Source organism: Dichelobacter nodosus, assembly GCF_001263335.1.
GTDB classification, from domain to species: domain Bacteria; phylum Pseudomonadota; class Gammaproteobacteria; order Cardiobacteriales; family Cardiobacteriaceae; genus Dichelobacter; species Dichelobacter nodosus.
This window is the reverse complement of the sequence record NZ_LGVW01000028.1, coordinates 115,344-157,500: the sequence shown is the minus strand read 5'-3', so window position 1 is coordinate 157,500 and position 42,157 is coordinate 115,344. Positions and strand designations below refer to the sequence as shown.

At 44.6% G+C, this 42,157-nt stretch carries 40 protein-coding genes, 3 tRNA genes and 2 rRNA genes (1 of these 45 running past the window's edge); 22 read left to right on the top strand and 23 right to left on the bottom strand.

Translation table 11 applies throughout. The features are described from left to right. The first annotated feature begins 245 nt into the window (after positions 1–245). From AKG33_RS05260 to AKG33_RS05250, 3 genes are all read left to right on the top strand, one after another. Positions 246–3,094 (top strand): 23S ribosomal RNA (locus tag AKG33_RS05260). A gap of 77 nt (positions 3,095–3,171) precedes the next feature. Beyond that, positions 3,172–3,287, top strand: a 5S ribosomal RNA gene (gene rrf, locus AKG33_RS05255). Between the two features lie 98 nt (positions 3,288–3,385). Next, positions 3,386–3,670: a ComEA family DNA-binding protein gene (locus tag AKG33_RS05250; RefSeq protein WP_012031203.1), complete on the top strand. Its 285-nt coding sequence runs from the start codon at positions 3,386–3,388 to the stop codon at positions 3,668–3,670. A 50-nt stretch (positions 3,671–3,720) separates the two neighbouring features. Here AKG33_RS05250 and AKG33_RS05245 read toward each other — a convergent pair whose 3' ends face one another. The 3 genes from AKG33_RS05245 to AKG33_RS05235 are packed head-to-tail and all read right to left on the bottom strand — an operon-like array spanning position 3,721 to position 6,116. After that, positions 3,721–4,419, bottom strand: coding sequence for an ABC transporter ATP-binding protein (locus tag AKG33_RS05245; protein WP_012031530.1), 699 nt, complete (start codon positions 4,417–4,419; stop codon positions 3,721–3,723). After that, positions 4,412–5,659 carry a lipoprotein-releasing ABC transporter permease subunit gene (locus AKG33_RS05240; RefSeq protein WP_012031529.1) on the bottom strand — a complete coding sequence of 416 codons (1,248 nt, stop codon included), beginning with the start codon at positions 5,657–5,659 and terminating at the stop codon, positions 4,412–4,414. Before AKG33_RS05240 ends, AKG33_RS05245 begins: the two co-directional genes overlap by 8 nt. Before the next feature lie 40 nt (positions 5,660–5,699). Beyond that, entirely contained in the window at positions 5,700–6,116 is a 417-nt protein-coding gene (locus AKG33_RS05235; protein ID WP_041729634.1) for a rhodanese-like domain-containing protein, read from the bottom strand. Positions 6,117–6,292: 176 nt separating this feature from the next. Between AKG33_RS05235 and AKG33_RS05230 the strand changes: the two genes are divergently transcribed. The 7 genes from AKG33_RS05230 (at position 6,293) to AKG33_RS05200 (ending at position 11,096) form a co-directional block, all read left to right on the top strand. Beyond that, positions 6,293–6,898 carry a LemA family protein gene (locus AKG33_RS05230; RefSeq protein ID WP_012031527.1) on the top strand — a complete coding sequence of 202 codons (606 nt, stop codon included), beginning with the start codon at positions 6,293–6,295 and terminating at the stop codon, positions 6,896–6,898. A 16-nt stretch (positions 6,899–6,914) separates the two neighbouring features. Then, the gene (locus AKG33_RS05225) at positions 6,915–8,117 is read left to right on the top strand and encodes a TPM domain-containing protein (protein WP_012031526.1); all 1,203 of its coding nucleotides are present in this window, start codon (positions 6,915–6,917) and stop codon (positions 8,115–8,117) included. Further along, positions 8,110–8,610, top strand: a complete 501-nt coding sequence (locus AKG33_RS05220) for a TPM domain-containing protein (protein ID WP_049752504.1) — start codon at positions 8,110–8,112, stop codon at positions 8,608–8,610. The genes AKG33_RS05225 and AKG33_RS05220 overlap by 8 nt, the downstream gene beginning before the upstream one ends. 31 nt (positions 8,611–8,641) lie before the next feature. Next, positions 8,642–10,111, top strand: coding sequence for a glucose-6-phosphate dehydrogenase (gene zwf / locus AKG33_RS05215; protein ID WP_012031524.1), 1,470 nt, complete (start codon positions 8,642–8,644; stop codon positions 10,109–10,111). Further along, positions 10,112–10,792 carry a 6-phosphogluconolactonase gene (gene pgl / locus AKG33_RS05210; protein WP_012031523.1) on the top strand — a complete coding sequence of 227 codons (681 nt, stop codon included), beginning with the start codon at positions 10,112–10,114 and terminating at the stop codon, positions 10,790–10,792. Positions 10,793–10,905: 113 nt separating this feature from the next. Further along, a tRNA-Gly gene (locus tag AKG33_RS05205) sits at positions 10,906–10,980 on the top strand. A gap of 42 nt (positions 10,981–11,022) precedes the next feature. Beyond that, positions 11,023–11,096: transfer RNA gene (locus AKG33_RS05200), tRNA-Cys, on the top strand. Between the two features lie 445 nt (positions 11,097–11,541). On the opposite strand, the gene gshB is transcribed toward AKG33_RS05200, so the two are convergent. Then, positions 11,542–12,489 (bottom strand): glutathione synthase, encoded by a 948-nt coding sequence (gene gshB, locus AKG33_RS05195; protein WP_012031521.1) that lies wholly within the window; start codon positions 12,487–12,489, stop codon positions 11,542–11,544. A gap of 87 nt (positions 12,490–12,576) precedes the next feature. Here gshB and gshA point away from each other — a divergent pair, with 87 nt between their 5' ends. Continuing rightward, a complete protein-coding gene (gene gshA / locus AKG33_RS05190) occupies positions 12,577–14,115 on the top strand; it encodes a glutamate--cysteine ligase (protein WP_012031520.1) in 1,539 nt (512 codons plus the stop codon). Positions 14,116–14,120: 5 nt separating this feature from the next. Here the strand turns inward: gshA and AKG33_RS05185 are convergent, their stop codons facing one another. From AKG33_RS05185 to ampD, 15 genes are all read right to left on the bottom strand, one after another. Further along, positions 14,121–15,149: a TerC/Alx family metal homeostasis membrane protein gene (locus tag AKG33_RS05185; protein WP_012031519.1), complete on the bottom strand. Its 1,029-nt coding sequence runs from the start codon at positions 15,147–15,149 to the stop codon at positions 14,121–14,123. A gap of 175 nt (positions 15,150–15,324) precedes the next feature. Then, a complete protein-coding gene (locus AKG33_RS05180; RefSeq protein WP_012031518.1) occupies positions 15,325–15,687 on the bottom strand; it encodes a PilZ domain-containing protein in 363 nt (120 codons plus the stop codon). Beyond that, positions 15,684–16,634 carry a DNA polymerase III subunit delta' gene (locus AKG33_RS05175; RefSeq protein WP_012031517.1) on the bottom strand — a complete coding sequence of 317 codons (951 nt, stop codon included), beginning with the start codon at positions 16,632–16,634 and terminating at the stop codon, positions 15,684–15,686. The genes AKG33_RS05180 and AKG33_RS05175 overlap by 4 nt, the downstream gene beginning before the upstream one ends. Next, positions 16,631–17,242: a dTMP kinase gene (gene tmk / locus AKG33_RS05170; protein ID WP_012031516.1), complete on the bottom strand. Its 612-nt coding sequence runs from the start codon at positions 17,240–17,242 to the stop codon at positions 16,631–16,633. Before tmk ends, AKG33_RS05175 begins: the two co-directional genes overlap by 4 nt. After that, positions 17,232–18,245, bottom strand: a complete 1,014-nt coding sequence (mltG, locus tag AKG33_RS05165) for an endolytic transglycosylase MltG (protein ID WP_012031515.1) — start codon at positions 18,243–18,245, stop codon at positions 17,232–17,234. Before mltG ends, tmk begins: the two co-directional genes overlap by 11 nt. Next, entirely contained in the window at positions 18,242–19,507 is a 1,266-nt protein-coding gene (fabF, locus tag AKG33_RS05160; protein WP_012031514.1) for a beta-ketoacyl-ACP synthase II, read from the bottom strand. Before fabF ends, mltG begins: the two co-directional genes overlap by 4 nt. Positions 19,508–19,671: 164 nt before the next feature. Beyond that, a complete protein-coding gene (gene acpP, locus AKG33_RS05155; protein WP_012031513.1) occupies positions 19,672–19,902 on the bottom strand; it encodes an acyl carrier protein in 231 nt (76 codons plus the stop codon). Between the two features lie 64 nt (positions 19,903–19,966). After that, on the bottom strand, positions 19,967–20,701 hold the full coding sequence (fabG, locus tag AKG33_RS05150) for a 3-oxoacyl-ACP reductase FabG (protein WP_012031512.1): 735 nt from the start codon (positions 20,699–20,701) through the stop codon (positions 19,967–19,969). 4 nt (positions 20,702–20,705) lie between these two features. Then, entirely contained in the window at positions 20,706–21,638 is a 933-nt protein-coding gene (fabD, locus tag AKG33_RS05145; RefSeq protein WP_012031511.1) for an ACP S-malonyltransferase, read from the bottom strand. A 13-nt stretch (positions 21,639–21,651) separates the two neighbouring features. After that, positions 21,652–22,620, bottom strand: a complete 969-nt coding sequence (locus AKG33_RS05140; protein WP_012031510.1) for a beta-ketoacyl-ACP synthase III — start codon at positions 22,618–22,620, stop codon at positions 21,652–21,654. A 14-nt stretch (positions 22,621–22,634) separates the two neighbouring features. Continuing rightward, positions 22,635–23,672 (bottom strand): phosphate acyltransferase PlsX, encoded by a 1,038-nt coding sequence (gene plsX, locus AKG33_RS05135; protein ID WP_012031509.1) that lies wholly within the window; start codon positions 23,670–23,672, stop codon positions 22,635–22,637. A gap of 22 nt (positions 23,673–23,694) precedes the next feature. Further along, entirely contained in the window at positions 23,695–23,898 is a 204-nt protein-coding gene (rpmF, locus tag AKG33_RS05130) for a 50S ribosomal protein L32 (RefSeq protein WP_012031508.1), read from the bottom strand. After that, the gene (locus AKG33_RS05125; protein WP_012031507.1) at positions 23,899–24,411 is read right to left on the bottom strand and encodes a YceD family protein; all 513 of its coding nucleotides are present in this window, start codon (positions 24,409–24,411) and stop codon (positions 23,899–23,901) included. A 32-nt stretch (positions 24,412–24,443) separates the two neighbouring features. After that, positions 24,444–25,313 carry a serine hydrolase gene (locus AKG33_RS05120; RefSeq protein ID WP_012031506.1) on the bottom strand — a complete coding sequence of 290 codons (870 nt, stop codon included), beginning with the start codon at positions 25,311–25,313 and terminating at the stop codon, positions 24,444–24,446. A 41-nt stretch (positions 25,314–25,354) separates the two neighbouring features. Next, positions 25,355–25,939 (bottom strand): 1,6-anhydro-N-acetylmuramyl-L-alanine amidase AmpD, encoded by a 585-nt coding sequence (ampD, locus tag AKG33_RS05115; RefSeq protein WP_012031505.1) that lies wholly within the window; start codon positions 25,937–25,939, stop codon positions 25,355–25,357. Positions 25,940–26,042: 103 nt separating this feature from the next. On the opposite strand from ampD, the gene AKG33_RS05110 reads away from it, so the two are divergent. Genes AKG33_RS05110 through AKG33_RS05100 form a run of 3 tightly spaced genes read left to right on the top strand, consistent with a single transcriptional unit; the run spans position 26,043 to position 28,590 of the window. Beyond that, a complete protein-coding gene (locus tag AKG33_RS05110; protein WP_050708016.1) occupies positions 26,043–26,624 on the top strand; it encodes a 5-formyltetrahydrofolate cyclo-ligase in 582 nt (193 codons plus the stop codon). Positions 26,625–26,634: 10 nt separating this feature from the next. Then, positions 26,635–28,089, top strand: coding sequence for a pyruvate kinase (pyk, locus tag AKG33_RS05105; protein ID WP_050708015.1), 1,455 nt, complete (start codon positions 26,635–26,637; stop codon positions 28,087–28,089). A 9-nt stretch (positions 28,090–28,098) separates the two neighbouring features. Then, positions 28,099–28,590, top strand: a complete 492-nt coding sequence (locus tag AKG33_RS05100) for an ankyrin repeat domain-containing protein (RefSeq protein ID WP_012031502.1) — start codon at positions 28,099–28,101, stop codon at positions 28,588–28,590. Between the two features lie 56 nt (positions 28,591–28,646). Here the strand turns inward: AKG33_RS05100 and infA are convergent, their stop codons facing one another. Continuing rightward, entirely contained in the window at positions 28,647–28,865 is a 219-nt protein-coding gene (gene infA / locus AKG33_RS05095) for a translation initiation factor IF-1 (RefSeq protein WP_012031501.1), read from the bottom strand. Positions 28,866–29,075: 210 nt separating this feature from the next. Between infA and gcvT the strand changes: the two genes are divergently transcribed. From gcvT to AKG33_RS05070, 5 genes are all read left to right on the top strand, one after another. Beyond that, positions 29,076–30,173 carry a glycine cleavage system aminomethyltransferase GcvT gene (gene gcvT / locus AKG33_RS05090; protein WP_012031500.1) on the top strand — a complete coding sequence of 366 codons (1,098 nt, stop codon included), beginning with the start codon at positions 29,076–29,078 and terminating at the stop codon, positions 30,171–30,173. Positions 30,174–30,290: 117 nt separating this feature from the next. Further along, positions 30,291–31,439 (top strand): cysteine desulfurase family protein, encoded by a 1,149-nt coding sequence (locus tag AKG33_RS05085; RefSeq protein ID WP_050708014.1) that lies wholly within the window; start codon positions 30,291–30,293, stop codon positions 31,437–31,439. Continuing rightward, positions 31,440–31,841 carry a tetratricopeptide repeat protein gene (locus AKG33_RS05080; protein WP_012031498.1) on the top strand — a complete coding sequence of 134 codons (402 nt, stop codon included), beginning with the start codon at positions 31,440–31,442 and terminating at the stop codon, positions 31,839–31,841. Continuing rightward, complete coding sequence (locus tag AKG33_RS05075) at positions 31,838–32,719, top strand: hypothetical protein (RefSeq protein WP_012031497.1); 882 nt, start codon at positions 31,838–31,840, stop codon at positions 32,717–32,719. Before AKG33_RS05080 ends, AKG33_RS05075 begins: the two co-directional genes overlap by 4 nt. Positions 32,720–32,774: 55 nt before the next feature. Then, a tRNA-Leu gene (locus tag AKG33_RS05070) sits at positions 32,775–32,861 on the top strand. Positions 32,862–33,100: 239 nt separating this feature from the next. Here the strand turns inward: AKG33_RS05070 and AKG33_RS05065 are convergent. Genes AKG33_RS05065 through AKG33_RS05055 form a run of 3 tightly spaced genes read right to left on the bottom strand, consistent with a single transcriptional unit; the run spans position 33,101 to position 38,988 of the window. Then, the gene (locus AKG33_RS05065; RefSeq protein ID WP_012031496.1) at positions 33,101–34,504 is read right to left on the bottom strand and encodes an efflux transporter outer membrane subunit; all 1,404 of its coding nucleotides are present in this window, start codon (positions 34,502–34,504) and stop codon (positions 33,101–33,103) included. A gap of 4 nt (positions 34,505–34,508) precedes the next feature. Then, positions 34,509–37,649 carry an efflux RND transporter permease subunit gene (locus AKG33_RS05060; RefSeq protein WP_050708013.1) on the bottom strand — a complete coding sequence of 1,047 codons (3,141 nt, stop codon included), beginning with the start codon at positions 37,647–37,649 and terminating at the stop codon, positions 34,509–34,511. Positions 37,650–37,674: 25 nt separating this feature from the next. Further along, complete coding sequence (locus AKG33_RS05055; protein WP_012031494.1) at positions 37,675–38,988, bottom strand: efflux RND transporter periplasmic adaptor subunit; 1,314 nt, start codon at positions 38,986–38,988, stop codon at positions 37,675–37,677. Positions 38,989–39,120: 132 nt separating this feature from the next. On the opposite strand from AKG33_RS05055, the gene AKG33_RS05050 reads away from it, so the two are divergent. The 3 genes from AKG33_RS05050 to AKG33_RS05040 form a co-directional block, all read left to right on the top strand. Further along, positions 39,121–39,720: a TetR family transcriptional regulator gene (locus tag AKG33_RS05050; protein ID WP_050708012.1), complete on the top strand. Its 600-nt coding sequence runs from the start codon at positions 39,121–39,123 to the stop codon at positions 39,718–39,720. 28 nt (positions 39,721–39,748) lie between these two features. Further along, positions 39,749–40,966 (top strand): hypothetical protein, encoded by a 1,218-nt coding sequence (locus AKG33_RS05045; protein WP_152907712.1) that lies wholly within the window; start codon positions 39,749–39,751, stop codon positions 40,964–40,966. A 110-nt stretch (positions 40,967–41,076) separates the two neighbouring features. Then, positions 41,077–42,157, top strand: the 5' portion of a protein-coding gene (locus AKG33_RS05040; RefSeq protein ID WP_228369807.1) for an SLC13 family permease. The gene runs 683 nt beyond the window's last position; the window shows 1,081 of its 1,764 coding nt (coding positions 1–1,081); the start codon lies at positions 41,077–41,079; its stop codon lies beyond the right edge, outside the window.

The following is a 42,157-nucleotide window of genomic DNA, read 5'->3' as shown; positions in this document are numbered from 1 at the left end:
GAAAATTGTGTTATCGGCGTTGGAAGTCGATGAGATAGTGTTCATTGGTTTGTTATCTTAAGGATAACGATCTTTAAAAACTGGGAAATTCAATTTAAATCAACTAAATTGAGAAAGCTGAGAAACAAACAAGCGTTGTTACTTATGTTTTCAAGAGAAACAGCGATCGCAAAAGATCTTGATAAGACGATGATGATCATCGAATAGATGGTTATAGTTGTTAAAGAGATAATTTGAGGTTGTATGATCAAGTGAATAAGTGCATACGGTGGATGCCTTGGCGACAACAGGCGAAGAAGGACGTGGAAATCTGCGAAAAGCTTGGATGAGCTGATAACAAGCGATTAATCCAAGATCTCCGAATGGGGCAACCCGACCTAAGGGTCATCTTTAATTGAATCAATAGATTAAAGAAGCGAACCGGGAGAACTGAAACATCTCAGTACCCCGAGGAAAAGAAATCAACCGAGATTCTGCAAGTAGCGGCGAGCGAACGCGGAGAAGCCATGAAGTTAATAGAGCCAGTAGAACTCGTTGGGAAACGAGACCGAAGAGGGTGAAAGTCCCGTATACGAAAGCGAAATTGATGAAATAGTAGGGCGGGACACGAGAAATCCTGTCTGAAGATGGGGGGACCATCCTCCAAGGCTAAATACTCGTTGTCGACCGATAGTGAACCAGTACCGTGAGGGAAAGGCGAAAAGAACCCTGGTGAAGGGAGTGAAATAGAACCTGAAACCGTATGCATACAAGCAGTCAGAGCTAGCGAAGGCTAGTGATGGCGTACCTTTTGTATAATGGGTCAGCGAGTTAGATATAGTGGCAAGGTTAAGCGAATAGTGAAGCCGAAGCGAAAGCGAGTCTGAAAAGGGCGCGAGTCGCTGTGTCTAGACCCGAAACCGGGCGATCTATCCATGAGCAGGTTGAAAGTTGAGTAACATCAACTGGAGGACCGAACCCACGTATGTTGAAAAATACGGGGATGACTTGTGGATAGGAGTGAAAGGCTAAACAAGCTCGGAGATAGCTGGTTCTCCCCGAAAACTATTGAGGTAGTGCCTTGTGAATTGACTTACGGGGGTAGAGCACTGTTTCGGCTAGGGGGTCATGCCGACCTACCAACCCGATGCAAACTACGAATACCGTAAAGTTGTATCACAGGAGACACACGGCGGGTGCTAACGTCCGTCGTGGAAAGGGAAACAACCCAGATCGCCAGCTAAGGTCCCGAAATGACAGTTAAGTGGGAAACGAAGTGGGAAGGCTAAAACAGCTAGGAGGTTGGCTTAGAAGCAGCCATCCTTTAAAGAAAGCGTAATAGCTCACTAGTCGAGTCGTCCTGCGCGGAAGATTTACCGGGGCTAAACTGTCTACCGAAGCTGCGAATTTACGTAAGTAAGTGGTAGGGGAGCGTTGTGTAAGCTGAAGAAGGTGTGTTGAGAAGCATGCTGGAGGTATCACAAGTGCGAATGCTGACATGAGTAACGATAATGCAGGTGAAAAACCTGCACACCGAAAACCCAAGGGTTCCTGCGCAACGTTAATCGGCGCAGGGTGAGTCGGATCCTAAGGCAAGGCAGAAATGCGTAGTCGATGGGAAGTAGGTTAATATTCCTACACCGAACAATATTGCGATGGGGGGACGGAGAAAGCTAGGTCATCACACTGTTGGAATAGTGTGTTTGCTGATTGAGGTAGGGTTCCTAGGAAAAACCGGGAGCTCAATACTGAAAGAAGTGACCAGTCTCTACGGAGATGAAGTGACTGATGCTCTGCTTCCAGGAAAAGCCTCTAAGCTTCAGATATTGTTTGCCCGTACCCTAAACCGACACAGGTGGGTGGGATGAGAATTCTAAGGTGCTTGAGAGAACTCGGGTAAAGGAACTCGGCAAAATGATACCGTAACTTCGGGAGAAGGTATGCCCTCGATGGTGAAAGCTGTTGAGGGTCGCAGAGAATAGACCGCTGCGACTGTTTATCAAAAACACAGCACTCTGCAAACACGTAAGTGGACGTATAGGGTGTGACGCCTGCCCGGTGCCGGAAGGTTAATTGATGGGGTGCAAGCTCCTGATCGAAGCCCCGGTAAACGGCGGCCGTAACTATAACGGTCCTAAGGTAGCGAAATTCCTTGTCGGGTAAGTTCCGACCTGCACGAATGGCGTAACGATGGCGGTGCTGTCTCTACCCGAGACTCAGTGAAGTTGAAATCGCTGTGAAGATGCAGTGTACCCGCGGCTAGACGGAAAGACCCCGTGAACCTTCACTACAGCTTGACACTGAACATTGAAATACGTTGTATAGGATAGGTGGGAGGCTATGAAACAGAGACGCTAGTTTCTGTGGAGCCGACCTTGAAATACCACCCTGCTTATTTTAATGTTCTAACGAGACCCTCTGAATCGAGGGTTCAGACAGTGTCTGGTGGGTAGTTTGACTGGGGCGGTCTCCTCCTAAAGAGTAACGGAGGAGTGCAAAGGTGGGCTCGGTACGGTCGGAAATCGTACCAAGAGTGCAAAGGCAGAAGCCCGCTTAACTGTGAGACAGACAAGTCGAACAGATACGAAAGTAGGTCTTAGTGATCCGGTGGTTCTGTATGGAAGGGCCATCGCTCAACGGATAAAAGGTACTCCGGGGATAACAGGCTGATTCCGCCCAAGAGTCCATATCGACGGCGGAGTTTGGCACCTCGATGTCGGCTCATCACATCCTGGGGCTGTAGCAGGTCCCAAGGGTATGGCTGTTCGCCATTTAAAGTGGTACGCGAGCTGGGTTCAGAACGTCGTGAGACAGTTCGGTCCCTATCTGCCGTGGGCGTTGGAGATTTGAAGGAAGCTGTTCTTAGTACGAGAGGACCGGGATGGACGAACCTCTGGTGTACCAGTTGTGATGCCAATTGCATTGCTGGGTAGCTATGTTCGGAAGGGATAACCGCTGAAAGCATCTAAGTGGGAAGCCCCTCCTAAGATAAGATCTCCCTAGAGCTTTAAGCTCTCTAAAGATCCGTTGTAGACGACGACGTTGATAGGCTCCATGTGGAAGCGTAGTAATATGCGTAGCTAAGGAGTACTAATTGATCGTGAGACTTGATCATACAACGCTCAAGTTATTTTTTAGCAAGATTTATTGTTGATGAGGTTGCATTGTAACCTAATTGAATAGACCGGTTTTCCTGATACCCATAGAGCTGTGGTACCACCTGAATCCATGCCGAACTCAGAAGTGAAACGCAGCATCGCCGATGGTAGTGTGAGGTCTCCTCATGTGAGAGTAGGACAGTATCAGGTTTTTTTAGCAAAGCCCCTGCAAACGCAGGGGCTTTTTTATTGCCTTTTTAGTTTTATTTGCTACGATGACTCCTCGATTGAATCAATAAGGAGTCATAATGCGTTTAAAAACCCTATTATTAACTTTATTATTTATCTTATCGCATGCTGTGCTCGCTAAAATTAACCTCAACACTGCAACCGTTGAGGAATTAGTACTATTAAAAGGTATTGGGACGGTTAAAGCTCAAGCCATCGTTGATTATCGTAAAGAACACGGCGACTTCACCAGCTTAGAACAATTGAGTTCCGTTAAAGGTATTGGAAAAGCTTTATTAGCAAAAATTACTCCACATCTAACGTTAGATGAACCCACCAATCTCTCCGATATCCCTGCTAAATAACACTACACAAATTAAAACCGCCCCATCGGGCGGTTTCCTTTAGGACTTTTTTATGCCTGTACTAAATATCCTTGTTTTAAATAAAAACAATTATCCATTTGCGCAGCTAAATGCGTGTCATGAGTGACAATAATCATTGCTCCTTGTTGTTGCGTGATCAATTCGCGCATCAGTTGAAATGCCGCTATCGCATTATCATGATCTAAATTGCCCGTTGGCTCATCAGCGAGTAAACAGTTAGGGCGATGCACCAAAGCCCGCGCAATCGCTGCGCGTTGCCGCTCGCCGCCAGAAAGTTCTGACGGTTTATGCGTTAAACGTTCTCCTAAACCAACTTGCTCTAATAAAATTTTTGCCTCATTCATCGCGACGTTATCATCAACTCCGCGAATTTTAAGCGGCATTGCAACATTTTCTTGCGCGCTAAATTCTGCCAACAAATGATGAAACTGATAAACAAAACCCAAATGTTGATTGCGCAATTTGCTGCGGACATTATCGTTTACGTTGGAAAAATTCTGCCCACAAAGCTTAATAACGCCTTGTTGTGGCGTTTCCAAACCGCCTAAAAGATGCAACAAAGTTGATTTACCCGAACCGGAAGCGCCAACAATAGCAACACTTTCTCCAGCTTTTAACGTTAAAGAAACGTCCTGCAAAATTGTTAATGGCGCCGTATTTTTTTGTTGATAAGCAAAATGAAGATGATCGGCTTCTAATACAAAATTATCTGAATCGTTTTTATTCATGGGATAACGCTCTTGCGGGTTCTGTTTTTGCGGCAATTTGCGCCGGAATAACGGAAAAAAGTAAAGTTAAAATTAACGTGACAACGCTAACGCCGATAATCACCACCGGATCAATTTTAGCCGGTAACTCATTAATAAAATACATCTTTGCCGGCAATTCATATCCCGTCCACTCGCGTAATAAATTCATAACGTTGGGAACGTTTAACGAAAGAACAACGCCTAAAATCAGCCCGATCATCATACCGAGACCGCCAAACACCATTCCTTGCGTTAAAAAAATCTTCCGAATTTCGGCGCGCGTCATGCCCATTGTGCGCAATATTGCGATATCGCGTTGTTTTTCGGTCACCACCATATACATTGATGACAACAAACCAAAAGCTGCCACAATCACAATCAGACACAAAATAATAAACATGGCATGTTTTTCGGTCTGCACCGCGCTAAAGTAAGAAGATTGATCGCGCGACCAATCACTTGCAAAAATACCGTACGGCAAATGAGGTTGAATTTGATCGCGAATTAACGGCGCATGCATCGGATCATCAATGCGAATGTGATAACCGCTGATGCCGTCAGGTAGTTGCAACAATTTACTGGCATCAGCGATATGTATCCAAGCCATTTGATTATCAAATTGATAATGTCCGCTGCTAAACGTGCCCAGTAACGTAAAACGTTTTAACCGCGGCAACAAGCCCGCCGCAGAAGCAGTGACTTGCGGAACGATGACCGTAATTTTATCGCCCAAATGTGCATCGAGCACTTCCGCCATGCCTTTTCCTAAAATAATGCCGTACTCGCCGGCAACCAACCGCGCGCGCGTTGCTTCATCGAGTTGGGCAAAAGTACTGGAAACTTTATCTTCTTTAGTTGGATCAATTCCTTGTAAAACAACGCCTTGAAAACTTTGCCCGTCACCGATTAATCCTTGCCCTTGAATATACGGCGCCCACGCGTGAATTTTTGTAATCGGGCTTAAATAGGGTTTCGGGTCAAAATCCAAAGGAACCATGCGATCATCGCTATAACTTCGCAAAGAAACCTGCGCCGTCATCGACAACATTTTATCGCGCACTTGCACCATAACGCCGTTCATCACCGACAGCACCACAATTAACGCCGCAATTCCGATGGCAATGCCCACAATAGCGAGAATAGCGTTTAATCCAACAAACTGGCTACCCCGTCTGGCGTAGCTATAACGAAATCCAATTTTATGTGCAAGAATATTCATAACCAACTCAAATAATTCATATTTTTACTTTATGCGCACTTTAAACAATCGGCAGATTTTCTTCACGCCAGCCCATCATGCCCGCGTCTAAAAAATAAACGTGTTGCGCGCCTTGTTCGATTAAAAGCTGCGCTTGTTTTCTTGCCGACAATCCCGTTGCGCAATACAAAACAAAAATATCTTGTTGATTAATAGGATTATTTTGTAAATATTCTTGAAATTTATCCATTGGGACATTTTTCGCGTTAGCAATATGCCCGCGTTTAAATTCTTCAACCGTGCGCGTATCAATCAAAATGGCGCCGTCGTTAATCAATTGAGTAGCCAGTAAATTAGAAACCGCTTTTCCGGATTTTTTCCGCTGCAAAATTTCACAAATAATAATAGCAATAATGACTATCGTCAGTAAAAAAACTAAAAACCAGTTTGCCTGAATAAATTGCGTTAAAGTCATCATTTTTTCCTTAAAAAAGGGGAATTATACGGGTTCCGGCGAAAATCGGGAAATGCTTTTGCTGCCCCATTTGGGACGACTTGATGAAGCGGTGATTTTGCCGGTGTGCGGTAAGAATTTATAAGGGATTAGTGTTAACATGCCGGCAAATTTCCCCTTCCTTTGCTTGGAGCATAAAAATGAACGAATCCGCCAAAACATTTCATAAAATTTATCACTACTTCTTCATCATTTTTTTCTCAATCGCTTTATCCGGCTGCGGATATAACGCATTGCAAGCGCTTGATGAAGCAATCAATGCGCGTTGGTCAGACGTGGTCAATCAATATCAACGGCGGGCGGATTTAGTGCCCAATTTGGTTGCCGTTGCTAAACAATATGCCGAACATGAAGAAGATGTTTTGGTAAAAGTAACGCAAGCGCGCAGCAAAGTAGGCGCGGTTAATATTGCCGCCGATCAATTAACGCCGGAACGGTTCAATCAATTTCAACAAGCTCAAGGCGAACTTTCACAAGCGTTATCGCGGTTAATCGCCGTATCAGAACAATATCCCGATTTAAAATCTAATCAACATTTTAGCGATTTGATGACGCAACTCGAAGGCACGGAAAACCGCATCACCGTTGCGCGGACGCGTTACATCAAAGCCGTGCAAGAATACAACATCAAAGTGCGCCAATTTCCAAGCAATGTGACGGCGAAAATTTTTGGCTTAAGCGTCAAACCGAATTTTAGCGTTGAAAATGAAACGGCAATTTCAACCGCGCCCAAAGTGGAGTTTTAAATGAAGGGGAAATGAAATGAAACGCTATCATTTTGTTTGTCTGCTGTTTTTTTTATTCTTTTGGTTGCCGCTGAGCTTTGCAATTCCCGTTGAAAAATTGACGTTTAATGAACCCGTCATTGATCAGGCGCAAATGCTTTCTAACGAGGAACGAACGGATTTAAATGCCAAATTTTGGCATTATCGCCGCAAAAATTTAATGCAGGCGGCAGTTGTTTTGGTGGATAACACTGAAGGAGAGGGCGTTTTTAATTATGGCATGGAGATTTTTGACCGCTGGAAACTTGGCGATAAAGATCGCGATCACGGTTTGCTCTTGCTGATTGCGCGCGATGAGCAGCGTTATCATTTATTCACCGGAAAAGGTTTGGAAGGCGTGTTGCCGGATATTACCGTAAAAAGAATTTTAAATAAGTATCTTAAACCCGAATTTGAAAAAGGCGATTTTGCCGTGGGGATTGCTCGTACTTTTATGGCAATTGAAAATAAACTGCTTACTATTACTGATGATGAAATTCGGGCAAACATTCAATATGGCATCGAAAAAGAACAGCAATCCAAAAACAAAGAAAAAGAAGACAATAGCATCAGAAGAAATTTACAGCATATTTTTTTACCTCTGTTCTTATTTACTGCTTTTCTCTTTACTCGGTTTTTTCGTGGGATTTTCTCATTGTTCCCGAAAGATGCACAGCAAGAGACCATGACTTTTTATGTAGCGTTTCCTTTTTTATTGCTTTTGATGGGGCTGTATTCTCTTACTGATTTACCTTTTTTCGTTTGTTTGGTTATCTCTTTGATTATTTTTAATATTTCTTATAATCGAGTTAGGAAAAACCGCGAAATGAATCCAAATGATAACGACTTGTATCTCATAACTATAATTTTTCTAGTTGTGCATGGTCTTATGGGTATTCCTTTTTGGAATTGTGTTTTTGTGTGGGCGCTTCTTTTTATCTATATTTGGATTCCTTTTATTCGAGAAAAAAGAAACCACAGAACGAAAACAGAAGAAGATGACGATAACGCCATCATCGTTTTTGGTCATGGGAGAGATGATTCTAACGGTTTTTCGTTTGGGCGCGGTGATTTTGGTGGTTTTGGTGGCGACGGTTATGACGGCGGCGGTGGCGATTCTGCAGGTGGCGGCGCCGGCGGTGGTTGGGGCGATTCTGACGGAGACTCTGGTGGTGGCGATGGAGGAGGCGGTGGTGACTGATTCCGTGCAGCATAATGGTCAGTATTTAACCACTATCCCGTTTCAATCTGCTTGGCTGACGGCGGATAATCTCACTGGATTAAAAAAAGCCGTGCGCGTGGGGGAGACGGGTCATAGCGGTGAAATACGCGTGGTTATCGAGCGTTCATTACCATTTATGAATGCGTGGCGGCAAACCGCTCGTGAGCGCGCATATGAAATTTTTGCGCATTTTCGCGTGTGGGATACGCAAAATCGCAGCGGTGTTTTAATTTATTTGAATTTAGCGGAGCATCGTTTGGAAATTGTTGCCGATTCTGGCATCGATGGCGTCGTGGGCGCGGAAAAATGGCAACAATTAGCCGATGAAGCCGTGAAAAAATTATATGAACAACAGTATGTTGAAGCGCTGGAGCGCTTGATTTTTAACGTTGCCGAATTGCTGCGCCGTTACTACGGTTATCCAAACGATCGCGCCGGAAACGAATTAGAAGACGCCATCGTCGTCATTTAATATGAACCATAACGAATTTTAGGATTAAAAAATGAGTTGTTCACAAGAACCTTTTGATTTATTGATTTTTGGCGGCACCGGCGATTTAGCCATGCGCAAATTATTACCTTCTTTATTTCAAGCGCATCATGCCGGCGCGTTGCATGAAAATGGTCACATTTGGGGGATTTCGCGGCGGGCGTTGAGTTGCGAAGATTACCGTTCTTTGGTGAAGAAAAATCTGCAAATATTTGTTCCCGAAATTGCGGCGTTGCCGGAAGCGGCGATTCATTCTTTTTTGCAACGTTTAAATTTTATTTCATGCGATGCTTTTCAGCAGGAAGATTTCCGATTACTCGCTGATGCGATTCATTTTTCGCCGGAAAAAGTCTTAATTGCTTATTTGGCGACTTCACCGCATATTTTCGAGCACATTTGCTTAAATTTAGCGGCGGTGGGACTCAATCATCAGCGCGCGCGCATTGTTTTAGAAAAACCTTTGGGCGTAGATTTGGCGTCAAATCAGGCGATTAATCAATCGGTTGCGAAGTTTTTTGATGAATCGCAAATTTATCGCATTGATCATTATCAAGGTAAAGAATCGGTGCAAAATTTGCTGATGATGCGTTTTGCCAACGTTTTGTTTGAACCGCAATGGCGGCGTGAATGGATTGATCATGTGCAAATTACGATTGCCGAAAGTGTTGGCGTTGGCGCGCGTGGTGCGTTTTATGATGATATCGGCGCGTTGCGCGATATGGTGCAAAACCATTTATTGCAATTGTTATGCATGATTGCGATGGAACCGCCGGCTTCTTTGTCGCCGCTCGCCGTGCGTAATGAAAAATTAAAAGTATTGCAAGCGCTAAAACCGTTTACCGCCGAAAGTGTTGCCACAGATGTGGTGCGCGGACAATATGCCGGCGGCGTTATCGACGGCGAAGCGGTATGTGGTTTTCATGAAGAATTGGATATTGCCAAACACAGTCAAACGGAAACATTTGTGGCGCTGCGCACGGAAATTCAAAATTGGCGTTGGGCGGGCGTGCCTTTTTTTCTGCGGACGGGAAAACGTATGGCAAAACGTTCCGCGGCAATTGTAATTCAATTTCGTAATGTGCCGCATCATTTATATCCGAATTCTGTGCATAAAATGAGCGGTAATCGTTTGGTGATTCATTTGCAGCCGGAAGATAGCGTGCGGCTTCATTTATATGCGAAATGCCCTGGAAATACGGTGACGCTCAAACCCGTTTCTTTGGATTTGGATTTTGATCGGCATTTTAATGAGCGCCGCGCTGATGCGTATGAACGGTTGTTATTGGACGTGATTCAAGGCGATCAAACGTTATTCGTGCGCCGCGATGAGCAGGAAGAAGCTTGGCGCTGGGTGGCGCCGATTATTGAGGCGTGGGAAAAAGATCCGTTACCGCCAAAATCTTATGCTGCGGGTTCTTGGGGGCCTGATGCTGCTGATGAATTGTTGGCGCGCGATGGTTTACGTTGGTATGGAGAGGAATAAATGGCGGCAGTAGTTCATGATTTTTCTACGGCAGACGAACGCGCGCAAAGTTTAGCACTGGCAATTGCCGCTGATTTGCGGCAATTGTTGCAGCAAAAAGAGCGGGTAGTTTTAGCCGTTTCTGGCGGTTCGACGCCAAAGCAGATGTTTCGCGCGCTTTCCGAGCAAGTACTTGATTGGGAGCGGGTGATTTTGATGTTGGTTGATGAACGCTGTGTGCCGTGTACTCATGAAGCGAGTAATTTTGCGCTGATGCGGCGTTATTTGCATCAAAATCAGGCAGCAGCGGCAAATGTTGTGCATTATCTTGATGAGCAACATTTGCAGGATTTGCCGTTATTAGAAGTGCATGCCGCGCATCATTTTTTAGTGCCCGATATCGTGGTTTTAGGAATGGGAACCGATGGACACACCGCCTCTCTTTTTCCCGATAGTGCGCAATTTGCAAATGCGATGAGTGAAACGGCAAAAATCGTTGCGCTGATTCCAGTGGCGGCACCTCATTGGCGATTAACTTTAACTTTTGGCGCTATTATTCAAGCCTGGCAGATTTATGTTGAATTGTCAGGTTTAGAAAAACGGGCGTTATTGGAAAATATTCTTTCAAAGCAAATGGCAGAATTACCGATGGCGTGCGTTTTGCAGCATCATCAAGTAAACGCGCAAGTTTATCTTTCTTAAATTGGTAGTAATTAAAAATTTTTTAAAAACAATTTGTTGTTTAAAAAAAGCGGTTTTAATTTCAAGCATCGCTTGACTTAAATTTAAGGGAAGATATAATGCGCACCTCTCTTGCGGGAATAGCTCAGTGGTAGAGCACAACCTTGCCAAGGTTGGGGTCGCGAGTTCGAGCCTCGTTTCCCGCTCCAATTTTAAAAGCCGCAAACTTTCGCGGCTTTTTCCGCATTTATGGCTGGGTAGCAAAGTGGCTATGCAGCGGATTGCAAATCCGTGGACGCCGGTTCGATTCCGACCCCAGCCTCCATTTTTTTCTCATTTCATTTTTATAATTTGTAGAACCAAACTTATAAGTTTTTGTGTTATCGCTGTTTGAAAAACGGTAACGATGTGTTCTGTTATTTATATAATTTTTAACTTCTGTAGCGCAAAAGCTCCGTTAACGGAAATGGGTGACTTTTTTCAAAAACGCGGATTTACAACGTAGAAAAACAAAGATGTTTGTAGAAATGATCAATTTATCCGCGTAATTCATAATCGCGGCGAGAAAATAAATTTGGTTCACGGTTTCTATTTCCATGATTAAGAAAAAATTTTAATTTTAAACGGAAACATTTTCACCAAAATAATCTGCATTTCATAGAAAAACAAAGCGTTGCAAAACAAAAGAGCAAGAATAAAATCTTGCTCTTAATCAATATTTGCAGCAGCAAATTGTTTCGCGTGGCATTTTTGATTTTGCTTTACCGCAATTATTCGTTCATTTTTTGCGCCAAAGTTTCCCAAAATGTATCGGCAATTGGTTGACCGGTTGCATTTTCAATTTCGCGCAATCCCGTTGGACTGGTAACGTTAATTTCCGTGATATAACCGCCGATAACATCGAGCCCAACCAAATGCAATCCTTCGCGTTTAATCAAAGGTTTGACTTGTTCGACCAACCAATATTCGCGTTCATTGAGCGCTTGAACAATGCCGTGACCGCCGGCGGCGAGATTGGCGCGAAATTCGCCTTCTTTAGGCAGGCGCACCAAACCATGATCCACGGCTTCACCGTTAACAATTAAAATGCGCTTATCGCCTTCAGAAATATTGGGCAAAAATTTTTGCACCATCAAGGTTTCTTGCTCGTCTGGATTCATCACGTCTAAAATCGCATGAAGATTTTTGTCGCCCAAACTTAATTTAAAAATGCCGCGCCCGCCCATTTTGTCTAACGGTTTTAATACGATTTCTTTATGTTCGCGCAGAAAATCAAGAATATCTTCACGCGATTTACTGATCAAAGTGGGTGGCGTGCATTGCGGAATTTGGGCAATTACAAACTTTTCATTGATATTGCGCAACGCATTTGGTGGATTAATCACCATCACGCCTTGCGCTGCTAATAAGTTCAACATGTAACTGTCATAAATATAATTCAAATTAAATGGCGGATCTTTGCGCTGCAAAATCACGTCGGCGTGAATTAAATCAATATCTTCTTCATTGAGCACTTGATAATAATCTTCATCGCGATCCGTTAAGCGCACGGTTTGCACATAAGCGCGTACTTTGCCGTCGCGTACATACCAATCTTTTTGGGTAAAAATCATGATTTGCATCTGTCGTCTTTGCGCGGCGAGCATTAATGCAAAAGTCGTATCTTTATAGGCTTTGATGTGATTAATATCGTCCATCAGAACGGCTAAAGTTTGCATAAAAAATCCCCATTTTTTCTATTTATATTGACATTAATCATAACGAAGAATGCGTTATGATGGGGAACTTCTTAATAGGATTTGATTATGACTCTCAACACATTTCCTCTTGCCGGCGGCTTAATTGGCGTTGAACGAGAAACTTTGCGTACTACAGCGGACGCTCGATTAGCGAGCACGCGTCACCCAGAAATATTAGGCAATGTTTACACCCACCCTAATATCACCATTGATTACAGCGAAGCATTATTGGAATTTGTTACCGATGCGCACCCGAGCGTACAAAAAACCTATCAACAATTGCTTCATTTGCATCAATACACCGCGCAACATCTTCAACAAGAACAATTATGGTCGGTCAGCATGCCGTGCCGTTTGCCAGAAAATCCCGAACATATTGAAATCGGTTATTTTGGCTCCAGTAACGGCGGCAAAAAAAGCCGTTTATATCGTGTTGGATTAGCTTATCGTTACGGGCGCGCGATGCAAATGATTGCCGGCGTGCATTTTAATTATTCGCCGCCGGCGGCTTTGTGGCAGGCTTTAGCTGATGCCTGCGGCGTTGCGTTGAGCGTTGATTGGCAAAATGAACGTTATATGGGCATGTTGCGCAATATTCAGCGGCATGGTTGGTTGATTTGCCACCTTTTTGGTGCCTCTTCTGCCACCGATATCAGTTTTCAGCCGGCGCAAAACATTTTAACGCGACGACACGACCGCACGCTCAATTGGCAAAATGCAACGTCTTTGCGCATGAGCCAATTGGGTTATCAAAATAAAGTAGATTTTCATATCAGTTTCAATAATTTAAAAGATTATGTTCGCGATTTAAGCGCGGCAGTACTCACGCCGGCGCCGGTTTATGAATATTTGGGATTAAAAGATCCTGCGGGTCATTATCGGCAAATGAATACGAATATTTTGCAAATCGAAAACGAGTATTACAGCAGCGCGCGTCCCAAACAATCGATAAAAGAACATGAACAGCCGGCAGTAGCATTGAATCAGCGCGGTATTGCGTATATTGAATTGCGGTTATTGGATATTAATCCGTACGACGCGGCGGGCGTGAGCGTGGCGCAAATGCGGTTTTTGGAATGTTTTTTATTGTGGTGTTTGCTGCACGATGCGCCATATTTTACAACCGCTGACTATAACGAAGCTAACCATAATCGGCTGCGGACGGCGTGTTGTGGTTTATCGCCGGCATTTACTTTATTTAATAACAAACGCCAAATTACCGCGCGCGGTTGGGCGGCAGAAATACTCGATCAATTGTTACCGATTGCGGAAAATCTCGATAAAAACAGCGGCACAACGGCTTATCAACAAGCCGTACAAACGCAAATTCAAGCCAATCGCGGCGAAATTTTGCGTTTGCCGGAACGTGTGCAAGAAGATTTAGCGCAACAAGAATTTATCGATTGGGCATTATCGTTACAAAATCAGCATCGCGCGATTTTGCAAACGCCGTTGCCTGAAATCGTTGCCCAACAATTAACACAACAAAGTGAACAATCGCGGCAACGGTTTTTAGAACTCGAAGCGCAGGCAGCGCATGAAATGCCTTTTGAGCAATATTTAGCGCAATATTACGCCGCTTTAAACCAATTATTGAGCGCGTAACGGGATTATTTTGTTGCCTCTTTTTTGGGAAAAACAAAGGAGGCAACCACGCCCAGCGCCAAACTGATCAAAACGACGAATAATGAAGCGGTCGGCGAAATGTCGTAGTCGTGGTGAAAAATATGTTGGCTGGCGGAAAGCGCGAGTTTGAATGCGACGAAAAAGAGTAAAAAAATCACCGCTTTTTCTAAATGCACTAAATCGTTTTTCAACGCTTCTAACACGAAATACATCGAACGCAATCCCAAAATAGCAAACATCATGGCGCTGTAGACGATGAGTGGTTCTTGAGAAACGGCAATCACCGCGGGCACGCTGTCAAAAGCAAACATCACGTCCGATAATTCAATCACGGCTAAGCACAAAAATAACGGCGTAGCAGTCCAAAGATTGTTTGAAGCATGAAGCGACGGTTCAACGGAACCATCAGGCGCGTTTGCCTGTGCTAACGCTAATTTTTCGCGGTTGAGGAAAAAATAATGTCCGTACAATCTGGGCCAAACGGGGAAAAAGCGATGTACCCAACGATAAGCGAGATGTTGGGAATAATCTTCATCGGCGTTATCTGCATCGCGATTTTTTAACATCATGACCGCCGTCCACGCCACAATTAATGCAAAAAGTACTTCCACATAAGCGCCGAGCGCGAGTAATCCCGTACCAATGGCAACGAAAATCATGCGGAAAATAATGGCGCCGATAATGCCCCAATATAAAACGCGGTGCCGATATTGTTCGGGCACTTTAAACCACGCAAAAATTGCCATCATCACAAACAAATTATCTACGGATAACACTTTTTCCAGTGCATAGCCCGTAAAAAATAGGCTTGCAGTATTTTTGCCGTGATGCCACCACAAATAAAGTCCAAAAATGATGGAAATGAAAATCCAAAAAAGCGTCCACAACGTCGCGCTTTTCAATGACATTGCTTTATCTTGTCGATGCGCAAAAAGATCAATTAAAATCGCACCCAGCGATAAAAGCGCAAAAATCACTACCGTTTCAACGGGAAAGCCGTGTAATTCATTCATATAATTTCTTCTTGAGATTTTAGGACGGCAGAGCATACCTCAACGAGGCTTAATTGACGAATTAAAGATATAAAAAACATCATATTCTGCCGCAAATTATGAAAAAGAGCGTTTGATTGAGTTTTTCCACGGCAAATGATTTGTCGATTGCGTAACCATTTGTCGTGGAAGATTTTTATAAAGTGGCAGAAGGCAGACCAGTGGTCAACATTTTGCCTAATCCGGTTTCAATGGTTTCTCGAATTTTTTCCACTTCTCGTCCGCGGATTTGAATGCCGATGCCGGGAACGCGTTTAACGGCTTTTTTCGGCGGATTTAACCACACGATTCTCCCCGGTGCGGCAAATTTTCCCATATTTTCCGGAAGCGTAATTAAAACAAACACTTCTTGTTCAATTTTATAGGTTTCTTCGGTTGCAAAAAATAAACCGCAGCCGTCCACAAAAGGCATAAAAGCCTGATAAAGTTCGCGCGTATCACTGATAGTAAGGCGAATAACGCCTTTTTTGAGTTTAGATTGCGGTAGGCTATCGCTCATAATGATTTCATCCGTAAGTTAAAAAGTTCTAAAAGAAAAATTTTAGCATTTAAAACGAGATTGAGTTGTCGTTGATTGGGGCGCCGCAGCTGACATAATTTTGCATAAACACGATGCATATTGGCTAAATCCGCTGGTTTTAAACGCTCCGCCAGCCGTAAATTGTGCCAATCCGGCGGCACGATGTCTAGCTGCTTAATGGTAATGAGTTGTTCAAGATGCACGGTTAACACGTCGACAATGTGTTCTGCCGGTATTTTTTCCAGCACTTCCAAAAGCGCGCAATATTCCTGCGGGTAAGCAAAAAAATCCGCCAAAAGCGTTAACAGTTCAAAAGGGCGGAAGGATTCATTTTTCAAATACTGCGCGGCACGATAGGGATCGTGATGACTATAACGCAGCGCTGCGGTTGCCGCTTTTTCTGAAAAACCTTGTTCCTGTAACCATGCCAAAGCGTCTTCAAAACGCGGTTTAACCAAAGAAATACAATGGGCGCGGCTGATGATGGTCGCTTTGACGGCGTGACGATTGCGCGCGCTTAAAATAAATAAACTATGCGGACTGGGTTCTTCTAACGTTTTCAGCAACGTATTTAAAGCTTCTTCTGAATAATCATCGATTTGCCCCAAAAAAACTACGCGCCGCGCGGAAAGCGCAGGCGTCATCGTTGTTTTGGTAATTAACGCGCGAATTTCTTCAATTTTAATCGGTTGTGGATAAAAAAACGCATCTGGGTGCGTACCGCGTTCAATCAAATGACACGATTGGCAATCATGGCAGGCAATGCCTTGATGAGCATGAAAACACAAAACCGCCGCGGCAAATAATTGTGCGGTAAAAAAAGCATTTTGTTGTTGCGGATCGATGAATAATAAACAATGCGGCGGTTGTTTGGTGTATAAATTCAATCGATTATGAGCAAGATTAATCCAATCGGGCGCAGTCATAATAAAAGCTCGAGATGATGGCGGATTTGTTGAAAAACGCTGTTTTGATCGCCAGAAGCATCAATAAAACGGGCGTGCGGCAGCTGCGCGCGCGCGTGATAACCTTGAGCAACGCGCGCAAAAAATGCTCGATTTTCCAACTCGATACGATCGTGATCGTGGGCTCGATTGTGTACACGTTCCGCCGCTATGTGTTCCGGTAAACATAAAATACACGCCAAATCAGGTTGAAAAGAAGCTTGAATGATTTGTTCTAATGTTTTGATAATTTTGAGATCAATGCCGCGTCCATAACCTTGATAGGCGTATGTTGCATCATTAAATCGATCGCTGATTACCCATGTTCCTGCCGCTAAATGAGGCAAAATCACCGTTTGCAGATGTTCGTGGCGCGCGGCAAGAATGAGTAATAATTCCGTCAGCGCTTGCGGTTGATAGTGCGGCGACAAAACAAGCTCGCGAATGGCTTCACCGATTTGGGTGCCGCCGGGTTCGCGCGTGGTTATCACCGTTTTTCCGTGCTGTTGTAAAAAGGAACAAATCGCTTGAATTTGGCTGGATTTACCGCTGCCTTCCGTTCCGTCTAAACAAATGAATTTACCGCGCATGATTTTGACTTCGACGATAACGTTGCACGGCTTTTAAATGCGCTTCATAAGTTGCGGAAAAAATATGACCGCCTTTGCCGTCGGCGACAAAATATAAAGCATCGCCTTCATCAGGGTGCAGCGCGGCATAAATAGAAGCTTCGCTGGGCATGGCAATTGGCGTTGGCGGTAATCCTAAACGGGTGTACGTGTTATAAGGCGTATCTTTTTGTAAATCCTGCCGTGTAATCGTGCCTTGATAATGATTCATGCCGTAAATCACGCTGGGATCGGTTTGCAGGCGCATCTTTTTTTGCAAACGGCGCACAAATACACCGGCAACTTGCGCGCGTTCATCGGCGACGCCGGTTTCTTTTTCAATGATGGACGCCAAAATCAAAGCTTCATAAGGCGTTTTCAACGGTAGACGATCGTCGCGATCTTGCCAATGTTCTTGCAAAACAGCGCGCATATTTTGGTGCAAACGTTGCAACAATTCTTGATCGCTACTGTGGCGTGTATAGCGATAAGTATCCGGATAAAACCACCCTTCAGGATCGCCCTCAATGCCTAAAATCTGCGCGATTTCTTGGCGCGATTTTCCGTTTAAGGTATGCGTTAATTCCGGCGATTGTGCGAGCAAATGCATCATTTCGGCAAACGTTTTACCTTCTACCAAACGAAATTCAAAAACAATCACCCGACCGGCAACCATATCCGCTAATAAATCTAATACGGTGCTATTGGCATGAATGCGGTAATCACCGGCTTGGATTTTTTGTATTTCTGGGTGAAGTTTGGCATAAATTTTAACCGCCCAAGGATTGGGCAAATCATGTTTTTGCGCCAATTCGGCAGCAATCGTGCCTAACGTATCGCCGGCGCGAACGCTGATAATATCTTGTTCCGTAGGTTGCAGATGATGCGTGATACTGTGGTTATATTGTTGATATCCAAGCGAAACCACGGCAATGCCGGCAAACAAAATAAATAAAATCAACAACCGGAAAATTTTGGCAATCATGATGAAAACGTGCGGAAAATCAGGCTGCCGTTGGTTCCGCCAAAGCCGAAAGAATTACTCATCGCTACGGTTAATTTACGATCGCGCGCGACTTTCGGACAATAATCCAAATCGCAATCATCGCTTGGGTGTTCCAAATTAATAGTTGGCGGCACGATTTGATCGCGCAAAGCAAGCAGCGTGAAAATGGCTTCAATGCCGCCGGCGGCGCCTAAAGTGTGCCCCGTCATTGATTTTGTGCTGCTGATGACGGTTTTATAAGCAGCGTCACCAAAGGTATGTTTGATGGCTTGTGTTTCCGCTAAATCACCGATGGGGGTGGAAGTGCCGTGAGCGTTGATGTAGTCAACATCTTCTGGATTTAAATGGGCATCTTCTAAGGCTAAACGCATGCAGCGCGCGGCGCCTTTTCCTTGCGGGTGTGTGGCTGTGATGTGGTAAGCATCGCCGCTTAATCCGATGCCGATGATTTCGCCGTAAATTTTGGCATTGCGTGCGCGGGCGCTGGTCAATGATTCTAAAACAATAATGCCGGCACCGTCGCCTAATACGAAGCCATCGCGATCTTTATCCCACGGGCGTGATGCGGTTTCTGGAGAGTCGTTTCGGGTAGAAAGCGCTTTGGCGGCGGCGAATCCTGCAATGCCCATGCTGTTACCTGCCATTTCGGCGCCGCCTGCGATCATGACGTCGCAATCGCCGTATTGAATCATGCGGTAAGCTTGCGCAATGCAATGAGTGGCAGTCGCGCAGGCAGTAGCCGTGGCAAGGTTAGGACCTTTTAATCCGAAACGGATCGATAAATTGCCAGAAATCATGTTGATGATGTTACTGGGAACGTAAAAAGGTGAGACGCGACGGGCGCCGTTTTCTAAAAAATCTCGGTAACCGTCGAGCATGCCAGGCAAACCGCCGATGCCAGAACCAACGATAACGCCGCAGCGTTCGGCGCGCGCTTCATCGCTAAAATCTAAACCGCTATCCATGATGGCATCGATGCCGGCTGCCATTCCGTAATGAATGAAGCGATCCATTCTGCGGGCATCTTTGGGGGAAAAATATTTATCTGGTGAAAAATCGCTGATGGAGCCGCGAAATCGCACGGGAAGGTCGGAAGCGTCGTAATCAGTAATCGGCTTGATGCCGTGAATGCCGTTTTTAATATTATTCCATGCGCTGTCAATGCTATTACCAACGGGGCTAATAATGCCCATTCCAGTGACCACGACACGTTGTAATTCACGAGTGATAGTGCTGCTCATAAAAATTCCTATAACGATTAACGAGTTATAAAACGAAATGATGTTTCAAGAATTATTTTTAAGAAACGCGTTTAAAAGCGCGATAAGCATCAATATTAATAAAAAAGCCACAGTAGCCAAAAAAAGCAACCGTGGCTAGAAAAATCGCCCAAAGTAAACGAAACTTAGCGTGATTTTACAAAATCAATTGCAGATTGGACGGTTGTGATTTTTTCTGCTTCTTCATCAGGAATTTCGCAGTCAAATTCTTTTTCTAAAGTCATCACCAATTCCACCAAATCCAATGAGTCTGCGCCTAAATCATCGATAAAATGGGCATCAGCTTTCACTTGTCCTTCATCAACGTTTAATTGTTCCGCAATCACTTTGATCACACGTTCTTCAATATTACTCATGAATATATTCCTATGTTTTTAAAAACTCGGCATTATACCGAAGGTTGGTTAATTTCAATAGCGGTTAAATCATGTACATGCCGCCATTGACATGTAAAGTTTCTCCAGTGATATAGCTGGATTTTGCTAAAAATAATACGGCATCGGCAACTTCTTGTGCTTCACCAAATCTGCCCAACGGAATGGCATCTAACATTAATTTTTTTTGCGCTTCTGGGAGATTTTGAGTCATCGGCGTATTGATAAATCCAGGTGCGATATTATTTACCGTAATTCCGCGTGAACCGATTTCCCGCGCTAATGATTTGGCAAATCCGATGAGTCCGGCTTTGGAGGCGCCGTAATTAGTTTGCCCAGCATTACCCATCACGCCGACTACAGAAGCAATATTAATAATGCGACCGTAACGAGATTTCATCATATCTTTGACCACGGCTTTACTCATGCGGAAAATGCTGGTGAGATTCGTATTAATCACTTGCTCCCATTCTTCTTCTTTCATGCGAATGAGCAAATTATCTTTGGTGATGCCCGCGTTATTAACCAGCACGGAAATGCTGCCGTATTGAGCTTTGATTAAAGTCATCGCGCTTTCTACGGATTCGGGATCGGTTACGTCTAAAACAATGCCGCGCCCTTGATAACCATTTTGTTGCAGACGTTTTGTAATATCGGCGGCGCCTTCTTCTGAAATGGCGGTTCCGATGACTAAATAACCATTTGCTGCGAGAGTGTCAGTAATCGCGGTACCGATACCACCGTTGGCACCAGTAACCAATGCAATATGAAGTTCAATCATAGTGTTACCTCATGTGATCTTTAAGAGTATCTAAAGCGGCTGGGTGGTCAAAAGAGAGCGTTTTTAGATTGGGAACAATGCGTTTATTTAAACCGGTTAATACTTTTGCCGGCGCCATTTCGATAAAAGTATCAACGCCGCTGTCTACTAATTTTTTTATGCAACTTGTCCACAAAACGGGTTGATAAAGTTGCGCACCCAAAGCGCTGATAATTCCGTCGACCGTTTGGCGCGTTTGCCCGTCAACATTGTAGATGACTTGCGTTTTTTCGGGGAGTTTCCACTGAATTTGGTTTAAATAAAAACTTAATTCTGCCGCCGCCGCACGCATCAACGGGCAATGAGAAGGCACGCTAACGGGCAATAATACCGCGCGTTTTGCGCCCATTTCTTTGGCACGGGCAACGGCGAGTTCAACGGCATTCGTGCGTCCAGAAATAACGATTTGTTCGGACGTATTATAGTTTGCGGGATAAACGTCACCGGCAACTTCCATACAAATTTGCGCGACTTGTTTATCATTCAATCCAATAATTGCAGCCATTGCCGCTTCATCGCGCGGAATCGCATTTTGCATTAATGCGCCGCGTTTATTGACCAAACGAACGGCTTCTTCAAAACTCAAAGCGCCCGCCGCTAATAAAGCCGTATATTCTCCTAAAGAATGCCCTGCCATAAATGCCGCGTTTAAATTCGTTTCCTGTTTTAAAATTTCGTAACAGGCAAAACTGGCAGTAAGCAAAATGGGTTGAGTGTAAGCAGTTTGATTTAAACGCGCGTTAGTATCGTTTTGTGCAATATCCCATAAATCAATGCCAACAATATCACTAGCTTGATGAAAACGCGTTTTAACCAGTGGATAAAGTTCTGCAAAATCGCGCATCATGCCGACGGATTGAGAACCTTGTCCGGGAAAAAGAACCGCAATGCTGCCCATTTTATTTCCTTTATCAGTAAGTAAGAATACAGCCGCCCCAAGTAAAGCCGCCGCCAAAGGCTTCTAATAATAAATTATCGCCGCGCTTAATGATACCGTTTTGAACGCCGTAATCTAAAGCAAGCGGAACGGACGCCGCGGAAGTGTTCGCGTGTTGATTAACCGTAATGATGACTTTTTCTATCGGTAAATTGAGATGTTCGGCAACGGCTTGAATAATGCGAGAATTCGCTTGATGCGGTATTAAAAAATCGATTTCATCGGCACTCATTTGGCATTGAACGAGCAATTCGCTGACCAAATGCGTCAAACTGCGCACCGCAAATTTAAAAACTTCGCGCCCTTGCATTTCGATAAAAGGGCGACGCGTTGCGAAATCCGTTTCGGAAGAACCAATTCCTTGTGGTACCCAAAGCAATTCTTTATGGCTTCCATCGGCGTGTAAAATCGTGCCTAAAATACCCGCTTCTTCAGAAGCAGAAAGCACTACCGCGCCGGCGCCGTCGCCGAATAAAACCGCGGTATTTCGATCCTGCCAATCAACAATACGACTAAATACTTCAGCGCCAATAACGAGAACGTTTTGGTACTGTCCTGATTTAATGAAACAATCAGCGGTATTTAAAGCGTACATAAATCCCGTACACGCCGCCTGCACATCAAAAGCCGCCGCGCGTTGACACGACAAACGCGATTGTACTACGGTTGCAGTGCTGGGAAAAATATGTTCTGGAGTTGAGGTGGCAACAATAATTAAATCGATGGCATCTGCTTCGATATGAGCGTTTTCTAATGCGCGTTTTGCAGCATAAAAAGCCATATCCGAACAGCTTTCATCGGGCGATGCGAGATGCCGTTGCCGAATGCCGGTTCGACTGTAAATCCACTCATCGGAAGTTTGCATTGATTGGCTTAATTCATCATTGCTGACAATACGAGAGGGAAGATAACCGCCGGTACCGATAATTTTGCTGTACATCATAAAACAAGCGCTCTTTATTGATCGTGTTCTGGATTTAATTGTAATTGTTCACAAATACGGTGCAAAACGTTATTTTCAACTTCTAAACGCGCTAAATTAATCGCATTAGCAAACGCGATGGGATCGGCATTGCCGTGGCTTTTAATCACTAAACCTTGCAGACCAAGCAAAGTAGCACCGTTATACATGCGCGGATCAATGCGTTTTTTCAAACGTTTCAAAGCAGGTAATGCAACCAGTGCCGTCAAGCGACTAAAAAAACTGCGCTTAAATTCAGCTTCCATGCCGTATTGAATGAATTTTGCAATGCCTTCAACTGTTTTTAAGGCGACATTGCCCACGAATCCATCGCAAACAACAACGTTTAAATCTTTGCGCAAAAACAGATCGTTACCTTCGACATAGCCCACATAATTTAGATCCGTGGCGCTGATTAACGTATTGGCTTCTTTGACGATATCGTTGCCTTTAATCGCTTCAGAGCCGACATTAAGCAGCCCGACCGTTGGGCTTGCAATATTATCAACCGCTTTACTTAATTCAGAACCCATGATGGCAAATTGCTTGAGCTGTTCTGGTTTCGCGCTGACGTTTGCTCCCAAATCCAGCCAGTGAACGTGTCCATATCGATTAGGAACGGTGGAACAAATTGCCGGACGGGAAATATTAGGTAACATTTTTAAAATAAACCGCGCGCAGCCCATGAGCGCGCCAGTATTACCCGCGCTGACGCAGGCATCAGCTTTGCCTTGTTGCACTAATTCTAAAGCCCGCCACATTGATGAATCGTTTTTATGCCGTAAAACGCTGCTGGGCGATTCGTCCATAGCAACGATTTGTTCGGCATGCACAATTTCCATTTGGGAAGCAATTTGAGGAAATAGGCTGTGTTTTTCAATAATGCTTTGGTTGCCTACTAAGATCAGTTTCAGCGCAGGATATTGATTTTTAACAGATAAAACGGCGGCTAAAGTGGTATCGAGACCGACATCACCGCCCATAGCGTCAATGGCAATAATCGGCACAGTGCTGGCGATGTCACTTTTTATCATTTACTTAAGACTTCTTTTCTATCTAAACTTCGTCATCAACTTCAACAGATTCAACGGGGTGAACAATTACTTGTTTTCCACGATAAAAACCATCTTTTGTAACATGATGGCGACGATGACGTTCACCGGATTTGCTATCAGTAGAAAGGGTAGAAAAACCGAGAGCATCGTGTGAACGGCGCATATCGCGTTTTGATGGTGATTTACGGTTTTGCTGTACAGCCATTTAGGGTTGCTCCTTAGATTTCATCATTTCTTTTAACGCCGCAAACGGATGTTCACTCGAAGGTAATTTTTCGTTAACATGCGCCGGCGGCAAACAATTATCATGCTTGGCAATCATCGGCATTGCCAGCAAAATTTCTTCTTCCAAAAACCATACCAAATCCATTGTGTTTTCGGTACAGATTAAGGTTTCGCTGTTTCCTTCAACTTTGTCTTCTTGCGTTTCATCACGAATTAAAACGTAGTCAAACTCGTGTTCCAGCGGCCATTGCATGGCATTTAGGCAACGTTGACATTGCAGCGTTAACGTTAATGCAAAACTGCCCATCAAATGAGGTTGACGATATTCATCGATCATTCCTTTAATATGGAAGGAGACGACATCGTCTTTTTTCACCCATTGCTTGACTTCTTGAGTGTCGCAAAGTGGCAATGTGGCGCAAAGCGTTTTCCGACCCTGGGCAAAGTTCCAAGGGTCGATAAATTGTGGGGCTTGCGTTGCAAGAGGGCGCATAATACTCTCAACTATTTGAAGTGTCAAAAAGATTACTCTGGAATTCTGTATTGAAAATCCAGATAAACCAAATCCGATAAATCACGAATCACATTGCTGCGTTGGGTGATCCATTGCGTGTAATGTTGTGCTTTGCGTGATTTTTCGATAATAGCGGTAAACGTATAAGGGTGAATAACGCCTCGCCGCGTTCGATATTCGATCATACCAAAATTGCCGCAACACATCGCTGTTGACCCCGTTTTATCATAAACGCCGATCGTCTTTGGAATATATTTTGTGTTTACCGTGATGCGGTCGTGGTTTTTAATATGCATTAATTGTTTTAAAAGCGTAGAACCGGGCAATTGATCAAACCATAACGCGTGCAAAAAACGGGTGTAATCAGAAGCTGCAACACGATTGCGGTATGTTTTTCCACCAGCGGGAATAGATTCTACAATGTGAATGTGTCGAAAAATATGCGGTGCTTTTTTACGCAACATCCATTGCACGCCTTCCGGTCCGCCCAAACGTTTGATGAGATAATTGGTGTACGTATTATTGCTATCTACAATCATCGCCCGCATTTCGCTGATAATTTTATCGTTGAGCGGATACAGTTTGGCGTCCTTTTCAAAATGACAATACAAATAAGCTTGAATCACCAACGGCTTAATCATGCTCGCCGCTTGCAAAGGAACATTTTCATTCATCGCGATAACGGTTTGCTGCGTAATCACATCAGAAACTACCAAACCCAAGCGTTCATCAGCGCTCAAACGTCCAGCAGCGCGGCATTCTTGCAGTAACGATTGAATTTTTTGGAATAAAACCGTTTGATTTTTGGGATACGCTGGTAACGTCAAAAAAGCGGAGGCGGCGGTTGCATAATAAAGAAAATGGCGGCGAGAGATCATCATAAAAAAGTTATTAACGGAAAAAGACGCGTAATTTTAGCAAATTATGATGATGATTTTTGCACGCGCGCAAGCAATCTCATCAACGTTGGATAATGAAAGGCAGCACCGGGATCAGTTTTACGATCGGGAGCGATGTGTTGATGCGTTGTGATGCGTTCTTTGCTGATGGCGGGGTGACGGCGCATTAAAGCGTCTATTAAATCTGCGCACGCGCAATATTGTTGCCACGTATAAGGAATATCATCACAACCGTTTAATTCGATGCCCACGGAAAAATCATTGCAATTTTCTGTTCCTAGAAAAACGGATCTTCCGGCGTGCCACGCGCGTTTAAGCGTGGAAACGTATTGCGTGATCGCGCCTCTTCGGTCGATGAGAAAATGAGCGCAAACGCGTAAATGCGCAATTTCGGCAAAAAACGGGTGTCGTTCGGCGGGCAACGTGCCGGTAAATAACGCATCGATGGCTTCAGTGCCAAATTGCCGCGGCGGTAAACTGATGTTATGCAACACGATGGTATCGATCGGGCAGCCGTTGGGACGTTCATCAAAAAAAGGACTATTGATAATGCGCGCCGGCGTTAATCTGCCGGATTCATCAATCGTCATCACGCTTTTTTTCTCCATTTTTTGTTCCTTTTAAAAATTGCCCATAAAAACGACCGCAAAATCAGCCGCAAAAACACCATACAATGGTAACGCGTTTAAAAATATGCCCAAAGGAGTTTTTATGATTGACGTACGAAACACAAGAAAAGAAGTGCGCGCCAAACGTGCTGCGATTTGCGGCGCAGTGCGAGCGACAAAATCGCAACAAGCCAGCCAATTTATTTTAGAGTTTATGCAACAAATTGAACCCGTAGAAGAAATTGGTTTATTTTTATCCATTGCCGAAGAAATCGATACGCATTATTTGATCGAAACTTTATTTCAACGGCAGAAAAAACTGTTTTTACCCATTGTGACGGCAAAAGGCGCGGCATTGCAGTGGCGGGCGTACTATCAAGGAGAAACGTTGAACAACGGCGCGCTGAATATTCCCGTTCCCGCGCCGAAAAATGATGCGCCCGATCGTCAAAATCTGCCAAAAATGGTTGTTGCGCCTTTAGTTGCTTACGATGCATGCGGTCACCGCATCGGCATGGGCGGCGGTTTTTATGATCGCAGTTTTGCTGGAAAAGTGCGCGGACAGGCGCCTTATTTGATCGGAATGGCTTATGCTTGTCAGGAAATTCCATTATTTACTGCCGAGCGCTGGGATATTCCTTTAGATGCTTTGGGCAATGAAAATGGATTGATTCAATTCAAATAAGGAGAAAACCATGCCATTTAAAAGAGATTTACACCGTATTAGCCACCACACCAAAATCGTTGCAACTTTGGGGCCGGCAAGCAATAGCGTAGAAATGTTGGAGCAACTCATTCGCGTGGGATTAAACGTGGTGCGCATGAATTTTTCTCACGGCGATCGTGCGTTTCATGCTGAAAATGCCCGTCGCGTGCGGTTAGCGTCAGAAAATGTGGGACGACAAGTTGCCATTATTGCCGATTTACAAGGCCCTAAAATCCGAATTGGGGCGATTGCCGGCGGTAAAGTGTCGTTAATTGAAGGGCAAACTTATATTTTAGACGCCGCATATCGTGGTGAAGGAACGGCGGAGCGCGTGGGATTAGATTATGCCGATTTGCCCAAAGACGTTCGAATTGGAGACGTGTTATTGCTTGATGATGGTTTGGTGACGTTAACCGTGAGCAAAATTGTTGGCGATGAAATTCATACCGTTGTGGGCAATTCGGCGCTGTTAAAAAGTAATAAAGGCATTAATAAACAAGGCGGCGGACTTTCGGCACCGGCGTTAACCGATAAAGATCGCCAAGATTTAAAAACGGCAGTGGAATTGGGCGCGGATTATTTGGCGGTGAGTTTTGTTAAATCAGCCGCAGATATGGAGTTGGCGCGGCAATTGGTTGCGCAAGCTTGCCCCAATACGCATCACCCCGCGCTGATTGCCAAAATTGAACGCGCCGAAGCCATTACTCATTTGGAAGAAATCGTGATGGCAAGCGACGGCATTATGGTGGCGCGCGGTGATTTAGCGGTGGAAGTGGGCAATGCGGCGGTGCCGGTTTTGCAAAAACGTATGATTAAACTCGCGCGGCGGCATCGTCGTTTTGTGATTACAGCAACGCAAATGATGGAAAGCATGATTACGAATCCCGTGCCGACGCGGGCGGAAGTTTCTGACGTGGCAAACGCGGTAATTGATGGTACTGATGCGGTGATGTTATCGGCAGAATCAGCCGTTGGTTTGTATCCTTTTGAAACGGTGCAAACGATGGCGCTCGTTTGTCAGGCGGCAGAAAATGCGCAAAATCCGATGGAAAATATTGATATGGATATTCCCATCACGGATCGCATTGATCATACGATTGCTGCCGGCGCCGTTTTTACCGCACAAAAAATTGGCGCTAAAGCCATTATTGCCTTAACTAACAGCGGTACCACGGCGTTTCAATTAAGCCGTTATGGCATCAATATTCCGATTTATGCGTTAACCAGCAGTTTGAGTGTGCAACGCAAAATGGCGATGTATCGCGGCGTGCGTCCTTTAATGGCGGATATCAGTAATGATCATCAAAATGCGATTGCGGAGGCAGAAGCGCATTTGGCGTGGCGCGGTGTTGTTCATAGCGGGGATTTATATGTGATTACCAGCGGCATGAAAATGGGGTTGACGGGTTCGACGAATACTTTGCAAATTTGTCGCGCCAAATAAGGAGTTTTTATGAAAAAGCTTTTCGTTTTATTGGGTTTTTTGAGCCTGCCGCTTGCCGCTTCTGAAACTGATCGTTTGTCGTTGATGACAGAAATGCAGTATACCGATGAGCAACAGTGCCACGTGCGCATGACGGCTGATGAAGCGCCGCGCAGTATTGTGCATTTATTGTTGGCAAGTCACGGTATTGAAGGGATTGATCAAAAAAAGGTGATGGCTGCTTTGGATACGGCAGCGCTTCGCGGTTGTGATTTTAATGAATTGGAAAAAGGTTTATCGCCGTTGCATGTGGCGATGTTGTATAACGACGCGGCGATGGTGCGTTATCTTTTAAACCACGGCGCTGAAGTCAGCGTAACGGTGAATCGTCCGGATTCGCGCGCGCACGGTATGAATGCGGCGGCTTTTATGGATTTTTTATTGTTGTTAGACGTTGAACGCGCGCATGTTTTAGATCGCGGTGCCGTGCAAGAATTAATTGTGCAGGCGAATCATCAATAATTTTGGAAAATAAAAAACCCGCTGCGTGCGGGTTAAAACAAACAAAAATGCGATCATTATTTTTCGCGGAAGACAATACGTCCTTTAGAAAGATCGTAGGGCGTCATTTCAACTTTAACCTTATCGCCGGTGAGAATGCGGATATAGTGCTTGCGCATTCTGCCAGAAATGTGCGCATTAATTTGGTGACCATTTTCCAGCTCGACGCGAAACATCGTATTGGGGAGCGTTTCAATGACGGTGCCCGTTAATTCAATATTTTCTTCTTTAGACATATTTTCCTATATTGTGAGTTAAAACCTTGGTTATTTTAGCGATTGTTTTTCATGCTGACAACGAATTTTATGCGAAAAACCCTGCCGTTAACGGTTTTTGTAACGATTTTTTATCATCATGTTTATCCTGTTTTTTTACGATGTTAGACGTTTGTTTGGTAACGATCTCGGTGCTATGCTAACGGCTTTGCAACAAACAAGGAGTAAGAGATGGCATTGCAGAAAACAGCGCTCACCGAATGGCATCGTGCAAAAGGCGCGAAAATGGTTGAATTCACGGGCTACGAAATGCCGGTGCAATACAGCGAAGGAATTATTAAAGAACATCTCTGGACGCGCAGCCACGCTTCTTTATTTGATGTATCACACATGGGGCAAATCTTAATCCGCGGCGCCGATGTTGCCGAAAAATTGGAACGTATCATGCCGATGGATTTTCTTTCGCTGCCGGTTGGTAAACAACGTTATGCCTTATTGTTAAACGATCAAGGAACGATTGAAGACGATTTAATGGTCACGCGGCGCGCCGATGATTTTTATTTGGTGGTTAATGCTTCACGTAAAGAACACGATTTTGCAATTTTGCAAAAAACTTTTGGCGATGCGATGCAATGGTGGCAAGACCGCGCGTTGATTGCTTTGCAAGGTCCGAAATCTGCTGCCGTTTTATCCGTATTAAATCCTGCGGTGAAAGATTTAAAATTCATGCAAGCCGGCATGTTTAAAATTTTAGAAGAAGATTGCTGGGTCAGCCGTTCGGGTTATACCGGTGAAGATGGTTTTGAAATTTCGATTCCTGCCAAAATTGCAATGGCATTAGCGAATGCTTTGCTTTCTGATTCACGCGTTCACCCTGCAGGATTAGGCGCGCGCGATTCTTTGCGGTTGGAAGCGGGATTGTGTTTATACGGCAATGATATTGATACGACTACAACGCCGATTGAAGCCGGAATTGCTTGGGCAATTCAAAAAGTGCGCAAACCCGAAGGAGAACGCGAAGGCGGTTATCCAGGCGCGGAAATTATCGCGCAACATATTAAAAACGGCGTTGCTCGTCGGCGGGTTGGATTTTCGATTGAAGGCAAATTGCCCGTGCGTCAACATACAAAAATTTTCCACAACGACAAAGAAGTGGGCGAAATTACCAGCGGCGGTTTTGCAGCAACGCTCGATGCGCCGGTCGCTATGGGTTATGTTGACAGCGAATTGGCAACAACTGGCACGGAATTTGTAGCGATGGTGCGCAATAAAGCGATTAAAATGCAAATTGTTGACTTGCCTTTTGTGAAAAAAGATTATAAATCGTAGACGGTTTTATCCGCGTTATGAAGCAATTGGAAGGGTTACACCTTCCAATTTTTTTATCGGTGCGCTCAAAAAATCGCGTTACAATGAAGCGCTTATTGCCTTGTAAAGGAAATCACCATGAAGCAAGAACACGGCGACACGTGGGCTTATTTTGATTACAGCGCCTCAACGCCGCCTGATGCTGAAATCGTCTCCCATTATTATCATCATTTATTACACGATTTTGCTAACAGCGGTTCAGCGCATGCTTTAGGACGCGCTCAAGCCGAACAAATTGCCACGGCGCGCGCGGATTTTGCCGCCGCAATTGCTGCCGATCCCGCAGAAATTATTTTCACCAGCGGCGCCACCGAAGCCGATAATTTGGCGCTAAAAGGTGCAGTTGGTTATCACGGCTGCAAAAATCCACGCATTATTACCGTGCAAACCGAACATAAAGCTATTTTGGATCCGTTATCAGAATTGGCGCGGAGCGGCGTGAAAGTGGACGTTTTGCCAGTTGATGAACGCGGTTTATTGTCGCTTGATGTTTTAAAAAATGCGCTGCAACAGCCGGCAACGTTAGTAAGCGTTATGGCAGTCAATAATGAAACGGGCGTTTTGCAACCGCTGCGTCAAATTGCTGATTGTGTGCACGCTGCCGGCGGCAAATTTCATGTTGATGCGGCGCAGGCGTTGGGCAAAATTGCGGTGAATGCGCGCGATTGGGACGCGGATTTAATCAGTTTTTCGGGGCATAAATGTTACGCGCCGAAAGGCGTGGGCGCGTTGTTTGTGCGTCATTTCCCCAAAATGCGTTTGCAGGCACAAATGCACGGCGGTGGTCAAGAACGCGGTTTACGTTCTGGCACTTTGCCGTCAGGTTTAATTATGGCTTTTTGCGCGGCGGCGGTTAAAGTGCAGCACGATTTAACAAATCGGCGGACGATTGTTTTACAACACGCGCAAACTTTGCAAGCGGCGTTACCTTTATCCATGCATTTAAATGTGCCGCTTGACCCAGAAATTCATACGCCGCACATTTTAAACATTGATAGCGGTTTGCCTGCCGAACAGGTGCTCGCGGCAGCATCTGATGCCAAAATTGCGTTATCGGCGGGTTCGGCGTGTCAATCGGCACGCGGTGAAGCGTCGCATGTTTTGCAGGCGATGGGCAAAAAAGACGCGGCGGCGCGTTCTCTGCGTGTGAGTTTGTCGCATATTACGCAAAATTGGGAATTGGCGCGGTTGATTGATTTATTGCAACGTTTGTCGCGGGGAGGATAAATGTCGGTTTTTGATCAACATAAATCATCGGCAAAATCAGCGTCGTTAACTTTAAAAACGGCTGTAGCCGCGCAGGATTTTGCGACGGCATTACGCATTTATCAAAAAAATCCATCATCTGAATTATCGCCGGATTGGATTTATCCTTTGGCAAAACAGGCAGTTGAAGAAAATCAAGCCACGCTAGCTTTGGAATTGGTGCATGGTTTTGCGCAACGTTATCCTCAACACGCTGATGTGGTAAAAAATTATTTATTGGTGGTGGATATTTTGGAAAACGCGTTTTCAGAGCATGAAAAAGCCGCAGCATTATTGGCGCAATTGTGTGAGCATTATTCTGATCATGCGGATTTTGCTTTGATTGCGGCGCGTAAACGTATTTTTGATGAGGAAAAAGTATGAAAAAGTATTTTTTAATGATTTTTGCGGCATTATTTTCTCTTTATTTGCCGGCGGAAGAATCAAATACCACAACGCTGGCGCAGTTATTAGATGTTTTGGTGGGCGCGCATGATGGCGCAGAAAAAGTGCGGGCGCAACAAGAACACCGCGCCGCCGAACCTTTGGATCCCAAAACTGTTGAACAGGTAAAAATGTTATTAGCCCATTCGCAGCAATTGCCCAATCAGGTGAAAAAAGCAATTAATCAGGGCAATACGCAGCAAATCGTGCAGGAATTATTGCGTTTTCGGGAAAATATGGCGCTGAATAATGCCGCAGATGCCGCGGAAAAGGAACAATGGCAACGTTGGGCGCGTTTGTGGGATAACAATTTAGCGGCGTGGCAGAAAAAATATCCCAAAACAAATTTAACCGAAGCAACGCCGGCGCAAATGCAGGATTTTTTAGCGTCTTTTCAGGGGCAATTAGCACAAGGTTCAAAAAATGAGGCGGAGGCATCAGATTATTTGGGGAAATTGGGGGATATATTATTTGTGGCAAATAAATGGATTAACGAAGATTTGGATCCAGAACAAGGCAAAATGCGCGATGAAATGCAGCGATTAAAAGCATTAGCGGCGGATCAGGGAATGGGAACGTCATCGCCGCAGGATTTAATCCTGCAATTAAAATTGCGGTTGGCAGAGCAAGTTTTGGGCGAAAAATCGTTAAGTAAAACCCAGCAAACGCAACACGCTTTAAGCGATTTTATGTTGTATCACCGCCATGAAATTGATCCGCGCGCACCGTATTACGCCGAAATTTTGAAAATACTCAAACAACTAGATGATGATTATGCAGGCAATTATGTTCAGTGGCAGAAATTGGGTGAAAAATAAATCGGAAAATGCTTGACGAAAGCAAAGTCGATCGGTATCATCTGCTTCCTCAATTGCCCAGGTGGCGGAATAGGTAGACGCAAGGGACTTAAAATCCCTCGGTAGCAATACCGTGCCGGTTCGACTCCGGCTCCGGGCACCACCTCGTTTCTATTTTCTATCATTTGTCTTATGTCGCGTACGTTCAGCATCATGATGAACATACGCATTTTTTTTTGCGTATTTAATACGCGCGGCATTATTTACGATTGCGTTATTCGTTTGATTTTTTTGCATATAATATTTTCAATAGTCATAAGAACACGAAAAATTTACGCCGAAATAAAATTGTTTTGTTCAATGAAAAAACCCGCTTAAAAAGCGGGTTTTATTTGCATTTTATTATTTAATATCAGGTAATTGCGCGCCGTATTCCTGCAATCCACCGCCCATCGCAGTGTAAAAACTTACCAAATTGGTTAGCAATCCTAATTGTACTTGTAAAACGCGTTCCTGCGTTTGGAAACTGTTGCGTTCAGCTTCAAGCAAAGCCAAGCCGTCGCTCACGCCCGTATTAAAACGCAATTTTTCTAGACGCAATACTTCGTTTTGCGCCGTCGCGGCTTTTTGCGCGGCTTGATATTGTTCGGCATAAGTTTCGCGGGCGATTAAAATATCAGCGATTTCTTGAAAAGCGGTTTGTAGCGTTTTTTGATACTCTTCAACAACGATTTTTTGATTCAATTCACTAACTTTCACCTGCGCATTTAATAAACCCCGATCAAAAATCGGCAACATCACGGCAGGCGTTATCGACCACGCGCGATGCGGTTCATCTAATAAATGATCCAATTCCGTAGACAAATAACCCAAAGAACCGGTCAAACTGATTTTGGGAAATAATGCCGCCCGCGCCGCGCCGATATTAGCATTTGCTGCTTTTAAAGCGTATTCCGCCGCGCGCACATCGGGACGTTTTTCCAATAAAGCAGACGGCAGTCCAGCGGGCACAGTTAATGCAGAAAATGCCTGATCTAATCCGCCGGCTGCTGGCACGTTTAATTGTTGATACGGCATACCCACCAAACTGCTTAATCCGTTTAACGCTTGCTGGTAGCTGCGACGATAACCATGATAATTAGCTTCGGCGGCGGCAATGGCGCTTTCGTAACCGTGCAAAATCGTTTCATTAATCACGCCAGCTTGATATTGCAAACGCGCTAATTCAGCGGATTTTTGCCGCGATTGAACTACTTGTTTTGACAGATCCATCAAAGCTTGATTGATACGCGCGGCGTAATACGTTTTAGCAACGCCTTGGATAACGGCTAATTGCGCGCTGTCACGCGCTTCTCGCGTTTGTAAATAATGATTTAACGCTGCCGTTGTCATCGCGCGGACGCGTCCAAAAAAATCCAGTTCAAAATTACTAAATCCCACGCCCACGCGGTAATTCGTTTCCGCGCCGCGCACATTTCCAGCGCGGTTGACTTCCGAATTAAGCGCAATTACGGGCAGCTCATTTTTTTCTGCGATACCGTATTGAGCGGCAGCGCGTTCAACCGTTAATGCGGCTTGTTTTAAATCGTGGTTATGTTGCAATGCCGCGGCGATTAACGTTTGCAGCTGCGGATCGCGAAAATATTCGCGCCAACCTAAATCCGAGGCGGTGGCAGTGGTTTGTTCATCGAGCGCGGTTTTTATCCACTGTTGCTCTAAAGCCACGGTCGGCTGTTCGTAATCAGGAACAAAGGAGCAGGCGGCAAGGAATACCGCCAAAGAAAGACTATAAACTGGTTTTTTCATGGAATTAACCTTGCTGATGAGTGAGTGAGGATTCGGCATCGGTATTTCGTTTTTTGCCAGAGAAAATTTTACGAATGACGACGTAATAAATGGGAACAAAAAATATTGACAAAATAGTGCCAATTAACATGCCCCATAAAACGCTGGTACCGATGGCGCGTTGGCTAGAAGAACTGGCGCCGCTGGCAAAATATAACGGCACAACACCAGCGATAAACGCCAATGAAGTCATAATGATCGGACGAAACCGTAAAGCAGCCGCCGACATCGCCGCGCGCACTTTGCTCATGCCGTCATCTTGTAATTCTTTAGCGAATTCAATGATCAAAATGGCGTTTTTAGCAGAAAGTCCCATCACGGTAATCATACCGATTTTAAAGTAAATATCGTTTTCGTAACCGCGGAAAAAGTTACCCATGGTAACGCCGAAAATACCCAACGGCACCACTAATAACACGGCAAACGGAATTGACCAGCTTTCATATAAAGCCGCCAAACACAAAAATACCGCTAAAGCTGAAAACGCATAAATATAGTATTCGGAATGTCCGGAACGGATTTCTTCCAAAGATTGTCCCGTCCACTCAACGGCGAAACCATCGGGCAATTGTGCGGCTAAACGGCTAATTTCTGCCATCGCTTCCCCCGTGGAATGACCGGGCACCGCCGCGCCTTCCACTGCCATCGCGGTATAACCGTTATAACGGGTTACTTGTTCCGAGCCTTTAATCCATTTCACGTTGGCTAAAGAAGAAATTGGCACCAATTCTCCTCTTAAATTGGCAACGGTGAGATTTAATACGTCTTCCGGCTGCATGCGTGCATTTGCTTGCGCCATGACGTAAACGCGTTGCATGCGTCCTTTATTAGGGAAATCATTGAGGTAGTTAGAACCCAACGCGTTTCCCAAAGTATGCGCAATTGAGGTTAACGGCACTTTTTGCGCAAAAGCAGCGTTACGATCAATATCGATTTGCAATTGCGTTGCGTCTTCCAAACCGCTGGGACGAACGCTGGTGAGGATTTTACTTTGGCGCGCCATGCCGATTAATTGATTGCGCGCGGCAAGCAATGCTTCGTGTCCTTGATTATTGCGGTCTTGTAAATATAACGAAAATCCGGACGAAACGCCCAAGCTGGGAATTGCCGGCGGCGTGAGTGCAAAAATAAAAGCTTCATTGATCGATTGCAACATGCCATTTAAACGGCGGGTGAAGGAAATGGAATCTTGTCCTTTTCCGCGGCGTTGCGACCAATCATTTAACGAAATAAAGCTGAACGCCATGTTTTGTCCCTGACCGCTGAAACTAAAACCGATTACCGTCGTCATACTTTTGACCAGATCTTTGTTGTTTAACACGATGTCTTCGGCTTTTTCGATCATGTGTTTGGTGCGTTCTAAAGTGGCGCCGGCGGGTAATTGATATGTTGTTATCACGGTTCCTTGGTCTTCAACCGGCAAGAAAGAAGTTGGAATGCGCGTAAAAATAAATACAGAAAGTAGTACCAGTCCGAAGAAAACCGCCATCATCGCATAACTCAAGCGAATCAATCTGCCAACGGTTTCTTGGTAAAGACGGGTAATCGTTTTAATGATGCGGTTAAAACCGGCAAAAAAGCCCGTTTTGTTCGCGTGATGACGCGCTGGTTTTAAAATCGTGGCGCATAAAGCTGGCGTTAATGATAAAGCTAAAAACGCCGAAAAACCGATGGAAGCTGCCATCACCAAAGAAAATTGGCGATAAATGGCACCGGTTGCGCCCGATAAAAATGCCATCGGAATAAATACGGAAATTAAAACCAAAGTAATGCCGATAACCGCGTTGGTGATTTGTTGCATACTTTTTTGCGCGGCTTGATAAGGCGTTAATTGTTCCGTGACGATGAGGCGCTCCACGTTTTCAACCACCACAATCGCATCGTCAACCACAATCCCAATGACCAAAACCATGGCAAACATCGTTAATACGTTGATCGATAATCCCATGGGATACATCAGCGCGAGCGCGCCTAAAAGCGAAATTGGCACCACAATCGTGGGGATAATGGTGTAGCGAATGTTTTGCAAAAACAAATACATCACAATAAACACCAATAAAATGGCTTCCGCTAAAGTATGAAGCACTTTTCCCAAGGAAATTTTGATAAATGTGGAGGTATCATAAGGAATATCCCAAGAAACGCCTTCTGGAAAATAATGCGATAACGATTCCATTTTGGTGCGGATTTCTTTGGCAGCGGCAACGGCGTTACCCGTTGAAGACAAACGCACGCCGATCCCAATGGCGGGTTTTCCATTTAAACGCGTATTAAAAGCATAAGTTTGTTTACCGAGTTCAACTACTGCCACATCTTTTAGTTGCACGGTTGCGCCATTGAAATCGTATTTGATGACGATTTTTTCAAATTCTTCCACGCTGCCGAGTAATCCTTGAATATGGATACTGGCGCTATATTGTTGCCCTAATACGTTTGGCGTATCGCCCAAAGTACCGGCGGTAATTTGTATATTTTGTGAAGCGATGGCTTGTTGTACGTCGGCAAAAGATAAGTTGTAACTTTTGAGTTTTTGCGGGTCAACCCAAATCCGCATCGCGCGTTCGGAACCAAAAATTTGCACTTCACCAACGCCGCTGACGCGTTGCAATTCGGGTTTAATGACTTGCACGGCGTAATCGGAAATTTCGCCAATATCTTGTCGTGCATTATCTTCAGCGTAAAGCGCGGTGAGCAGTAAAAAGTTATCACTGGCTTGGGAAATCATAATCCCCATATTGCGCACGGATTGCGGTAAACGTGATTCAACTTGGGAAAGTTTATTTTGTACGTTTACTTGCGCCAAATCCGCATCAATACCGGAATGGAAGGTAATCGTAATGGCGCCGTGTCCATTGGAATAGGCTTTTGATTCCATATAATCGATGCCTTCAATGGCGTTCATTTGTTCTTCGATAATCGAAATAACGGAATCTTGAATGGTTTGCGCACTGGCGCCTAAATAAGCAAAAGAAATATTAATTGTGGGCGCGGAAATGCTGGGATACTGTTCAATCGGTAACCGCGTAGCAGAAAAAAGTCCCGCAATCATAATGAAGATGGCAACAACCCAAGCAAAAATTGGGCGGTTGATAAAAAATTTAGCCATGAATATGCTCCCTTAAACGGATAAATTAGCGGGCGGTGAAATCTCGCGCGCCGATGGCAAAAAGTCCTTTTTTGCTGGGCAGATCGTGATCTGCGAGCGGTTTTTTGGCATCAGCTGCGGGCGGCGCTGATTTTTGTTGTGTGGGCGTAATCGTTTGTTGTTCTTGCCACGGACGCGGTTCAATCACCTTTGCGCCCATATTAATTTTTGAAGTGCCTTCAACGATAACTTGATCATTGTCATTTAATCCTTGCGTAACAATCCAAAAATGATCTTGTTGACCGCTGATGATAACCGGCTGCGGGCGGAACGTTTTATCAGGATTGACTAAAAAAACGATATCCGTGGCGCCGCGAATAACGGCTTGCTGCGGAATCAAATAAGCTTTATGAAACGTTGCTTGTGGTACTTCAACGCGCATATAAAGCCCTGGGAGCAAATCGTTTTCCGTATTTGCAACTTGCGCGCGCAAAGTCACTTGACCGGTACTTTCTTCAACACTTTGATCGGCAAATAATAATTGTCCCGTAGTTGGATAAGGTGTGCCGTCAGTAAAAGACAATTTAAACGCATTGCTTTGATTGCTTTCTACTTGTCCTTTTTCAATTTCTTTCTTTAATTTCAAAATTTTGCTCGCCGATTGCGTGATGTTGACATACAACGGATCGAGTTGTTGAATTTTTACCATCGGCGTCATTGACGCCGTAACATACGCGCCTTCTGTTACTTGTGAAATGCCAATCCGACCAGCGATGGGCGCATGAATTTCGGTGTAACTTAATTGAATTTCTGCCGTTTTAACCGCAGCTTTTGCAGCGGCAATATTGGCTTTTGCGGCGGCAATATTACTTTCTTGTACTTTCAAAGCGGCGAGCGCTTCATCATAAGTTTGTCGAGAAATCGCGTTGGCTTTAACCAGCGGCGTGAAACGGTCAACCGTTTGTTTTTGCATATGATAAGTAGCATTTGCTTGGGCGAGTGCGGCTTGTGCTTTTTGTAAATTCGCTTGAGCCGTATTTAAAGCAGCATCATAAATACCGCTATCCAATCGATAAAGCACTTGTCCGGCGCGTACCAAACCGCCTTCCTCAAATAAACGCGTTAACACAATGCCGCTGACCCGCGGCACGATAATCGCCTCGCGCGAAGCTTCCAAACGCGCGGGGAGATTTTCGGTGACGGTTACGGTTTGTGCTTTCGCTGTTAATACGTCAACCACTGCCGGCGGCATTTGCGGCGGGCGTTTGGTTTGTTTTTCGGCATCTGCTTTCGATTGATTGCAGCCATTGAGCCATAATGCGGATAGGAGTACCACAAAAAGCGGTAATTTAGCGTTCATAAATCCTCTGACAATAAAGCGTTGAAAGATAAAGTTCCCTGATTAAAACGGGGGAAAACCATTGCGGCATTATATACATTCTAGAATGTATGTTAAAATTTTTCGCTGGTTGAACTGGGGTGAAAATCACAGATGCGGCGAACAAAAGCAGATGCAGAAAAAACAAAAGTAATGATTTTAAACAGCGCTTTAATTTTGTTTGATGAACAAGGGGTTACGGCAACCACTTTGGGCGCAATTGCCGAAAAAGCCGGCGTGACGCGCGGCGCCATTTATTGGCATTTTGACGATAAGATCGATATTTTTACCGCGCTGGGCGAGCGTTATATGACCTTATTCATTAATAAAATGCAGCAAGCATTAAGCGGTCATAATACGTGGTTGGCGCTCGGTGATGCTTTTGAAGATTTATTTACTTGCGACGATGAACAAATTCGTTTTATTCGCATCGTGATTACGCAACAAGAGCAAGATCCCATCGATACTTTGTCCAGACATTATCACGACACTTGGAAAGCGTTGATTAATCGCGCTATCGATCAAGCCATTGCCCGCGGAGAATTGTCGGAGCATACCGATCGGTTGCGGGCATTTGTTCATTTATTGGTGGCGATGCGCGGCGTGGTAACGATTTTAGCTAAAGAACACGATCAACAATTGCATCAAGCAATGCAGCGTTATGCCGGCGATGTGATCCGCAGCAGTTTAGAAGGTATTCGCTTGCATGGTTAAACGATTTCACCGCCGATTTTTAAAAATTATGCGCGGTTTATGCTTTTTCCTGATGGGCGCCGTGGGTATCGCTGGGGCGCTTTCTTTTTTTATTGCGCAACAATTTAACTCGTTTTCTTCCGGACAAACGGCAGCGATGAGTTGGCACGTGCGCGCTTTTCAGCGCGGTATTTTGCAATCGCGCGCGCAAATCGATGTTACTATCCCCGCGTTATCAATCGATACGACGTTGACGCTCGATCTCATTCATGCGCCGTTTTTAAAATCTCAATTTAATTGGCTTGTTGCGCGCCTTTATAACGCTGATCATTCCATCGAACAAACAATTACCTTGCATCTTTTGGGCGAAATTTGCGGTCGCGGTCGCATAACGACTCCTGACGCGGGCGTTTTATTGGCGCAGTGGCGTAGTCATCTTCTTCATTTTCCGCAAAAATTAACGGCTTCTGCACTGTTGCCGGCGATGCAATGGCAAAATGGTGATTATGATTTCAGCATCAATGAAACCGTGATCACGCTGGAAAAAGATGATCAATCTTTGCGCGTAACAACGCCGCACGTGGCAGGAAAAGGGCGCGCTGGCGATCATCAGGTTTTAGATTTTGTGTTTAAGAACGGCGAGGGTGTTTTGTTTCAAAAAGCGCCGTGGCTGGTTTCCGCACAATTGACGGCGCAACGCGTTTTATTAACGCTGCCCGATGTGTCGCCGCAAACGATTGAGGGGTTTAATGGTCAAATTTCTTTTTCTTCCGGAACCGCCGATGATTATCGGCTGCAGCTTTATTTGAACGCTCAACCGTCCGCGGTGCCAATTGACGCGCAATTTCATTTATATCCCGTGCAATTAGCGCCGATTCAACGGTTTTTCTCACAATTTACTGTGGTGGCAACGGCGGACATGTTGCCATCAGAAAAAATAGAAAAATTGCAAACTATTCTGCGTAATACTTTGTTTTCTTTAATTTTATCTCAAGATTTGCAAGCCGATATCGCGCTTAAAATGGGCGAACAATGTGCCATTGATGGGCATATTCAAGAGCAAATTCGCCATGTTATGGATTTGTGGTTGAGCCAAAAAAATTGGCGCGCTTTTTCGGGAAGTTTTTTCACAATGCGTTGTGCGCAATTGCCGCAATGGTTTGCCGAACAGCCGTTTTGGCACCGTTTTTTGAGCGCACAACCGCAGTATTTTTCCATTGAAAACGGCGAAATTGTTCGAAAAATGTATTTGCCAGCAGAAAAATAATGCACTATTTTTTCATAAAATCGTGTCAAAATAGCGCGCTTTAAATGCAAACGGTGCAATAAAAATAGCCAACTTTTATTGACCGTGGTTTTGTTTTTCTGACGGAGAACATGATGGAATTTTGGATTTCTTTTGAAAAATGGTTTGTTTTAATCAGCATCGCGCTACTTTTGGGCTTGTTGATTATGAATATTGTGCCAGCGGCTTTGGCTTTTTTCATTTTGGCATCTGTTTTTTTGATTTTTAATATCGTCAGTGTTCCCGAATTTTTATCAACGTTTTCTAATTCTGCGTTAATCACTTTGGTTTTATTATTATTGTGTTCATTGGCAGTGGAAAAATCTGTTTTTATTCAATATCTTTCCAGAAAAATTATTTCGGATAATGAAAAAATCAGTTTTTTTCGATTGACGTTTATCACTTCCATTTTATCGGCTTTTATTAATAACACGGCGGTTGTGGCTTCTTTTTTGGGCGTGGTTTCGCGGCAAACTACAATCGCGCCGTCGCGGCTTTTAATTCCTTTGTCGTATGCTTCTATTTTCGGCGGCATTACTACGCTGATTGGTACGTCTACCAACTTGGTGGTGAATTCTTTTGTGACGAAAGCAGGATTACCGCCGTTAGGAATGTTTACTTTTACCGGCGTGGGCATGTTGGTGGCGGGATTATCGCTCGCGGCTTTGTATTTTAAGCGTAACAGTTTGCCGTATAATCCGCCGCAAAGTACTGATGAATCAGATAATTATTTTTTAACGGTGCGCGTGGAAGCCGAATCCGATTTAATCGGCAAAACGGTGCGCAGCAGTAAATTAGGCGAACTCGACGGTTTATATTTATTAGAAATCGTCCGCGCCGATCGTTTAATTTCGCCAGTGAGCCGACGGGAAGTAATTTTGGCAGGCGATCAAATCGTTTTTACCGGTTCCGTGGAAAATGTGCATTTATTGCAACCTTTTCAAAATATTACGTTGTTGGGCGGCGATAGTGCTAGTCAATTATTAAAATCAAATTTGGTAGAAGTCATCATTTCTAATGAATCTGAATTGTTGTATACCACTTTAGAAGCGGTGAATTTTAATGAACGTTTTAGTGCCAGCGTGGTCGGTATTCGCCGCGGTAATAAACGTTTAACGGGTTATTTGAACCGCATTCCACTGCGCACGGGCGATGCGTTATTATTGGCGGTCA

What these genes read in the sequence shown, in the direction of transcription:
- AKG33_RS05250 (WP_012031203.1), top strand. Translation starts at nt 3,386, where the DNA reads ATGCGTTTAAAAACCCTATTATTAACTTTATTATTTATCTTATCGCAT.
- AKG33_RS05245 (WP_012031530.1), bottom strand. Translation starts at nt 4,419, where the DNA reads ATGAATAAAAACGATTCAGATAATTTTGTATTAGAAGCCGATCATCTT.
- AKG33_RS05240 (WP_012031529.1), bottom strand. Translation starts at nt 5,659, where the DNA reads ATGAATATTCTTGCACATAAAATTGGATTTCGTTATAGCTACGCCAGA.
- AKG33_RS05235 (WP_041729634.1), bottom strand. Translation starts at nt 6,116, where the DNA reads ATGATGACTTTAACGCAATTTATTCAGGCAAACTGGTTTTTAGTTTTT.
- AKG33_RS05230 (WP_012031527.1), top strand. Translation starts at nt 6,293, where the DNA reads ATGAACGAATCCGCCAAAACATTTCATAAAATTTATCACTACTTCTTC.
- AKG33_RS05225 (WP_012031526.1), top strand. Translation starts at nt 6,915, where the DNA reads ATGAAACGCTATCATTTTGTTTGTCTGCTGTTTTTTTTATTCTTTTGG.
- zwf (WP_012031524.1), top strand. Translation starts at nt 8,642, where the DNA reads ATGAGTTGTTCACAAGAACCTTTTGATTTATTGATTTTTGGCGGCACC.
- pgl (WP_012031523.1), top strand. Translation starts at nt 10,112, where the DNA reads ATGGCGGCAGTAGTTCATGATTTTTCTACGGCAGACGAACGCGCGCAA.
- gshB (WP_012031521.1), bottom strand. Translation starts at nt 12,489, where the DNA reads ATGCAAACTTTAGCCGTTCTGATGGACGATATTAATCACATCAAAGCC.
- gshA (WP_012031520.1), top strand. Translation starts at nt 12,577, where the DNA reads ATGACTCTCAACACATTTCCTCTTGCCGGCGGCTTAATTGGCGTTGAA.
- AKG33_RS05185 (WP_012031519.1), bottom strand. Translation starts at nt 15,149, where the DNA reads ATGAATGAATTACACGGCTTTCCCGTTGAAACGGTAGTGATTTTTGCG.
- AKG33_RS05180 (WP_012031518.1), bottom strand. Translation starts at nt 15,687, where the DNA reads ATGAGCGATAGCCTACCGCAATCTAAACTCAAAAAAGGCGTTATTCGC.
- AKG33_RS05175 (WP_012031517.1), bottom strand. Translation starts at nt 16,634, where the DNA reads ATGACTGCGCCCGATTGGATTAATCTTGCTCATAATCGATTGAATTTA.
- tmk (WP_012031516.1), bottom strand. Translation starts at nt 17,242, where the DNA reads ATGCGCGGTAAATTCATTTGTTTAGACGGAACGGAAGGCAGCGGTAAA.
- mltG (WP_012031515.1), bottom strand. Translation starts at nt 18,245, where the DNA reads ATGATTGCCAAAATTTTCCGGTTGTTGATTTTATTTATTTTGTTTGCC.
- fabF (WP_012031514.1), bottom strand. Translation starts at nt 19,507, where the DNA reads ATGAGCAGCACTATCACTCGTGAATTACAACGTGTCGTGGTCACTGGA.
- acpP (WP_012031513.1), bottom strand. Translation starts at nt 19,902, where the DNA reads ATGAGTAATATTGAAGAACGTGTGATCAAAGTGATTGCGGAACAATTA.
- fabG (WP_012031512.1), bottom strand. Translation starts at nt 20,701, where the DNA reads ATGATTGAACTTCATATTGCATTGGTTACTGGTGCCAACGGTGGTATC.
- fabD (WP_012031511.1), bottom strand. Translation starts at nt 21,638, where the DNA reads ATGGGCAGCATTGCGGTTCTTTTTCCCGGACAAGGTTCTCAATCCGTC.
- AKG33_RS05140 (WP_012031510.1), bottom strand. Translation starts at nt 22,620, where the DNA reads ATGATGTACAGCAAAATTATCGGTACCGGCGGTTATCTTCCCTCTCGT.
- plsX (WP_012031509.1), bottom strand. Translation starts at nt 23,672, where the DNA reads ATGATAAAAAGTGACATCGCCAGCACTGTGCCGATTATTGCCATTGAC.
- rpmF (WP_012031508.1), bottom strand. Translation starts at nt 23,898, where the DNA reads ATGGCTGTACAGCAAAACCGTAAATCACCATCAAAACGCGATATGCGC.
- AKG33_RS05125 (WP_012031507.1), bottom strand. Translation starts at nt 24,411, where the DNA reads ATGCGCCCTCTTGCAACGCAAGCCCCACAATTTATCGACCCTTGGAAC.
- AKG33_RS05120 (WP_012031506.1), bottom strand. Translation starts at nt 25,313, where the DNA reads ATGATGATCTCTCGCCGCCATTTTCTTTATTATGCAACCGCCGCCTCC.
- ampD (WP_012031505.1), bottom strand. Translation starts at nt 25,939, where the DNA reads ATGGAGAAAAAAAGCGTGATGACGATTGATGAATCCGGCAGATTAACG.
- AKG33_RS05110 (WP_050708016.1), top strand. Translation starts at nt 26,043, where the DNA reads ATGATTGACGTACGAAACACAAGAAAAGAAGTGCGCGCCAAACGTGCT.
- pyk (WP_050708015.1), top strand. Translation starts at nt 26,635, where the DNA reads ATGCCATTTAAAAGAGATTTACACCGTATTAGCCACCACACCAAAATC.
- AKG33_RS05100 (WP_012031502.1), top strand. Translation starts at nt 28,099, where the DNA reads ATGAAAAAGCTTTTCGTTTTATTGGGTTTTTTGAGCCTGCCGCTTGCC.
- infA (WP_012031501.1), bottom strand. Translation starts at nt 28,865, where the DNA reads ATGTCTAAAGAAGAAAATATTGAATTAACGGGCACCGTCATTGAAACG.
- gcvT (WP_012031500.1), top strand. Translation starts at nt 29,076, where the DNA reads ATGGCATTGCAGAAAACAGCGCTCACCGAATGGCATCGTGCAAAAGGC.
- AKG33_RS05085 (WP_050708014.1), top strand. Translation starts at nt 30,291, where the DNA reads ATGAAGCAAGAACACGGCGACACGTGGGCTTATTTTGATTACAGCGCC.
- AKG33_RS05080 (WP_012031498.1), top strand. Translation starts at nt 31,440, where the DNA reads ATGTCGGTTTTTGATCAACATAAATCATCGGCAAAATCAGCGTCGTTA.
- AKG33_RS05075 (WP_012031497.1), top strand. Translation starts at nt 31,838, where the DNA reads ATGAAAAAGTATTTTTTAATGATTTTTGCGGCATTATTTTCTCTTTAT.
- AKG33_RS05065 (WP_012031496.1), bottom strand. Translation starts at nt 34,504, where the DNA reads ATGAAAAAACCAGTTTATAGTCTTTCTTTGGCGGTATTCCTTGCCGCC.
- AKG33_RS05060 (WP_050708013.1), bottom strand. Translation starts at nt 37,649, where the DNA reads ATGGCTAAATTTTTTATCAACCGCCCAATTTTTGCTTGGGTTGTTGCC.
- AKG33_RS05055 (WP_012031494.1), bottom strand. Translation starts at nt 38,988, where the DNA reads ATGAACGCTAAATTACCGCTTTTTGTGGTACTCCTATCCGCATTATGG.
- AKG33_RS05050 (WP_050708012.1), top strand. Translation starts at nt 39,121, where the DNA reads ATGCGGCGAACAAAAGCAGATGCAGAAAAAACAAAAGTAATGATTTTA.
- AKG33_RS05045 (WP_152907712.1), top strand. Translation starts at nt 39,749, where the DNA reads ATGCGCGGTTTATGCTTTTTCCTGATGGGCGCCGTGGGTATCGCTGGG.